At 63.3% G+C, this 45,881-nt stretch carries 36 protein-coding genes; 22 read left to right on the forward strand and 14 right to left on the reverse strand.

The genetic code is table 11. From position 1 onward, the window contains the following. From ABJF10_RS02210 to ABJF10_RS02245, 8 genes are all read left to right on the forward strand, one after another. Positions 1–538 (forward strand): lysophospholipid acyltransferase family protein (locus ABJF10_RS02210; RefSeq protein WP_348542878.1); only part of this gene is annotated, 538 nt, incomplete at its 5' end. After that, positions 531–1,376 (forward strand): patatin-like phospholipase family protein, encoded by an 846-nt coding sequence (locus tag ABJF10_RS02215; RefSeq protein ID WP_348542879.1) that lies wholly within the window; start codon positions 531–533, stop codon positions 1,374–1,376. The genes ABJF10_RS02210 and ABJF10_RS02215, both read left to right, overlap by 8 nt. A gap of 38 nt (positions 1,377–1,414) precedes the next feature. After that, positions 1,415–1,693 carry an acyl carrier protein gene (locus ABJF10_RS02220; RefSeq protein ID WP_348542880.1) on the forward strand — a complete coding sequence of 93 codons (279 nt, stop codon included), beginning with the start codon at positions 1,415–1,417 and terminating at the stop codon, positions 1,691–1,693. Continuing rightward, on the forward strand, positions 1,693–3,066 hold the full coding sequence (locus tag ABJF10_RS02225) for a hypothetical protein (RefSeq protein ID WP_348542881.1): 1,374 nt from the start codon (positions 1,693–1,695) through the stop codon (positions 3,064–3,066). Before ABJF10_RS02220 ends, ABJF10_RS02225 begins: the two co-directional genes overlap by 1 nt. Next, positions 3,056–4,306, forward strand: a complete 1,251-nt coding sequence (locus ABJF10_RS02230) for an FAD-dependent oxidoreductase (protein WP_348542882.1) — start codon at positions 3,056–3,058, stop codon at positions 4,304–4,306. The genes ABJF10_RS02225 and ABJF10_RS02230 overlap by 11 nt, the downstream gene beginning before the upstream one ends. Then, positions 4,293–5,633 carry a class I adenylate-forming enzyme family protein gene (locus ABJF10_RS02235; protein ID WP_348542883.1) on the forward strand — a complete coding sequence of 447 codons (1,341 nt, stop codon included), beginning with the start codon at positions 4,293–4,295 and terminating at the stop codon, positions 5,631–5,633. Before ABJF10_RS02230 ends, ABJF10_RS02235 begins: the two co-directional genes overlap by 14 nt. Then, positions 5,630–6,874 carry an NAD(P)/FAD-dependent oxidoreductase gene (locus ABJF10_RS02240; RefSeq protein ID WP_348542884.1) on the forward strand — a complete coding sequence of 415 codons (1,245 nt, stop codon included), beginning with the start codon at positions 5,630–5,632 and terminating at the stop codon, positions 6,872–6,874. Before ABJF10_RS02235 ends, ABJF10_RS02240 begins: the two co-directional genes overlap by 4 nt. Before the next feature lie 4 nt (positions 6,875–6,878). After that, positions 6,879–7,511, forward strand: a complete 633-nt coding sequence (locus ABJF10_RS02245; RefSeq protein WP_348542885.1) for a class I SAM-dependent methyltransferase — start codon at positions 6,879–6,881, stop codon at positions 7,509–7,511. 9 nt (positions 7,512–7,520) lie between these two features. Here ABJF10_RS02245 and ABJF10_RS02250 read toward each other — a convergent pair whose 3' ends face one another. After that, positions 7,521–9,911, reverse strand: coding sequence for an MMPL family transporter (locus ABJF10_RS02250; protein ID WP_348542886.1), 2,391 nt, complete (start codon positions 9,909–9,911; stop codon positions 7,521–7,523). Further along, entirely contained in the window at positions 9,898–10,563 is a 666-nt protein-coding gene (locus ABJF10_RS02255) for an outer membrane lipoprotein carrier protein LolA (RefSeq protein ID WP_348542887.1), read from the reverse strand. The genes ABJF10_RS02250 and ABJF10_RS02255 overlap by 14 nt, the downstream gene beginning before the upstream one ends. A 142-nt stretch (positions 10,564–10,705) precedes the next feature. On the opposite strand from ABJF10_RS02255, the gene ABJF10_RS02260 reads away from it, so the two are divergent. The 5 genes from ABJF10_RS02260 to ABJF10_RS02280 all read left to right on the forward strand — a co-directional run bounded on the left by ABJF10_RS02260 (position 10,706) and on the right by ABJF10_RS02280 (position 18,302). Beyond that, a complete protein-coding gene (locus ABJF10_RS02260; protein ID WP_348542888.1) occupies positions 10,706–12,268 on the forward strand; it encodes an NAD(P)/FAD-dependent oxidoreductase in 1,563 nt (520 codons plus the stop codon). 14 nt (positions 12,269–12,282) lie between these two features. Next, the gene (locus tag ABJF10_RS02265) at positions 12,283–14,733 is read left to right on the forward strand and encodes a DUF1592 domain-containing protein (protein WP_348542889.1); all 2,451 of its coding nucleotides are present in this window, start codon (positions 12,283–12,285) and stop codon (positions 14,731–14,733) included. After that, complete coding sequence (locus ABJF10_RS02270; RefSeq protein ID WP_348542890.1) at positions 14,730–16,025, forward strand: DUF1552 domain-containing protein; 1,296 nt, start codon at positions 14,730–14,732, stop codon at positions 16,023–16,025. The genes ABJF10_RS02265 and ABJF10_RS02270 overlap by 4 nt, the downstream gene beginning before the upstream one ends. Positions 16,026–16,600: 575 nt before the next feature. After that, positions 16,601–17,734, forward strand: coding sequence for an LptF/LptG family permease (locus ABJF10_RS02275; RefSeq protein WP_348542891.1), 1,134 nt, complete (start codon positions 16,601–16,603; stop codon positions 17,732–17,734). A gap of 85 nt (positions 17,735–17,819) precedes the next feature. Beyond that, positions 17,820–18,302 carry a hypothetical protein gene (locus ABJF10_RS02280; RefSeq protein WP_348542892.1) on the forward strand — a complete coding sequence of 161 codons (483 nt, stop codon included), beginning with the start codon at positions 17,820–17,822 and terminating at the stop codon, positions 18,300–18,302. A gap of 45 nt (positions 18,303–18,347) precedes the next feature. On the opposite strand, the gene ABJF10_RS02285 is transcribed toward ABJF10_RS02280, so the two are convergent. From ABJF10_RS02285 to ABJF10_RS02300, 4 genes are all read right to left on the reverse strand, one after another. Beyond that, positions 18,348–19,445 (reverse strand): PilT/PilU family type 4a pilus ATPase, encoded by a 1,098-nt coding sequence (locus ABJF10_RS02285; protein ID WP_348542893.1) that lies wholly within the window; start codon positions 19,443–19,445, stop codon positions 18,348–18,350. 11 nt (positions 19,446–19,456) lie between these two features. Then, positions 19,457–20,074, reverse strand: coding sequence for a hypothetical protein (locus ABJF10_RS02290; RefSeq protein WP_348542894.1), 618 nt, complete (start codon positions 20,072–20,074; stop codon positions 19,457–19,459). A 63-nt stretch (positions 20,075–20,137) separates the two neighbouring features. After that, positions 20,138–23,302 (reverse strand): UvrD-helicase domain-containing protein, encoded by a 3,165-nt coding sequence (locus tag ABJF10_RS02295; RefSeq protein ID WP_348542895.1) that lies wholly within the window; start codon positions 23,300–23,302, stop codon positions 20,138–20,140. Next, positions 23,299–26,274, reverse strand: coding sequence for a PD-(D/E)XK nuclease family protein (locus ABJF10_RS02300; RefSeq protein ID WP_348542896.1), 2,976 nt, complete (start codon positions 26,272–26,274; stop codon positions 23,299–23,301). The genes ABJF10_RS02295 and ABJF10_RS02300 overlap by 4 nt, the downstream gene beginning before the upstream one ends. Before the next feature lie 127 nt (positions 26,275–26,401). On the opposite strand from ABJF10_RS02300, the gene ABJF10_RS02305 reads away from it, so the two are divergent. Beyond that, positions 26,402–26,881 carry a hypothetical protein gene (locus ABJF10_RS02305; RefSeq protein ID WP_348542897.1) on the forward strand — a complete coding sequence of 160 codons (480 nt, stop codon included), beginning with the start codon at positions 26,402–26,404 and terminating at the stop codon, positions 26,879–26,881. A gap of 94 nt (positions 26,882–26,975) precedes the next feature. Continuing rightward, complete coding sequence (locus ABJF10_RS02310; RefSeq protein ID WP_348542898.1) at positions 26,976–29,063, forward strand: glycoside hydrolase family 57 protein; 2,088 nt, start codon at positions 26,976–26,978, stop codon at positions 29,061–29,063. 156 nt (positions 29,064–29,219) lie between these two features. On the opposite strand, the gene ABJF10_RS02315 is transcribed toward ABJF10_RS02310, so the two are convergent. The 3 genes from ABJF10_RS02315 to ABJF10_RS02325 form a co-directional block, all read right to left on the reverse strand. Beyond that, the gene (locus ABJF10_RS02315; protein ID WP_348542899.1) at positions 29,220–29,918 is read right to left on the reverse strand and encodes a response regulator transcription factor; all 699 of its coding nucleotides are present in this window, start codon (positions 29,916–29,918) and stop codon (positions 29,220–29,222) included. Further along, a complete protein-coding gene (locus ABJF10_RS02320) occupies positions 29,915–31,135 on the reverse strand; it encodes an ATP-binding protein (RefSeq protein ID WP_348542900.1) in 1,221 nt (406 codons plus the stop codon). Before ABJF10_RS02320 ends, ABJF10_RS02315 begins: the two co-directional genes overlap by 4 nt. 84 nt (positions 31,136–31,219) lie before the next feature. Then, positions 31,220–31,888, reverse strand: a complete 669-nt coding sequence (locus tag ABJF10_RS02325) for a prepilin-type N-terminal cleavage/methylation domain-containing protein (protein WP_348542901.1) — start codon at positions 31,886–31,888, stop codon at positions 31,220–31,222. Positions 31,889–32,044: 156 nt separating this feature from the next. On the opposite strand from ABJF10_RS02325, the gene ABJF10_RS02330 reads away from it, so the two are divergent. The 3 genes from ABJF10_RS02330 (at position 32,045) to ABJF10_RS02340 (ending at position 35,248) form a co-directional block, all read left to right on the forward strand. Then, positions 32,045–32,734: a type 1 glutamine amidotransferase gene (locus ABJF10_RS02330; protein WP_348542902.1), complete on the forward strand. Its 690-nt coding sequence runs from the start codon at positions 32,045–32,047 to the stop codon at positions 32,732–32,734. Between the two features lie 131 nt (positions 32,735–32,865). Beyond that, a complete protein-coding gene (locus ABJF10_RS02335; RefSeq protein ID WP_348542903.1) occupies positions 32,866–33,894 on the forward strand; it encodes a sensor histidine kinase in 1,029 nt (342 codons plus the stop codon). A gap of 181 nt (positions 33,895–34,075) precedes the next feature. Further along, on the forward strand, positions 34,076–35,248 hold the full coding sequence (locus tag ABJF10_RS02340) for a hypothetical protein (protein WP_348542904.1): 1,173 nt from the start codon (positions 34,076–34,078) through the stop codon (positions 35,246–35,248). Positions 35,249–35,490: 242 nt separating this feature from the next. On the opposite strand, the gene ABJF10_RS02345 is transcribed toward ABJF10_RS02340, so the two are convergent. From ABJF10_RS02345 to ABJF10_RS02355, 3 genes are all read right to left on the reverse strand, one after another. Then, positions 35,491–36,564 (reverse strand): PA0069 family radical SAM protein, encoded by a 1,074-nt coding sequence (locus tag ABJF10_RS02345; protein WP_348542905.1) that lies wholly within the window; start codon positions 36,562–36,564, stop codon positions 35,491–35,493. Positions 36,565–36,909: 345 nt separating this feature from the next. Beyond that, the gene (locus ABJF10_RS02350; protein ID WP_348542906.1) at positions 36,910–38,778 is read right to left on the reverse strand and encodes an SPFH domain-containing protein; all 1,869 of its coding nucleotides are present in this window, start codon (positions 38,776–38,778) and stop codon (positions 36,910–36,912) included. 89 nt (positions 38,779–38,867) lie between these two features. After that, complete coding sequence (locus ABJF10_RS02355; RefSeq protein ID WP_348542907.1) at positions 38,868–39,461, reverse strand: thioredoxin family protein; 594 nt, start codon at positions 39,459–39,461, stop codon at positions 38,868–38,870. Between the two features lie 120 nt (positions 39,462–39,581). Between ABJF10_RS02355 and purU the strand changes: the two genes are divergently transcribed. After that, positions 39,582–40,433, forward strand: a complete 852-nt coding sequence (gene purU, locus ABJF10_RS02360; protein WP_348542908.1) for a formyltetrahydrofolate deformylase — start codon at positions 39,582–39,584, stop codon at positions 40,431–40,433. 57 nt (positions 40,434–40,490) lie between these two features. Then, positions 40,491–41,423 (forward strand): tetratricopeptide repeat protein, encoded by a 933-nt coding sequence (locus tag ABJF10_RS02365; protein ID WP_348542909.1) that lies wholly within the window; start codon positions 40,491–40,493, stop codon positions 41,421–41,423. Between the two features lie 27 nt (positions 41,424–41,450). On the opposite strand, the gene ABJF10_RS02370 is transcribed toward ABJF10_RS02365, so the two are convergent. Next, complete coding sequence (locus ABJF10_RS02370; protein WP_348542910.1) at positions 41,451–42,155, reverse strand: hypothetical protein; 705 nt, start codon at positions 42,153–42,155, stop codon at positions 41,451–41,453. A 213-nt stretch (positions 42,156–42,368) separates the two neighbouring features. On the opposite strand from ABJF10_RS02370, the gene ABJF10_RS02375 reads away from it, so the two are divergent. Continuing rightward, a complete protein-coding gene (locus tag ABJF10_RS02375) occupies positions 42,369–43,154 on the forward strand; it encodes a hypothetical protein (RefSeq protein ID WP_348542911.1) in 786 nt (261 codons plus the stop codon). Between the two features lie 84 nt (positions 43,155–43,238). Next, positions 43,239–44,168 (forward strand): hypothetical protein, encoded by a 930-nt coding sequence (locus ABJF10_RS02380; protein WP_348542912.1) that lies wholly within the window; start codon positions 43,239–43,241, stop codon positions 44,166–44,168. 111 nt (positions 44,169–44,279) lie between these two features. Here the strand turns inward: ABJF10_RS02380 and ABJF10_RS02385 are convergent. Beyond that, on the reverse strand, positions 44,280–45,881 hold a 1,602-nt coding region (locus tag ABJF10_RS02385), incomplete at its 5' end, for a DNA topoisomerase (RefSeq protein WP_348542913.1).

Raw genomic sequence — 45,881 nt, forward strand, 5'->3', positions numbered from 1 at the left:
GGGCGCCTACCTGCTGGCGGCCAACCACATCTGCGCCTACGATGCGCCCCTGTTGATTGTCGCGAACTCTCGCATGATCCATTGGCTGAGCATCGTGGAATTGTTCGACCATCCACTTTCGCGCTGGTTCTTGACGACCTTTGGCGCTTTGCCGCTCGACCGGAGCAAGGCGGATACGGCGACGGTGCGCCGCCTCTTGCAATTGCTCAAGGCGGGCCGGGTCGTCGGCATTTTTCCGGAAGGCGGTGTGCGGAATGACGAAAATTCCGTGCTCGAATCCGGCGCGATTGAATCCGGTGTCTGCAAGCTGGCGCAATTGGCGGGTGTGCCCGTGCTGCCGTGTGTCGTCCTCGGCGCCCAGAAATTCCGGCGCTGGACGAGTTGGCTGCCCGGCGCGCGGACGCGCTGGGCGGTGGCCTTTGGCGAACTGGTCCCGCCGCGACTGGAGCCGGATCGGATTGCCGCCCGCACCGCGATGGCGGAGGAGATTACCCTCGCGCTCCGAAATTTGCGCTCGGAGGTGGCGGCCTGTGTCTAGCCGCGTTGCGCTCTGCCTGAATTCTTCGTTTCTCGGCTACTTCGCCCACGCCGGATTTCTACGAGCCTTGCTGGCGCTGGGGGTGCGACCTGCGGCCGTGAGTGGCGCATCCGCGGGCGCCTTGGTGGCAGGACTTTTCGCCGCAGGCATCGCCCCGGACGAAATGCTCCAGCTCTTTGTCTCGCCGGAATTGCGCAAGGTCTTTCGCGAGCCCGGCGCGCCTTGGCGGGGCTTCGCCACCATCTTGAATCTGCCGGGACATACTGGTGCGATCAGCGGAGAGCGGGCCGCCGCGCTGCTGCGGGAGAAGCTGGGCACTAGCCGGATCGAAGACTGCACCGCACCGCGCCTCGCGCTTTCGGTGACGAATCTTTCGGACGCTCGCAGCGAAGCCGTCAAGTCAGGACCATTGGCCGAGCTCATTCTCGCGAGCGGCGCGTTTCCGGGCATCTTCGCCAGCCGCCCGGTGGAAGACCGCTGGTTTTGGGATGGCGGCGTGGCCAACGCGCTGCCCTTCGATCACTGGATCGACGACCCGGAAATCGACACCATCCTGCTCCACATCGTCGCCAATCCCCAGGAACTCGCCGTGCGCCAGGGTGGGCGGCCGCGCCGGATGTCGCATGCCGTGAACCTGTCGCATCAGATTATCTGCGACGAGTTGCTCCGCCTCAAAACGGACCTCGCGCGGCGCGCTGGGAAGAAGCTCGTAGTTTTACGGACGCTGTCGCCCCGTCCCACTTTGTGGAACCCTGCTAAAGTCGGTGCGGGCTGTGTGGAGATCGGTGCGGCCACTGTGGAACAAAATCGGTCGACTTTGAGCGAACTGGCGTCTTGACGCGTGGAAATCCATCCTTTAAGCACCGCGCGCAACTGATGGCCACGCAACCCATTCCACAGCAGGAGTCCCTGGAACAACAACTCGTCCAGCTTGTCAGCGAACGTCTCTTGGAGACGCAGCCTGGCTTTGGCGCGGATAGCAATCTTTACGACTCGGGGCTGGATTCCATGGCCATCATGCAGTTGCTCATTCTCATTGAAGAAGAATATGGCGTGGCCTTGCCCGAGAGCGAATTGACCCGGCAAAACTTCAGCACTGTGCGCAGTGTGGCCGGGCTCATTCGCGCCCGCACCGCGCCCTCTGCCGAGGGCTGATGGCTGCCGCCGCTCCTGGTGTCACGCGGGAAGCGGTCCGCGTGGCCGATTGCTTCCTGCTGGCCCACGACGATTTCATGCGCCGTACCCGGCAGGGCCGGCATGTGAGCCAGTCGATCCTTGAACTGGATCGCGTGCCCGACGTGGCGCGCCTGCGCTCCGCCTTGGAGCGCCTGGTGCAAAAGCATCCGCTGCTCGCCGGGCGTCTGCGTCGCGATTGGCGGACCTGGCTGCCGTACTGGGAAGTGCCGCCGACACCCTCCCGTGGCCTGCCGCTCGGTCTGTGGCGGGAACGCGGCGCGACCGGGAAGCTGGCTGGAGCGACCGAAGCCGAGGACACGATGGAATTACTCCAGCACATCATGACCGAGCCGCTGGCGGTCGACGGTATCGAGTTCAAGGCCCGGCTCGATGTGGTGGAGACGCGCGCTGGCCGCTGCCGCGTGGCACTTTCGTGGTCGCATCTGCTCATCGATGGCAAAGGCGCGGAGCTGCTCCTCGCCGAGATCGGCCGGCTTTGCGATGGCGTGGATGTGCCGTGCGAGGCCAAGGAGCCGGTGCGGCCTGAGCTGACCTTTCAGGAAAAGATCAAGAAGACCAAGGCGGCCGTCTTTCGGCTCGAGGATCTGGCCAAGGTCGGCGCGCCCTCTTTGGCGGGGCCGCGTCCGCGTCGGGGCCGGGGCTACTATCAGGTTATCACGCTGACCCCCGAGGATTCAGCGAAACTCACTGCGCGTGTGGAAGGCATGGCCGGGGCGCTGTTTCCCATGACCTTTTACGTCGCCTGCGCCGCGAGGGCTCACGACCGCGTCTTTCGCCACCGTGGCCGGGAGCCAAAAGGCTATGTGGTGAGTGTCCCTGTCCAGACGCGCAAACGCGGCGCGCGCGGACCGCTGTTTCACAATCAGGTATCGATCTTCTTTTTCGGCGCAGTGCGCGAAGCGCTTGGCTCCATCGAAGCGGCGACGGCGTCGATGAAACAGCAATTTGCCGAGATGACGCGCGGCAAGCTGGAGGAGTCCTTTCTCACCGTGCTCGAACTGATGATGCGACTGCCTTCCTGGATTTTCATGCGCGTGGTGCGCTGGCAGTTTAAGGGCGAAATGTGTTCCTTCTTCCATTCGCATACCGGGGCCTTTGCACCGGAGATGATCGAGTTTGCCGGCGCGCAAATCACGAATGCCTACCACCTGCCGTGCCTCGCGACGCCGCCGGGGACCGGCCTGTTCTTTTGCGAGCGGGGAGGGCAGGTGAACATCACCGTGACGTGGCGCGAGGGCTGCCTGTCGGAGGAAGAGCGCCAGTTGATGCTCGGCCAGACGATGGAAGATCTGTTCGGTGAACCGCGGCCCGAATTGCTCCATGGACTTTGATGTTGTCGTCGCCGGCGGGGGAAGCGCGGGTCTCGCCGCGGCGGTCGCTTCGGCGCGACTCGGTGCTCGGACACTGCTCATCGAGCGCAATGGCCTGCTCGGCGGCATGGCTTCAGCGGCGCTGGTGCATTCGATCTGCGGACTCTACCGGTTGCCGAACGGCACCGCTGCACCGGTGCTGGCGAATGCGGGCTTCGCCGCCGAGTTCGCGAAGCGTTTACTTGCCGCGGGAGGTGCGAGCGGGCCAATGCGCATGGGCCGGGTGGAAGTGTTGTTGCAGCGGCCGGTGGCGTTCGCGCAGTTGTGCGATGCGATCGCGCGGGAGACGCCGCACCTGGAGATTCGCTTGCAGTCGGAGATCGTCGCCGCCGAAGCGGGATCGATTACGCTCGTCTGGCGGGGCTGCACGGGGAAGGTCACCGGCCAAGCGTTCGTGGACGCCACAGGCGACGCCGTGCTGGCGGCTTTTCGCGGGGCGCCTTGCGAGATGGAAACGACGCGCCTGCAACGTCCGGCCTATATTTTCGCGCTGGGCGGTGTGGAAGCGGGCCGGCTCGGCGACGATGCGCGGTTGCGTCTCGCGCGGCAGATTTCGCAGGCCGTGAAGGCGAACACTCTGCCCGCCGCAGCGCTCGGGGCGCATTTGCGCGAGAGCCCCCAGGCGGCGGAAGCATTCGTCACCATCGACCTCGATGGCGGCACGGATTTCAACCCTCTCGATGCGGTGTGTCTCTCCCGGCTGGAAACGGAAGGACGCGAAGTGGCGGTGCGTTTGGCGGAATTCCTGCGTCGCGAGGTCGAGGGCTTTGCGGGCAGTTACGTGGCGGCGTGGCCGGCCCGGGCCGGCGTGCGCGAGAGTCGGCGGATTGTCGGGTGCTATCGCCTCGAGGCGGAAGACCTGGAGCGGGGAGCGCAGTTTGAAGACACCGTGGCGTATGCGGCCTGGCCGATGGAATTGCGCGAGACCGCCACCGGGCCGCGCCTGCGTTTTCCCACGGGTGAAGAGCCATGCGGCATTCCGCTACGCGCGCTGCACGCGCGCGACGACGAAGCGCTTTTCATGGCGGGCCGCTGCATTTCGTGCAGCCACGAAGCGCAGGCTTCCGTGCGGGTGATCGGCACGTGTCTCGCGACGGGTGAAGCTGCCGGACTTGCCGCTGCGCTGAAAGTTCTCCACGGTGAGGGCGACGCGGCGGCGGTGAATGCCGCTCGCGAAAAGATCGTGCATGAACATCGTTGAAAGGATTTTTCGGGACGCAGATCGGTCGGCCGTGGCGCTGATCAGCGAGGGACAGGAAGTGACGTATGGCAGCCTCATCGAGCAGGCGGAAGCGGCGGCCGCGCGTATCGCCGCGTTGCCGGCCGCCCAGGTAGCCCTCGATTGTCCCAACGGAGTCGCCCACGTGGTTCTGGCTCTGGCCATCGTGCGCGCGGGAAAGTGCCTGGTGCCCATGGCCGGCGAATTGTCCCAGCGCGAGCGCGAACGCGTCCTTCGCGAAACGGGCGTCGGCGCGATCGTCAATGGCCACGGTGAGATTCGCTCAGTGCCGGTCGCGGATGAACTGGGTTTCGATCAGAACGCGCTCGCCGCGCTCAACCCCGCGTTCATCCGCTTCAGCTCCGGCACCACCGGCACGAGCAAAGGCATCGTCCTCTCGCACGAAAGCCTGCTCGCTCGCGTCACTGCGGCCAATCGCGGATTGGGCATCGGCCCGGCGGATCGCGTTGTGTGGATCCTGCCCATGGCCCACCATTTCGCCGTATCGATCATGCTCTACCTGCTGCATGGCGCGACGACGATCATCGAGAATTCGCACCTCGCCGAGGACGTCCTTTCCGCCGCGACCACGCACGACGGCACGGTGCTCTACGGCGCGCCGTTTCATCATGCCATGCTTGCCGCGGAAGGCTCGGGTCGCGCCTGGCCGAAGCTGCGCCTGGCCGTTTCCACGGCGGCCACCCTGCCGTTGGCGACGGCTCAGGCATTCGACCAGCGCTACGGCGTGCCACTGGCGCAGGGACTGGGAATCATCGAAGTCGGTCTGCCGTTGCTGAACCTCGAGCGCTCGCGCGAAAAGCCCGCCTCCGTGGGCCGCCCCTTGCCCGACTACGCCGCCGAGGTGCGCAGCGAAGGCGAACTCTTCCTCCGCGGCCCCGGCATGTTCGACGCCTATCTCCACCCGTGGCGCACCCGCGCCGAGGTGCTGGAAGGCGAATGGTTCCACACCGGCGACCTTGCCCGCATCGATGAAGACGGCGACATCCATCTGCTCGGCCGCAGTCATTCGGTGATCAATGTCGCGGGACTGAAATGTTTCCCCGAGGAAATCGAAGCCGTGCTCTGCGAAATGCCCGAGGTGCACCGCGCCCGCGTCATCGGCAAGCCCAACGCCCGCTTCGGCGCGGTGCCCGTGGCGGAGATTGTGCCGCGCGACCCGGTCAACCCGCCGAAAATATCCGCGTTGGCCGCGTATTGCCGTGGCGCGCTCGCCCGTTATAAGGTGCCGGTCGAATTCAAGCTGGTGGAGAGCGTGCCGCTCACGCCAAGCGGCAAAATCCAGAGATGAAAAAGCAGATCAAAACCGTCGGTATCATTGGCAGCGGCCCCTCCGGCGCGACCCTCGCCTGTCTTCTTGCGCAGAAAGGGATCGACGTCACCATCTTCGACGATGGCCGCCGCCCCGACCTCATCGTCGGCGAATCTTTGATCCCGGCGATCGTCCCCGTTCTGCGCAAGCTGGGCATCGAGGACCGCGCCGCGGCGATCTGCCAGCACAAACCCGGCGTCACCTTCACCTTCGGGCAAGACGACGACATCGACTTTTGCTTTCAATCCGTCGACGGCATCCTGCCCACTTACGCCTACAATTCGCCGCGTCCCGCGCTTGATCGTCTCTTCGAGGAGCGCGCGGATGAACTCGGTGCGAAGCGCGCGAAGGTACGGGCGAAGATCGAGCGCGTGGGCCAGGATGGCCTGCAACTCGCCGCCGAGACGCTCGCCGAAGCGCCGTGGCTGCGTGGTCAGCAGCCGGACTTGCTGGTCGATTCCACCGGGCGCACGCGGCTCTTTGCGCGCACCCTGGAGATTCCCGCCGAGGTCGGCTCGCGCAAGGATGTCGCCTATTTTGCGCACTACGAAGGTTTCATCCCGCATCCCATTCCCGGGCAGGTCGTCATCGGCCGCATGGATCACGCCGGTTGGAGCTGGCGCATTCCGCTGCGCGATTGCCTGTCGGTCGGCATAGTTCTGAACAAGGACGAAGCCACTCCGCTCGGTGCCACGCCGGAGGAGCGGCTCGAAGCCGTCATCGCCCGCGATTCTCGACTCGCCGAAGCGGGTAAAGGCCGCCGGCGCATCAGCGAAGTGGCCGTTTACACCAATTACCAGCTCATCTCCGAGCGCGGCCACGGCCCCGGCTGGGTCATGACCGGCGACGCCTTCGGTTTCGTCGATCCGATGCTCTCGCCCGGCATGTGGCTCGCGCTCCATTCCGCCGAAGTGCTCTGCGAAAATCTCGACAATCTTCCCGCTTACACCCGCGAAATGCGCAAGCTCATCAAGTCCTGGATGGACCTCATCCAATACTTCTACGATGGGCGGATGTTCGCCATGTATCACACCGGCGCGCATTTTGAGCAGGCCTACCCGGGCAAGATCAGCGAGAGCATCAAGATGTATTTCAATCGCCTCATCGCGCTCATGGCTTCCGGTGCGACGACCACCTCAGTCTACCCCCGCAGCGTCATCAAATTCATGGCCCGTCACGGCATTTGGAAAGCGAACCCGCTGGAGCTGGCCATCCGATAAACCCGTGATCGAGCGCATCGCCCGCCAGTATTCCGGTCCGTGGCTGCGATGTTATGCCCGTGGGAAGCTGCACCGCGATCCCGTCTTCGCCGCCGCCTTTGACTTGCTGAAAGACTCGCCGCTGCCCGTGCTCGATGTCGGTTGCGGCGTCGGGTTGTTTGAATTCTACCTGCGCGAGCGCGGCTTCCTTCCACCGCTGGTCGGAGTCGATTTCGACGCCGCGAAAATCGCCAAGGCGCAACTGATCGCCGGCCGCACCTATGGCGGCATCACCTTTAGCGTTGGCGATGTCCTCGCCACCGGCGACTTTCGCGGCCACGTCGTCCTCTTCGATGTCCTTCATTATCTGCCTGCCGAACGGCAGACCGAGCTCCTCGAGCAACTTGCCGACCACATCGCCCCCGGCGCCGTCTGCCTCATCCGCGCCACCCCGCGCGACACGAACTGGCGGTTTCGTTTCACCCAAGTGCAGGAATTTCTCCTCCGGGCCAGCCTCTGGATGAAATCCGGCGCCATTCATTATCCCACCATCGAAGAAATCACGGCTCCCTTCCGCGCGCGCGGCTTCACCTGCGAAGTCCGCCCCCTCTGGGGCCGCACGCCGTTCAACAGCCACCTGTTCGTCCTGCGAGCGTGAGCACGGTGGCTACACCGATTGCTTTTTGGGATGGATCAATGTCCACACCCGCGGCAGCAGGAAGAGCGAGATGAGCGCGTCGATGATCAAGCCCAGTGCGCAGGTCTGCCCGAGGCTGGCGAGGCCAACGTGATTGGCCCAACTGATGGTGCCGAAACCGGAGGACGCGGAGCAGGCGCAGAGGCAAATCACCAGCCCGAGCTCGCGCTGGGCGGCCGGGGCATCGCCGCCGTTGCGCGTCAGCGCGAGGAGCAGGAGGATGCTGTAATCGGTGCCGGTGCCGAGAAGCAGGAGCAGCGCGGCGAGGTTGAAAAAATTCCAGCTCATGCCGAGCAGGGACATCGCCCCGGCCAGGCATGCGAGGACGAGCGCGGTGGTCACGACGAAGAGCCCCACCGCGCGCAGGCTGCGAAAGGCAATGGTCAGAAGCACGACGACGATCCCGCTGAGGGCGAGGATGACGTGCTTGAATTCCCGCGGGATGACGTGGCGCAATTCGCGCCCGAGTTGATTCCAACTCACCAGCCAGGTTCCGTCGCTTTGCACGCGGGCGGTGAGCGCGTCTTCGTGGCCGGGCATGGGCGTGACCATGCCCAGCGCGAGGAACTGGCCGTTATCGCGGCTGGCCACACGGCGGAAGATCCAGCGGCTGGTTTCGTTGTCCGGCCAGATCAGGGTTGGTGTTCCAATCGGGGCAAACAGCATCTTCGGTGTCCATGCCGACCATTGGCGAAGCATCGCTTCATCGAGCACGAATGCTTCTTCCTTGAATCCGCCTGCGATGGCGCGCTCGCGCAGGCGCGGGATCTGGTTGGCGAGCATGGAGAGCGGCAGAAGATTGGCTCGCTGGTTGATGGCGAGCGGCAGGGCGGTGCGGAAGCTCTTCACATCGCCGTGGGCCTCGGCGGCGGCGAGGCTGGCCTCGGCGGTGCGCAGGCGCTTGAGGGCCTCGCCCTCGTCCTTGCCGGCCACGACGAGGCTGAGCATGTCGCGGTCGTCGGTGAGCCGCGCGTAGAGGCGGTCGAGCGCGGTGTAGGCTTCGCTATTGCGCGGGCGCAGGGTGCGCGCGGAGAAATCGGGCGGCGGCGGACCTTTTACGAGCAGCGCGCCGAGCAGGAAGACGACGACAACGGTGGCGAGCACCGCGCCCTTTTGCCAAAAGCCGGGCGTGGAAAACAGCCGCTCGACCACCGAGGGCGGACGCGCTTCCTCACGACCATGGAAGCGCATGGTGAGCCGCGCGTAGACGGTGAGCATGACGATCGCGCCGATGACCACGCCGATGCCCACCAGATTCCCAAGCTGCGACAGGCCAGGCAGGCTGCTGAAATTGAGCGCGAAGAAAACCGCGGCCGTGGTGCCGGAAGTCCAGGCGATGTTGCGCACGCATTGACGCTGTAGTTCCGCGACCGAGCCGCCATGGCGGAGCGAGCGCTGATAGACGAAGTAGCCGTAGTCCACGCTCAGCCCGATCATGATCGCCGCGCAGCCCACGCCGATGACGGTGAGCTGGTTGAGGAAGAGGCCTGCCGCCGCGAGGCTCAGCGTGAAAATGAGCACGAGCATCGCCTGTAGATCGAACAACGGTCGCGCGCGGCGGTAGCAGAGCCAGAAGATGAGCGCAATGACCAGCAGCGTGACGAAGCCCGACGACATCATGTCCCACTCCATGCTGCCGGAAATATCGGCGACGAACGCGGGCTCGCCCGTAAAGCCGAGGTGGATGGTGGGGTCTGGCACGGTACTGTGCGCGAGCTCCCGGATTTGTTTCACCCAGGCGATGGCCGCCTTGTAGTTGGCAAAGCCGTGCGGGGAGGTAACATAAACGATGCGGAAGGTGCCATCCGCGGAGGAGAACTCGGATTGCTGGCCGTTGCCGGCGAGAAAGCCGGACTCATTGAGCACCCCCGCGAGGTTGTAGGGATCGTAACTGAGCAGCGCGACCTCCTGCGGCGAAATGGATTCGCCCAGCTTCTCCACGCTGGCTTTGAGTGTGGCGTCCGCGTTTTCCGCCGAAAGACTGGCGACGAGCGCGCGAATCTTCTCCGGCGGTTGATTGAGCACCAAATAGGCGAGCAGCTCGGAAAGGTCCGCCGGACGTTTTTCCCACGGCGCGCGCGCCACCGCCCGCTGGACCAGGTCGGAGCGTTTGGCAAAGGCCTCGGACAGCGCGTCTGCCGCGGAGTCCGCCGCCTCCGGCGTGGGAGCCTCGACGGTGACGATCAATTCCGTGGGCTGGGCGAAGTGCTTGAGAAACAGCGACAGCCCTTTCACCTGCGGCAGATGCGTGGGTAGGAGCTTCAGGATATCGACGTTGAAGCTGATGTGCGACAACCCCGCGCCGGTGAACAGCAGCAGCGCAACAACGATCCCGATCCAGCGAAGCTTAGTTCTTTCCATCGACGATCTCGTAGCCGGTGAAATCGTACTCGAACACGTGCCGGTCGATCTTGTGGTTCACGCGCACATTGCTGAAATCGCTGCGCATCGAAGAGCCATCGCGCGTCGCCAGTTCGAAGGAGAGGAGATGGCCGCTGGACGGCTCGAAGTCGATCTTGATGGCCTCGAGCATCTTCTTCGCCTGCGCATCGCGCGGGAGGATTTCGAGATGGCAGCGATTCTCCGTCACGGTGACGGCGAGCGTTTCGAACTGGCGGTTGAAGTCCGCGAAATCCTTGGCGATGGGAAAATTCATCATGGCGAAACCCATCGCGCCGCCCCGCTTGGCGATGCTGTCAGCCTTGTATTTCTCCACCTTCTTCTTGGCCGGCTGGATGAGGAAATAGGTGTCGCCCTTCCGAATGACGATGGTCTTGGCCGGCTCGCCCAATTCCCAGCGCAACGTATCCGATCCGCCGAACCAGATATGACCCGGCGTGGCGATCGGGCTGCGCAGGGCGCGCAGGGCTCGGGTCTGGGTGAAGTCCGCCTGCACGGTGTGGAGTTCATCCTGCTTGATGAGCCACTTTTTAACGGGGGTAAGATCGGGCGGCTCGCCCGCGAAAACCGGCAGGGCGCAAAGGAGGAACAGAAAGGGGAAGAGCAGACGCATCGGATGGGAGGCGGAAGATCAATTGGGACGGCGCACGGGCGCAATCGAAATAATTCCGTGGGGTCGTTTGGCTCTACAGAGAGAATCCAATAATTTGCATTGGCGCAAGGGGCCGCGCTGAGCAAATTCGACCATCACCATCATGTCTTACGACGTTGTCATCATCGGCGGGTCGCTCGCGGGCGCTTCCACGGCGACGCTTTTGCGTCGCGCCTGCCCGGATCTACGCGTCCTCGTCATCGAGCGGGCGCCGCATTTCACGCGCCGGGTAGGGGAGGCGACGGTGGAGATCAGCAGCTTTTTTCTGGGGCGAGTGCTCGGGCTCACGAACCATCTCAACAACGATCACCTCGTGAAGCAGGGGATGCGCTTCTGGTTTGCCAACGACCAGACGCAGACGCTGGAGGACGCCAGCGAGATGGGGCCGAAATACCATGTGCGCCTGCCCTCGTGGCAACTGGACCGCGCCGTGGTGGATGAGGAAGTGTTGCGCCGCGCGGTCGCGGGCGGCGCGGAGTTGCGGCGTCCTGCGCAGGTAACGGCCGTGCGGCTCACCCCGGGCGGCGAACAGGAAGTCGATGTGAAGACGGTCGAGGGAACGGAGACGATCCGCTGCCGCTGGGTGGTGGATGGCTCGGGATTCGCGGCGCTGCTCGCCCGGCAGGAAGGCTGGCTGGAACCGAATGCTGAGCACCCCACCGCGTCCGCCTGGGCGCGCTGGCGGGGAGTGAAGGACTGGGACGGGCTGGGCTTGACGGAGAAATTTCCCGCTTGGGCGGCGCGCTGCCTCGGCTCGCGCAATACGGCTACCAATCACATTGTCGGCGACGGGTGGTGGAGTTGGTGGATTCCGCTCAAGGGCGGCGACGTCAGCGTGGGAGTGGTCTTCGATCAGCGCCTGGTTTCCTTTCCGCAAGGCGAGGCCAAACTCGGTGACCGCCTGCGCGAGTTTCTCGAGCGGCATCCCGTTGCGCGCGAATTGCTCGCCGACGCGGAGTGGATCGAAGGCGACGTCCATTGGCGGAAGAATCTCGCCTATCACAGCCGCACCTTTGCCGGAGATGGCTTCGCCCTGGTCGGCGATGCCGCGGCCTTCCTCGACCCGCTCTACAGCCCGGGCATGGACATCATTTCCTTCACGGCGACGGCGACCACCGCGCTCATCGCTGCCCAGCGCAACGGCGAAGCGGTCGCGCCTCTCGTTGAGAAGCACAATGCGATGTTCGGCCAGAGTTACCGCCGCTGGTTTGAGGCGATCTACAAGGACAAGTACGAATACGTCGGCGAATACGATCTCATGAACGTGGCCTTCCGCATGGACCTTGGCCTGTATTATCTGGGGATCGTCTCGCAACCTTTCAAATACGGTGCGAAAGCTCTCGCGTTGCCCCCGTTCGGGGTGCCGGTCTCCACGCCCGTGTATCGCTTCATGCGCTTCTATAATGCGCGCTTTGCCGCTATCGCGCGGAAACGCCGCGAGCGGCGCGTGTGGGGTCGTGGTAACTCCGGGCGGAAGTACCTCTTCCAGAGTTTCTCGATCAGCCCCAAGGACTTGCCGCGCATCATGAGCGCCGCCGCGCAGTGGGTGCTGCTGGAATTGACGGAAGGCTGGCGGAGCTGGTTTGGCGGCGCAACGAAGACGAACGAAGTCGGGGCCAGCACCGGTTCCCCAGTCCCCGTCGAGGCCAAGGCGGGCAGCGTCTAAGTGCCGTGGTCCGCGTGCTCCCCAGAGTCTGGTACGTCGGTGCCTTGGGTCTCTTCCTGCTCGCGGCGATCTCGACGCGCGCGGCCAATGTGCGCGGGGAGTTCCTGGAAAGCTACTGTGCCGATTGCCACGATGCGGAGACGAAGAAGGGCGGCCTGAACCTGGACGCGCTGGCCTGGCAGCTCGAACAACCGGCCAATTTCGACGCATGGGCCAAGGTCTACCGGCGCGTCGCCCGCGGCGAGATGCCGCCCAAAAAGAAGACTCAGCCGAAACCGGAGGAGGCGAAGACGTTCATCGCCGGTTTGGGCGGCGACCTGCGCACCTTCGACGCCGCCCGCCAGGCCGCACGTGGCCGCACGGTGCTACGACGGCTGAATCGGGTGGAGTACGAGCAAACAGTGCAGGATCTTTTGGGCATCAAGACGCCGCTGGCCGTCATGCTCCCCGCCGATACGCCGTCGCAGGGCTTCGATACCGTGGCCGAGGGATTGCGCCTCTCCATGTTGCAGATGGAGAAATATCTCGAGGCAGCGGATGCGGCCCTCGATGCCGCGATCAATCTCGCCCCGCAGCTCGTGGCGAAGCAGGCCCGCTGGAATGCGAAGGAAGACAAAGACATTCGCAAGAACCTGGATACGCCTGCGGGTCAGCTTTCCAATCCGAAGGAACCGAAGAGCGGCCACCACGTGCTGCTGCTGGAACTGCCGGACGCGGTGGTCTATTTCGATCGCGGTTATCCCTCGGCCAAAGTGGATACGGGTGCGCATCCCGCCGGGCTCTTCAAGGTGCGCATCAGCGCCTACGGTTATCAGAGCGGCGGCAAGGCCATCCCGATGCGGGTTTATCGCGATAACTACCGGGAGAAGCAGTTGCTCGGCTGGTACGACATGACGCCGGATCAACCCCGCGTGGTCGAGATCACCGCGCAGCTCTCGGCCAACGAGCACCTCCGCATCGAGCCAAGCAACACCGGCGTCGATGAGAAGGGACAGACCGTTTACAACCTCGGGCCGAAGGATTTTAAAGCGCCCGGCCTAGCACTGATGTGGGTGGAAATGGAAGGACCGATCACGGCGGAATGGCCGCCCGCCAGCCTGCACAGAGTCTTCGGCGATACTCCCGTGACGAAGATCGACGGCCAGAAAATCCGCGACAAGAAAGTGGCTTACGAACTGATGCCGGAAGATCCGAAAGCCGCAGCGCGCCAGGCGCTGGAAAGCTTTGCCGACCGGGCTTTTCGCCGGCCACTGGAACCGGGGGAAGCCGATCCTTTCGTCCAGCTCACCACGGACGGACTCGATGCCGGCAGCAAGTTCATCGAAGCCATGCGCGTCGGCCTGCGCGCCATTCTCACCGCGCCGCAGTTCCTGCTCTTCGAGGAGCATCCCGGCAAGCTGGATGACTATGCGCTCGCCTCGCGACTCTCTTATTTCCTGTGGAGCACACTGCCCGATGAGGAACTGCTCGGCCTCGCCGCCAATCACACGCTCGCGCAACCGGCGGTCCTCCACGCGCAAGTCGAGCGGATGCTGAACGATGCCCGGTCCCAGGCGTTCGTGCGCGATTTCACCGGCCAATGGCTCGATCTGCGGAACATCGATGCGACCTCCCCGGACAAGCGGCTCTATCCGGAAGCGGACGAGTTGCTCATCCATTCCATGGTGGAGGAGACGGAGACCTTTTTCGCGGACATCTTGAAGGAGAATCTGCCGGTCACCGATTTCGTCCAATCGGACTTCGCCATGCTCAACAGCCGCCTCGCCCTCCACTACGGCGTGCCGGGGGTGGAGGGGGAGACGATTCGCAAGGTTACGTTGCCGCCGGACAGCGTGCGCGGCGGAATCCTCACGCAGGCCAGCGTGCTCAAGGTGACGGCCAATGGCACCACCACCTCGCCGGTGCGTCGTGGCGCCTGGGTGATGAAGAAGTTGCTCGGCGATCCGCCTCCGCCGCCTCCCGCCGGGGTAGCCGCCATCGAGCCCGACACGCGCGGCGCCACCACCATCCGCGAGCAATTGGCAAAACATCGCACCGCCGAGACCTGTGCGGCCTGCCACAGCCACATTGATCCGCCCGGCTTCGCGCTGGAATGTTTCGACGTCATCGGCGGCTTCCGCGAGCGCTATCGCCAGCAGGACAAGGGAGAGGTCGTCACGCTGCACAACAGCGGCGATCACCGGCTCTACGCGCACCTCGGCCTGCCCGTGCAAACCGATGGCGAACTGGCCGATGGCCGCGCCTTTGCCGGCATCCAGGATTTCAAAAAGCTGCTCCTCACGAACCCGGGCCAGATTGCCGAGGCGCTGGCGGGCAACCTGGTCACCTACGCGACCGGCGCGGGGATTGGATTTGCCGATCGCTTCACGGTGGAGGAGATTGCGGCCAGCACCCAGAAAGAGGGTGGGGGTCTGCGCACCATGATCCATCAGATCGTCCAGAGCCCGCTCTTCCTGAACAAATGATCCCCATCTCGCCCTCCCTCCCGGCCGCGCCGATTTCCCGCCGCGCCTTTCTGCGCGGCACCGGGGTGGCCCTCGCCCTGCCTTTCCTGGATGCCATGTGGCCGCAACGGGCCGGCGCAGCCGAAGCGACGACGGCGCCGAAACGCCTGGTGGCCGTCTGCACCAGCCTCGGCATCTACGGGCCCGCGCTGTATCCGAAGGAAACGGGACGCGACTACGCCTCCACCCCGTACCTCGACCTGATCAAGGAGCACCGCAACGACTTCACCGTTTTCTCCGGTCTCAGCCACCCCGACCAGGCCGGCGCGGACGGGCATTCGTCCGAGATGACCTGGCTCACGGCGGCGCGGCATCCGGGCCTCGGCGGCTTCCGCAACACCATCTCGCTCGATCAATTCGTGGCCGAAAAAATCGGCGTCGAGACACGCTATCCGTCGCTCACGCTCGGCACCAACTATACCAGCCAGAGTCACACTCGCAGCGGCGTGATGATCCCGGCCGAGGTCATGCCGTCGAAGGTTTTCGCCAAGCTCTTCATCCAGGGGCAGCCGTGGGAAGTGCAGCAGCAGATGCGCAAGCTGAAGGAAGGGCGCAGCATCATGGACACGGTGAGCGCGGAGGCGAAACGCTTCAGCGCCCGGGTGGGCGCGGCCGACCGGGACAAGCTCGACGAATACTTCACCTCCGTGCGCGAGATGGAGCAGCGCCTGGCCAAGACCGAGGACTGGGCGCAAAAGCCCAAGCCGAAAATCGACGCCCAGCCGCCGGTGGACATCAAGGAGGAGTCGGACCTCATCGGTCGCATGCAACTGCTTTTCGAACTGGTGCCGCTCGCGCTGCAGACCGACAGCACCCGGCTCATCACCATCCTCGTACAGGGACGCGGCGACGTCCCGCCGATCGCCGGGGTCTCCATGGATCACCACAATCTTTCCCATCACGGCCAGGACCCGGAGAAGATCCGGCAACTGGAATTGATCGAGACGGCGCAGATGGGCGCGCTGGACAAGCTCTTCACCGCGCTGAAACAAAAGACCGAGGGCGGCGTTCCGCTGCTGGATAACACCATGGTGCTCTTCGGCAGCAATCTCGGCAACGCCAACAGCCACGACTGGCACAACCTGCCGATTCTCCTCGCCGGCGGCGGCTTTCGCCATGGCCAGCACCTCGCCTTCGACGCCAAGGACAACACGCCGCTCTGCAATCTCTTCGTCCAGATGCTCCAGAAGATGAAGGTGGAAGCCGATCAGTTCAGCACCAGCACCGCGACGGGCGTGCCGGGCCTAGCCTAGCCATGGCGCACTGCTAAGTTTTCCGCCAGTTCACGATACTATAGCGCGGGTGTGCCAGACGGAAGGCGCCGCGGATCTGCGGAAGGAGCGTGCAGGTATTTCGACAAGCATTATGAGTTCGTCTTATTCCAACGGTGATTCATCCCAAATCCACCAGGTTCGACAGCCCGGCAGTCGCTTCCAATCGTGTCTGGTCGTGCCTAATCGTGCCGGAAATTTTTCTTCACCGCTTCGCAGCCGGATCGAGCCGGATGAAGGCAAATCAAGCCAACTCAAGGTAAATCAAGGCTGCGAAATTTTTTCAACTCCGCCGTTCCACGTGAAAATCCCGATGGATCGATCCCGCATGCCTCCCAGTCGGCTCGCACTCCCACTTACTCTGTAAATCCCACCCGATCCCACTGGATCCCACCGGTAAATTTTCCCTGCTCCTCTCACCCGTCCATTTGCAAACCCACCCGGAGATCCCCTTGCAGCCTCCCGCCGCCGCGCCCAGGCTCCGCGCCCCGCCGCCGCAACGTCCGTCGGGCAAACTGCTTGCCATCGCGGTTGTCGCCACAAAGAATGAATTGTCTGTGAAATTAATTGATCGTTACGTCGGCGGGCAACTGCTGCTTTCCTCCTCTCTCGCCGTGGCTGTGCTCAGTGTGGTCCTCGTGCTGGGCAATATCTTCAAGCAGCTTCTCGAGCTGATGGTGAAGAACGATACGCCCATCGAACTGATCCTCAGCTTTCTCGCCTACATCCTGCCGTTCTCCCTCGCCTTCACCATCCCGTGGGGATTCCTCACCGCGGTGTTGCTGGTCTTTGGCAAAATGTCGGCGGAAAACGAATTGATCGCCTTTCGCGCCAACGGCGTGAGCATCCCGCGCATCTGCTACCCGGTCCTTTTCCTCTCGCTGATTTGCGTAGGGACTTGTTTCTGGATCAACATCGACGTCGCCCCGCGCGCGCAGGCGAAGATGAAGGAAGCCCTCTACAACATCGCCACCAGCAACCCGATGGCGATGTTTGGCGCCGACAAGGTCATCGACGCTTTTCCAAGCAAGAAAATCTACGTCGAGAGCAGCAAAGGACCCGAGCTCTCGAACCTGCTCGTCTACGAGGTCAGCGAGGACAACCAGCTCATCAAGGTGATTTTCGCCCACCGCGGGCTGCTGGAGACGGACCACGAGAAGAAGGAGATCCTGCTGCACATTTTCGACGCCCGTTACGAGGCGCGGGACGACGACGACGTGGACAATATTCTCAAGATCAAGCAGGGCATCACCATGCAGGAGAGCACCCTCCCGATTTCACTGGAGGAACTGCACGACAAGAAAAGGGGTAAGGGCATGGGCGGGATGACCACGGGTGAGTTGCTTGAGCGATTGAATAACGAGGAAAAGCAGGCGCACATGACCGAAAAGGAGCGCAGCGAAGAGGCGTCGGCCACCCGTACCGAGATGAGCAAACGCTACTCCTTTTCCCTCGCTTCATTTGCCTTCGCCTTGATCGGAGTGCCCTTGGCCATCACGGCGCACCGCAAGGAGACATCAATCGGTTTTCTGCTCAGCCTTGGCGTCGCGGTGACCTATTTCTTCTTCATCATCATTGCCAACAGCGTCCGCGAGAATGCCAGTTGGCACCCTGAATTCCTGATGTGGCTGCCGAATATCCTGTGCATTGGTGGAGGGGGCTGGCTGTTTTTCCGCATGAGCCGCCGCTAAGAAAACGCACTGTCACCTGATTATTTCTTTTGAAATATAGCCTCCTTCAGTTTAAGCGATGACCCAGCCAAAGGAGATATTGCCCATGAGGAAAGATGACGCCCATCTCAAGCTGCGCGTAGCGAGCTTGAAGGAACTGGATGCACTGGTTGGAAAGTATTTAACCAAGGAGACCCCCCAGGTCTTCTGGGAGGAAGAGCACGCGTGCCTGCGCTTCGAGTCCATCGAGGAGGCGCTGGAGGCCATGCGGGATCCGTATTTCCAGCTTTTCATTCCCGAGGATGCGCGGGCCAATACGGCCCTCAAGGAAGTGCAGGAGTTTCGGGCCTATTCCTCGGAACTGGCACTCGCTTGGGAAGTGGTCGAGCGCATCAGCCCGCAGGTCGAGCCCATGCACGTCCGCTGTGAAAGCGGCCTGTGGTACGCCTCTTTTGGCGAGCGGGAAGAGTCATGTTCGAAATCCGCCCCGGTGGCGATCTGCCTGGCGGCCCTGCGCGCCCATGGCATGGATGTGGATTTTTCCAGCGAGCGGAAATCGACGCCGGGCGACGACCGGGCAGTGGCGTAGGATCCGGGGAGCGCTCTCTTTCAACTACCTGATTGCTCAACCGCGCTACCCGCGGGCGCTGAGGATGCGGCGGCTTTCGCTGAGGATGACGCCTTGGAAGCGCATCTTCAGGGCTTCCGGAGTGGGGGAATTCGCCAGTGCTTCTTCCTGCGAGATGGTGCCGCTCTTGACCAGGTCGTAGAGGGCCTGGTCGAAGGTCTGCATGCCGTCGCCCGTGCCGAGCTCGATGGCCGCGGACAGCTTCTCGAGATTGCCACCATGGATCAATTTCGAGACCGAGGCGGTGTTGAGCATCACTTCCACCGCCGGGATGATCGCGCCGGCCGGAGTGCCCACGAGCCGCTGGCAAATGACGGCGTGCAGCGTCGTCGCCAATTGCTGGCGGGTCGTCTCGCGATCGGAGCCGGGAAAGAATTCGAGGATGCGTTGCACCGATTTGGCGGCATCCACGGTATGCAGCGTGGCGATGACCAGATGGCCGATGTTGGCCGCGCTGATGGCCGCCATCACGCTGGCACTGTCGCGCATTTCGCCGATGACAATCACATCGGGATCCTGGCGGAGGACGTTTTTGAGGCCGGAAGAAAAGCTGGTCGTATCAATGCCCACTTCGCGCTGCTCGATCACCGATTGTTTGTCGTCGAAAAGGTACTCGATGGGATCCTCGAGTGTGATGATGTGCTTTTTCGCGGTGATATTGATGTGCTCGACCATCGCGGCGAGTGTGGTCGATTTGCCGGAACCGGTCGCCCCGGTGACCAGCACGATGCCGCGGTGGGCCTCGGCGATATGGGCGAAGACGGGCGGAAGATGCAGTTCCTGGAACAATCGCACCTGCGCTTTAACGGCCCGCAGGGCCATGACATAGGTGCTGCGCTGCTGAAACACATTCACCCGGAACCGTCCGGCACCGGCCAGCATGTAGGCGAAATCGATTTCGTGGTCGTGTTCCAATTGCGGGCGCAGATGCTCCGGCACGATCTTCGCCAGGATCGTGTTGAACCACTCGGTGGTGGGCAGGGGCGCTTCCACGGGCACGAGTTCACCGCTCACACGGAAGACGACCGGACTGTTTACCTTGAGATGGATGTCTGAGGCGCCGGCGGCGACGGCTCCTTGCAGGATGCGGGAAAAGACTTCCATAGAATGGGGGGCTAGCGGGTGGCGGCGAGCAATTCGTCCAGACGGTCGAAACAGATTTGCGACCAGCTTTCCATCGTGTCGCGGCGGGCGGTCAACTGGGCGCGGTCAAGGAACTGCAGTTCGGTGATCATCGCTTCGCCCTTCTGCACGTCGGGCGTTTCGAGCTGGAAGACATGGACCACGCCGAGATGCACCTTGCCCACTTCGTTCGAGTCGTCGTTGAGCAACGCGACCGCGTGGTTGCTATAGCGCGCCCCGAGCTTCAGTTCCTCGCCTACCTCGCGTTGCACCGCCGCATCATAAGCCGCGCGATCGAGAGCGAAGAGTCCTTCGTCATGATCATTCATATGTCCGCCGATGCCGATGCTGCCCTTGGCGACGAGCCGTTGCTCGCCGGCCTTTTTGCCGCGCACATAGTGGAGGACACGGCCTTCATGCACGAGGAGCACGTAAGGGATGATCTGCTTGAGCTCCGGATTCGTCTCCGCCGGGGGGCGCGGAGTGAAGAAGTTGTTCTCGCGGGCGAGCAGTGCGGGGAGGTAACGGTCGATTTCAAAATTCAGGCCTTGGAAGGCGCCGAGCTCATCGAAGAGCGCACGGCGCACCACCAGGATCATTTCATCAGTCATGCCGCGAATGGAACGCGAGGACGCGGCGTTTGGCAATGCCTGTCCATCGATGGCGCGGAGGCCTCAATCTCCCCGGTCATCTTCGAGCGCCTGAGAGAGGGCGGTGGAGCTTTGGCGCAGGGTTTCCCAAGTTGCGGCGAGTTCGGCTTCCTCATAGGGCAGCCATTGGCCGGTCTGGGTGGAGTAGAGACCTGCGGCAATGGGCGCGTGCAGCATTTCCGAGGCGGCTTTCCAATAGGCGCTGAGCTGCGGCAGGTAGTGGACGCGCAACGCAGCGACGCCGGCGGAGGGGACACGATTGGTCTTCCAATCGAGAATGGTCCAGCGGTTCGCGGCGCGATCGTAGGTGGCGAGGTCGATGATGCCGTCGAGGCATTCGCGCTCACTCATCGCCCAGAGGAACGGCATCTCGGCGTGAGCGAGGATACCGGGCGCGGTCAGGAAGCGGGTGAGGTCGGAGCCCTTGGCGAGTTGCGTGCGCAACAGCTTCCATTCGCGTTGCGAGCGCTCGGGGTCGGGGGAGTCGGCGACGTGAACATCAAAGATCACATCCCAATCGGCGGAGGAAGCGGACCAGTCGAGTCCCTCGACGAAACCGTGCCACCAGGTGCCGTAACGCTGGCCGGCATTGGGCGCCCCGGAGGCGCGCCGCGCGAGTTCGGCAAACGCTGCCGAATCGGCCTCCGTCAGGGCTGCTTCGGCGAGGGCGCTGGGATTGCGCTTCAGGAAAAGGGCCGCGCGTTCGCGAGCGCGCGGCAAGGTCTTGCTCGCGAGTTTTTCCAGCGGAACGATCGCTTCCTGCGAACGCCGGGCCGCCTTCTCCGCATGGCTTTGCGCCGTCGTCGCACACGCGGTCAGAGCGGCGGGCAGACCTTCGAAAGCGGCGGCATTGCTATCCCCGCTGGCGCACCGGAGGAGCCGCGCTTGCGCCTTGGACTGCAAGCCTTTCTGCCCGGCGAAGAGCGTGCGGTCGTCGACGATCACGAGGGTGTGTTTGGCCCGTGTAAGGGCCACATAGAGCAGGCGTTCAAGTTCCTGCTGGTCCTGCAGATCGAGGACGGTCTTGAGATCGGTGTCGATATCGCTGCCGTCGAGCGCGGCGATCATGGCCGCCGTGCGCGGGTCACGCAGGAGACGCGGGTAGGGCGGACGCCGGACGGTGATGCCGCGCGCGAAATAGGGGACGATTACCGCGTCCCATTCCGAGCCCTTCGATTTGTGCCCGGAAATGATCTGCACCGCATCGGGTCGGGCGCCACGGACATCGCGTGGCGAGTGAAACCCGGTCTGCAACTCCGCCGCGAAGCTCTCCAGCGTGGCTTTCGAGGACTCGGCGACCGCGGCTTGGGTGAGCAATTCGTCCAGCTCGTGATCGAGGCCCTCGAATCGATCTGCGGGAAGCGATCGCAGGCGCTCGCGCAATTGCGTGGCACGGACCATTTCCTCCAGCGCGGAGAAAAGCGGCAGCGACCGGATCTGCTCGCGCAGTGTGGCCAGCAGATTGATCTTTTCCGCGACCGGCCCGCCGCGACCAGTCGGAGCGCTGAGATGAAAACGATCGCCGAATCCCTCGGAAAACATCGCCAGGTCATGATCGGAAAGCCCGAAGACCTCGCGCAGCACACCGACGATTTCATAGGCGTTGCGCGGCTCGGTGAGGACGGCGGCAAGTGCCGTGAACCACGCGTAGGCCGGGCTGTCGCCCTTGATCGCGCGCTCGGATTGCACCTGCGCCTCCAGTCCCACGGCCCGCAACGCGTTGCGAATCGGCGCCAGCCAGCGGGTGCGCGGGCAGAGCACGGCGACCTCGCGCCACGACGAGGCGCGCAACTTCTCGAGCCCGGCGTCGCGCAGCCAGCGGGCGAGCTTGTCCGCTTCCCAATACATCTTCTGCCAGTTTTTCCGGTCGGCGATGTCTTCGGCCTTGGGAGCTGGATCGAAGCGCACGATCTGCCCCGGAAACACCGTGGGTCGGGGGTGAAGATGCACAAATCCCACCTGGCGTTCCTCCCCGTGGAGGACGAGAGGAAAGACGGCATTGGCGAAGGCGACGGCCGCCTCATCGAGGCGGAAGGTGACGGAGAAGGTGAGTTCTTCGCCCGCGCCCGTGCGCAGGAGAGCGTCGTGGATGCGCCGATAATGCGCGAGGTCGGCACGCGCGCCGTAGATTGACTGTTGGAAATCGCCAACCATGCAGAAGTGGCCGGGGTTGGGCGGGGCCGACTCTACCTGCGGCCACGAGCCGGTGGCCTCGGGCGGGCGGGCGATTTCGAGCAGCACATTGAACTGCGTGGGATCGGTATCCTGCGCCTCGTCGAGGATCACTCGGTATTGCTTGGCGCGAATGCGGCGGGCCGCCTCCGGATGCCGGAGCAGTTCCGCGGCGAGCGCGACCTGGTCGCCGAAGGTCATGACACCGCGGCTGAGTCGGAAGGCGCGATATGCTTGCGAAATTTCCGCGGCGACGCACAGGGCGGCGCGTTGCCGCCATTGAGTGATTGGGGCCAGCGCGGCTTCCCAAGTCGGGCGCAGCGGTTTGCATTCGCAGTCGGGAAACGAACCCACGAAACCGTCTCCCTGCCACGCGGTTTCCCAGCGGGTGAGTGCTTCCCGGGCGCGGGCGGCCGTGCCGAGAGAGCCCTTGTGATTGGGCACGAATTGATAAACCCCGCTGAAATCGAAGGCGGGGAATGGCCCGGGCGATGGGACGGTTTCGGGCACATGCCCCCAGCGCCCCAGGTCCAGCACCTTGGGCGCGGGAGTGAGCCGCAGCAGGGCCTGCCGTTGCGCGGCGTCGAGTTGCACACCGATGGCCGTGGAGCTTTGCACAAACTCCGTCCACAGCGCCGCGTCGTTGTTCTCGTCGAGGTGCTCGAGCTGCGCGGGCAGGCCGAGGTAGTGGCCGTGCTGGCGCAGGAGCTTGAGGCACAAGCTGTGAATGGTGCCGAAGAAGGCGCGGTTGAAAGCATTGAGCACCTCCAGCTTCACGCCGGATTCGAGAATGCTCTGCCGGGCGCGTTGCTGCATCTCCGCGGCGGCGCGATTGGTGTACGTGACCACGACGAGCGACGGGAGCCAGTCGACCGCGCGCTCGTGTTGGGTGAGCGTGACAATGCGGTCGGTGATCGCCCGGGTCTTGCCGCTGCCGGCGGAGGCGACGACGGAGAAATTGCGCTCCAGTTCGCCGATGAAGCGCTCGCGGGCCGATTGATCGTGCGGCGCGCTCATGAATCGTCCTCTGCGGCAAATAAGTCGGGATGGGAGAGCGCCCACTTCTCCGCCAGGATTTCTTCGTCGATGGCGAGCGTGGCCAGCGGGTAGTCCTGCCCATAGCCGAATTCATCGCGCAACGCGCCGATCATTCCGAAGACGCCGGTCTCCTGGATTCGCCAGAGGCCACGCCAGAGCGTGGCGAGGCTGTCGACTTCGGCGAGATGGAGTTGGGGCGCATCGAGCACGGCGTCGGGAGCCAGAAGGCTCAAGCCGACCTGCTGCGCTCCGGCGGCACGCAGAGCGAGGGCATAGAGCGCGAGCTGGAGGCCATTGCCGAGGGCGAGATCGGTGAGTTTCAGCGCCTTGCGCTTGCCGGTCTTGTAATCCACCAGCCAGACATCGCCGAGCGAGTCGGTGGTGCTGAGGAGCAGATCGATACGACCGCGCACATAGAGCTCCCCGGTTTCGAGCGGGAGCGGCGTGTTGTCGATCGACCATTCCGTGGCGGCGTGCGTGCGGCCTTGAACCGTGGAGATATGAGCGGCGAGCTGGGTCGCGATGCTGTCGGCCTGTTGCCAGGTGGATTGCCACCAGTCGGGCACGGGGCGGTGTTGCGCGGATAGCGCAGCGGTCACGCGGTCGCGAAAAGTCTCCGCGGCGGCGCGCACACGATCCCGCAATTCCGTGGGCGCGGGGAGGGGAGTGAGCGTGCGCGGCTCGGCTCCGCCGGTCAGGACGCTCAACCAGCGATGCACCCAACTGCCTTGGGCCAGCGCCCATGGCGTCTCCTCCTCGTTGTTGCTGGCCTTCACACCAAGGACGGAGGCGAGAAAGCGTTGGGCGGGAGCAGCGAGGGCATTTTCCCATTCCGTGGCCGCGAGGCGGAGAGGGCTCGCAGGAGCGCCGCGCAGGGCGAACTCATATTCGCCGAAAGGCCGGCCGGCCGCGCGCCGGGCGTCGAAGGCGACGCGGGTCTGCCGGGCGGAATCGGGATCGGGTACCGTTGCTTTCCACAGCGAGGTGGTGCCCAGCCAGCGCGCCGTCTCGGCTTGCAGCGACGCCAGGGTTGCCTGCGACAGCGCCCGGCCGCGCGCGCAGAAGTGCAGTCGCGTGAAGAATTCGCTCGGGTTGAGCGGACGTTCCGGCGCGGCTTCGTCGTGCAATTGCATGGTGGCGGTGACGCCCGCCCTTACCGACTCCAGCGTGTTGAGAAACTGTCGTTCGAAGATTGCGCGCTTTTGTACTGGGCCGAGGCACAGCGTGCGACCGGGGTGGACCGCCACATGGCCCTCACCCTGGCTGCCCTGGACGGAGGCGCGGGTATTGAGGGTGCGGACCTGTTGATTGAGCGTGGCGATTTCTTCTTCGCCGAGAAAGCCGGCTTCATCCAGCGGCGGCGGCCACTGGCCTTCATTGAGCCCGGCGACGATGAGATGGGTCCACGCTTGGGAATCCGCCTGGGCGTACGGGAGCAGATGCAGGCGGCTGTAGGGATGGCTGCCTGCTTCCGCGCGACGGGTCTGCCACGAGACGAGCGTCTCCTGGAGCCAGCGCAGCCACGTGCGGCGCGAGACGCGCAGGTCGAGGCTGTCGCGCCAATCGGCGGCAAAGCCTGACAGGGAGTCGGCGCGCTCGATCCAACCGCATTCGCGAAAGATCCGGTCGGTGTCCTCGATGAATTCGCCGAGCGTGGCGCGCTCAGGCAACAGCGGCAGGGTGTGCAGCGCGGCGGCCAAATTGCGCGACCGTTCGCGCGCCTGGCGGCTGAGATATTCCGCCAGCACCCCGAGGTCGTCGATCAGCAGTTCCTGGAAGGCGCGTGGTAATTCGTAGGCGGCTTCGTCGTAAGAAAGGCCGGCGAGCGGCGCATCCCCCCGCGCGCGGAGAAAGCGCAGCAGCACCGGCACGCGCGGATTTTCCTGGAGGGCCTGCCACGCTTCCCAATCCGCGTCCTTTTCCAGCGGGCCGGGTGTTTGATATGCGAGCCCGTCATCGTGCGCGACCGCGGCTGCAGCGAGCAAGGTGGCAACCCGGCGCGACAATGCCCCGGGAGCGGGGAAGAGAATGCCCAGGCGTTCGCACGCGGGATCGGCGAGATATTGCAGGGCTCGCGCGGCAATGGCGCTGGCCTGCGCGGCGGTATCGAGTCCCACGAGGAATTCGATTTCCTGGACCGGTGTGGATTCACGCTGGAGGCGGGCGGCGGCGGAGTCCGGCAGCAGCAGCGCTTCGGTGAGCAGGGAGGCTGGCGATTCCGCGGCGATCGGTTGCGCGGCGCCGAATGTTTCCTCCCACGTGCCAATCCACGCGGAGTCGAGGTCCCCCGCTTCATGGCGCGGCTCGATGAGGCAGACCGTGGAGCTTTCTGCGAGTCGGACTGCGGCCTCGAGCAACGGCCACAGCGACCAGTGAGAGGCGTGAAAGCCGATGACGAACAGGTCTCGGTAGAGCGGGGTGGCCCGGCGCGCGGCGGTGAGCGCGGCACGGTCCGCATCGTGGACCAACTGAAATCCCGCGTCGGCGAGCAAGCGGCGGAATTCCGCGACGATGGGCTGCAACTGGCGCGGGCCGGCCATCGCGAAATCCCAGCCCGCCTGGCCGATCATATCGATGGTCTTGAGCAACTGATCCGGCGCCGCCGCCACGGACGCGGTGGCCTCGGTGTTGTTGGCCGCCGCGACCCGTTCCGCCGCCGTGGCGAGGAGCAGGCGCAAGTGTTCCCGCAACGGAATTTGCCGGGCCGTCGGTAAATGTTGGGCGAGGTGATTACGGACGTCGCTGGGTGTGAGAAACCGCAAGTTCCAAAGCCCTGTGTGACTGGAGAGGGCGAGCGACTTGAGGTAATAGGCGTCGGCGCGATGCGGGACGAGGACGGCGGTCAGGCGCCGGGAAGTGGCTGCCTGCGCGGCGACTCGTTTAAGCCATGGCGCAAAGATCACCTCGTGGGCCGTGGAGGCGAGCGCGGAGGTGTGGAGCGAGACCTGCATGAAGGGCACGAAGCTTACGGATGAGTGGCCGTCGTGGGGAAGTGTGGACGCGCGACGAAGGGCCAAATTTACGACCTTGACTGTTGCGTGATTTTGCGGTTCATGAATCGCAGGATTCTCCCTTGTCATGAACAAATGGCTCTTTCTGCTTCTTCTTATTGGGCTGGGTGGCGCCGGCTGGGTCAATCGCGACAAAATCTCGGCGTACATCGGGCATAAGGATGCACCGGCCGAGGACGCGCCAGCGCCCATGGCGACGCCCCATCCCGCAATCGACTCCATTACGAGAGCCAAGAAGATGTTTCCGGCACTCGCCATCGCGAACTCTCCGTTTAACAAGCGATTCCTTGAGCTCTACAACGATAAAAAAGCCGCGGATCCCAATTCTCTGACCGATGCCGACTGGCCCATGAAACTCGCGCAGCAGGCGGCCACGGAACTCAATACGGCGGCTCCCTCGTATCAGCCGCCGACGTCAATCTCGAGCAGCCCTCTGAATGCCAGGCCGATGGGAAGTGCGCCCGGCTCCACGGTTCCACCCACGGTGATGCTGCCAGGACTCCAGGGCAGCGCTCTTGATCAGCGGCCGCCCAGCAAGCACCATTGAAATAGCCGGCTCGGGCAGGGACAGCCGCCCGCGCACGAATCTGCCGCACTCGGGGATTGCGCGTGCGGCGCTTTCATCCTAGGCACACTTGGTCATGGCCAACGTCGTTTTCCTCTGGCACATGCACCAGCCGTACTATGTCGACCCCGCCGCGCGGGTCGCGACGATGCCGTGGGTGCGCCTGCATGCCGTAAAGGGCTATCTCGACATGATTTCGGTGATCGAGGACTTCCCGCACGTGCGGGCGAATTTCAATCTTACGCCCGTGCTGCTGCTCCAGATCAGGGAATTGACCGAGGGCAGGATCCGCGACCTGTGGCTGGACTGGGCGCGGATGCCGGCGGTCGCTCTCGACGACGAGACGAAATTCGCGTTGCTGGAGAACTTCTTCAAGATCCACTGGGACAACCTCGTGAAGCCGTTCCCCCGTTACTGGGAGTTGCTCAACAAGCGCGGCCTTACTTTTTACCGCGACGACGTGCGGCGCGGATTGCGCTATTTCTCGACACAGGAATTCCTCGATCTACAGACGTGGTTCAACCTCGCCTGGTGCGGCTACACCGCGGAGCAGTTGTATCCCGAGCTCACCGTGCTCAAACGCAAGGGCCGGAATTTCACCGAGGAGGAAAAGCAGCGCGTCCTCGACATTCACCTGGAGATCCTCGGCTCACTGATCGGCAAGTACCGGGCGGCGGAGGAGCGCGGGCAGGTAGAGCTGACGACGACGCCCTTCTTTCATCCGATCCTGCCGTTGATCTATGATTCGTCCTTCGCCGAGCGCAGCCTGCCGGGGAGAAAGTTCCCGCAGCGTTTTAGCTGGCCCGAGGACGCGGCTGCGCAACTCACGCTCGCGGTCGAGCAGCACGCGGGGTTGTTCGGCAAAGCGCCGCGCGGACTGTGGCCCAGCGAAGGCTCGATTGCGCCGGAACTCATCCCGCTCATGCAGCGCAGCGGCCTCGAGTATTTTTGCAGCGACGAGGAGAACCTTTTCAACTCGCTCAAGCGTGATCCCGCTTATCAAGGGCGGGCCATCGATCATCTCGAGCTCTTCCAAGGCTGGCGCGTGGCGCACGACGGCGCGGCGGTCAATGCGGTCTTTCGTGAAAAGCCGCTGTCGGACTTTATCGGCTTCATGGCGGCCAAGAATGATCCGCAAGCCGCGGCGACCCATCTGCTGTTTCATTTGCGCCATATCGCCGAACTGGTGCCGAAGGACACGGGCGTCATCCCGCTGATTCTCGACGGCGAAAATGCCTGGGAGACCTTCGCCGATGGCGGCGAGGGGTTTCTGCGCGCCGTTTACGCTGGCATCGAAAACGACAGCGGCCGGCTGCATAGCTGCACCATCGAGGATTACCTGCGGCATCATCCGCCGCGCAAGCAACTCACGACGCTGCACACCGGTTCGTGGATCGGCAGTAACTTCGACATTTGGATCGGCGAGGAGGAGGAAAACCGGGCGTGGAATCTACTGGGCGAAGCGCGCACCTTTCTCCAGCAGAAGATCGACGCCGGTACGCTCACGCCCGCGCAGCACGCCACCGCCCTGCGCGAGATCTACGCTGCCGAGGGGAGCGATTGGTTTTGGTGGTATGGCCCCGATTTCTCCACGGACAACGACGCGCTCTTCGATTCGCTGTTCCGTCAGCACCTGCGCAACGTCTACACACTCTGCGGAGCCGTGGCGCCCGCGGCGCTCGATGTGCCCATCTCCGCGCGGCGCACCGTGCCACTCTATTCCGTGCCGGAACGCCTGATCTCGCCCTCGCTCGATGGGGGTGAATCCTTTTTCGACTGGCTCGGCGCGGGAAGCTATTCGCCGGGTAGCGAGCAGGGCGCGATGTATCGCGCGGAGCGGCTCGTCAGTCGCATCCAGTTTGGCAACAACGAGGACACGATCTTCATCCGCGTCGACCTGCGCAAACGGGCCGTCGCGGAGTTGATCGTGCAGTTTCATCAGCCGGTGGAGCACCAGGTGAGTATCCCGCTGGCGGAGGCCAAAGGCACCGTTGTCCAGACGGGCATTCCCCTCGCGGAACTCGGCCTGAACGGCGACCCGTCGGTGGCGTTCCAGATCAAGGTGATCCAGCACGGCATCGAACTCGAATGCTATCCCGAGTCCGCGCCCATCCAGTTCCCGTTGCTTGGCCAGGACTTCGCGCTGCGGAACTGGATCGTGTGATTTTCATCGGGGTCTTCCCACCGGTTGTCATTCTGAGCGGAGTGTAACGGAGTCGAAGAACCCCGTCGCTTTACCAAAGATGATCACTGGTTGTTCGACGGGGTCCTTCGACTTCGCTCAGGATGACAACTTGTGAGGACACCGTCTCACATTTCGTTACGCGACTGCTGGCAGCTCAAACTTATAACCAAACTCCCGCACGGTCTTGAGGATGCGCGGCTCCGCGGGATCGAACTCGATCTTATTGCGCAGCGCGTTGACGAAGCGGTCGATGCTGCGCGGCGTGACGCGGCAATCGTAACCCCACACGCTGCTCATGATGCGGTCACGGCTCAGCGCGCGGCCCGCATTCGTAGCAAGGAACACCAGCAACTCAAATTCCTTGGGCGAGAGCGGCACGTCCTGTCCGGCGCGCACGAGGAGGCGCGCGGCGGTGTCGAGGCGGCAGTCGCCGAAGGTGATGACGCTGCCCTGCTGATGGCGATGGCGGCGCAGGAAAGCCTCCACCCGGGCGAGCAGTTCCTTGATGCTGAACGGCTTCGTCACGTAATCGTCGGCACCCAGCTTGAGGCCGAGCACGACATCCGATTCCTGCCCCTTCGCGGTAAGCATGATGATCGGCATATCGAGCTTTTCCTCGCGCAGGAAGCGGCAGACTTCGTAGCCGTTCACCTTGGGCAGCATGAGGTCGAGGATGATGAGCGCAGGCTGCAAGGCGAGCGCGAGCTTGAGCCCGGCGTCGCCATCGCTGGCGGTCTGCACGTGGTAACCCTCGAATTCGAAGTTGTCCTTGAGCCCGCGCAACATCACGGGATCGTCCTCGATGATCAGGATGGTTTCCTGGTGGGTGCTCATGCGGGGGCGAGGGGAATGTGAATGGAGAAGGCGGCGCCTTCGCCCGGTTCGCTGGCGATCTCGATCCGCCCGCGATGCGCGGTGATGATCGCCCGCACGATGCTCAAGCCGAGGCCGCAGCCGGAGCGGGACCGGGAGAGCTTTTGGTCCGCCTGGTAAAAGGGCTCGAAGACCTGCGTGCGCTGTTCGGCGGTGAGGCCCAGGCCATTGTCTTCCACGACGAAGACAAGCGCCCGGTCGTCGCGGCGGGCGCGCAGGGTGATGCGCTTTTCGTCGCCGCTGTACTTGAGCGCGTTTTCAAGGAGGTTGATGAGAACGATGACGAGGCTGTCGCGATCGGCCAGCATCTCCGGCAACGGTTTGGCGAGGTCGAGGGTGAAGGTGCAACCCGGCGCCGCCAGCTTCGTCTGCATGGCGTTGATCGCGGGATCGACGACGGACTCAACGTCTACCGAGGCGAACGCGAACTGATACTGCCCGCGGGCCAGCCGCGAATGGGTGAGGAAATGTTCAGTCAGCCGGCTCAGGCGCAGGTTTTCGGAGTGGAGAAGATCGAGATATTCGCGGAGTTGCTCCGGGTTGCGATAGCGGCCTTCGCGGAGCGTATCGACGAGCACGCGCATCGTGGCGAGCGGCGTGCGCAACTCATGCGCCACGGTGGCGACCGAGGTATTCTTGAGTTCGTGCAGGCGTAATTGTTGGTTCACGGTGAGCCCCGCGGCGATGGCGATGGCGCAGATGGCCACCGCGGCGATCAGCGCGGTCCAGGCGTAGATCTTGAACTGGTCGCGCACCTCGTCTTGCAGCGCGGACTCGTTCACCAGCCAGGCGCGGGCCGACCAGGTTTGATCGAGATGCTTGATGGAACTTTGCGCCACGAGCTTGCCGGCAGGATGCGCGGGGCCGGCCACGAGTTCGCCGCCGAAGTCGTGGATGGAGACATCGACCGTCGGATCGAAGACCTCGCGGCAGAGGCGTCGCAGATCCTCGGGCTGCACCGGGCCGGTCTGCGCCACGAGATGCTTCTCCACCGACAACGTCGCACTGCTCAGGGCGCGCTGGGCATTGCTGGAGAGCCGCTCGCGCGCGGCGTCGCGTTCCCCCTCCAGCGCATCGGTCATGAACCGCAGCATGAGGACCAGCGGGATGAAGGGCACGAGCACGAGCAACAGCAGGAGCGCACGGAGCTGCTTGGGGCTGATCTCGTGAATGGTCATGGGGGACAATGTTCTTTTGCTGCAAAATCGATGCCGCGCGAAGCCCGAAGATCATCCATCTCCGGGCTTCGCGGCTACCGCGGCTCAACGCGCCGGCTCGAGGAGCTTTGGGGTTTCCCCCATGTATTCATTCACGGCGAGCGCGTTCTTCGTCTTGTCATCGGGGCGGGGGATGAAGCGCTGGTTGCCGGTGCCCGCCAGCGGAGCGATGTGGGCGCTGCCGTCCGTGTTGACGACCACCGCCTTCGTGCCACCCCAGGTGCCGCCGTACTCGCCTTCCTGGGTGGTGTAGTGGCTTGTCCCGTCCGTGTGGTCGACGACGAGCGGCCAGCTCGATTTCGAGGTCATGGTCAAACCGGAGATGAAGGCCCAATGATTCTCGCCGGGCTGAAGGATGTGCGCGGCGTCCTCGGTTTGATCGTCCGCGGAAGGCCCGGCCTTCGAGACACCCACGGCAAAGACCTTTTCATTGTCGAGGTAGGTGGGAATGAGACTGCGGAAAGCGTCGTTGGAGGTCACGATGTCCTCGTCGTAGCTGTTCTTTTTCACCGGGTAGGCGCCATCGTAGTCATTGGAATACATGCGCAGGGCGAGGCCGATCTGCCGGGCGTTTTCCATCGCGGCGGTCATTTTGCCATTCATCATGGCGGTCTTGTAGATGGGGATGGCGATGCCGGCCAGGATGCCGATGATCGCGATGACGACGAGCATTTCGATGAGCGTGAAGGCCTTGCGAATTCTGTGCTGGTTCATGATGGGGAGCTTTCTGTTTTTGATTTGGTGGCCGCCGCGACATGCGTGGGCCGATGGGCAAAGCATCGCCGCCCGATGTTATGGAATTGTTACCGTCGCATTCGCCTTCGGTTCTTTTTGCGTGCCGGGCGAAGTGCGATTAGAGACCACGTTTCCATGCGCATTCACTCGCTCGAACATCAGCCCGCCGAAGGCCCCGCGAAGATCGCCGACTGGGCCGCCGCCCGCGGTCACACGCTGGCCCGCACGGCGCTCTATGCCGCCGCAGCGCCGCCCGCCCTCGACGCCTTCGACCTGCTCGTAATCATGGGCGGTGGGATGAATATCTACCAGTACCGGGATCATCCGTGGCTCGTGCCGGAAAAGGAATTCCTGCGGCGGGCGATCGATGCGGGCAAGCCGATCCTGGGGATGTGCCTGGGCGCGCAACTACTGGCCGATGTGCTAGGCGGCAAAGTGTATCAAAATCCCGAGAAGGAGATCGGCTGGTTTCCCGTGACCTTTGGTGATCGGACGGGACTCTTCGCGGAGTTCCCCGAGTCCTTGAACGTGATGCACTGGCACGGGGATACCTTCGACGTCCCGCCCGGCGCCCGCCTCGTGGCCGGGAGCGCCGGCTGTCCGCGACAGGCCTTCGTCTGGGGCGATCGCGTCGTCGGGCTGCAATTCCACCTCGAGATAGGCGCGGTGAACGTGGCGGACCTGGCGAATGTCGCCGCCGAAGACCTGACGCCGGGCCGCTTCGTGCAGACCGCCGCGCAACTCACCGAAACCCCCGCCGACCTGCCGACCGCCCACGCCTCGCTCTTTGCCTTGCTGGACGCGTTGGCGGAATTCCGGACATAGGCGAGAGCACACGCGATGTCCGAAAAAGGCCGCCCTGCCTTAGCCTCGCCCGCCAGCTCCCGCCGGGGCGCTACTGCCTTGCAATCTGGGTTAAAACGCGGCATACGCTTGGGGACGCCCCTGCCTCCATTGTGAACCGCCTGACGCGCTTTATCGAAATCCTCGGCCAGCAACCCCCGCGCCGGCTGATGGCGGAAGCCATTGCCTTCCTTTTCTTTGTTGCCGGCATTGACCTGCTCACCACCTGGCAGTTCAGCATGTATATTTTCTATTGCCTGCCGGTCTACATCGTCGCTCTCTATTTTTCCCGCCGGACGGCGCTCATTTTCGCCATGGCGACGGTGATCATCGGTACCGTGGCCAGTTACGACAGCATCGCCGTGCGCGGCATGGGAGGGTACGCCTGGTCTGCCTTCAACCGGTTGGGTGGGTTTCTCTTCGCCGCCGCCTGTGGCATCGCGTTCCGCAGCTTCCGTGAGGAAACGCAGAAAGCGATTGAGGCGCTCCGGCGGACCCAGCAATTGGAGCGCGAGATCGTGCGGGTTGGGGAGCGCGAGCAACAGCGGATCGGCCAGGATTTGCACGATGGAGTCTGCCAGACCCTCGCCGCGCTCGACTGCGCCACCCAATGCCTGAAGCTCGACCTGGAGGCCGACAGTTCGCCGCGGATCGGACTGGCCACGGAGATCCAGCGGCTCTTGTCCGCGGCCACCCTCGAAGCGCGGAATATGGCGCGGGGCATCTATCCCGTGGCGATCTCGGCGGACAGCGTGGCCGTCGCCGTGCAAGAATTGGCGGCCTCGATGAACCGGCTTTTCGGCGGCATCATTCGTGTGGAAGCCGATCCGGAGATTGCGCTCCAGGACGCCGAGACCGCCGTGCACCTCTATCGCATCACGCAGGAGGCGCTGAGCAACGCGATCCGCCATGCCAACGCCACCCGCATCACCGTGAAACTGTCGCAACATTCGCAGGGACTGGTCATGAGCGTTTCGGACAATGGAGGCGGCTCCGCGATTCAAATGCGCCCCGAAGGCATGGGCTCGTACACCATGCGCTACCGCGCGAATCTAATCGGCGCGGAACTGTCGGTCGAAACGACCTCGGGGCAAGGCACGGAAGTAAAATGCACGCTGCCTCCGGTGGCGGTCGCGGCGTGAGCGTCGATACGGTCTCAGATTAGTCGCTGCGCAGTTCTCGTAGAACTTGGCGCCGTGCAGGGGGTGGATGTGGCACAAGACCTAGACCTTGTCGCCGGGGGCTTTTGTTTCATAATCGATCGTGCGGACGGCTTCGATGAATGCGACCAAGTTCCCCTCTGGATTCACCCTCCTGGCAGTCTTGATTTCATGGCTCCTGGCTTCCGCGTCCCAGGGCGCCGCTGCGGAGGAGGTGCTCTATGAGCAGCAGATTCGCCCGCGGCCGCTGCATATCATCGTGCCCGTCAATTGCGACGGCCAGAGGCGCCTCATGATCCTGGATACAGGCTTTGCCATGCGCGCGCTGGACTCCTCGTTGCAGTCCCATCTCCACGAATATCTCCGGGAGGAAAACCTCGATGCCATCGGCGGGAAGCTGAAGGCCAAAGTTTGGAAATCACCACCCACGGCGGTCGGCCGATGGAAGCTTCCTCCGGCGGAGGTCATCACGCTCGACTGTGCTCCTTTTCGGCGGGTGCTGGGAACCGACGTGCGTGGAATTCTCGGGTTGGATTTCCTGCAGGAGGACGCGCTGGAAGTGAATTATGATCAAGGGAGACTGCGCTTCCTGCGCAATTATCAGCCGCCGCTATCGGTGACTCCTTTCCTGCCCGGCGAAAAGTCCGGCGGGATGAAATTCCTTCCCGTGAGTATCAGCGACCATAGTCTCCCGACGGTGAGGATCGAGTTGGAGGGAATCGTGGTGAATACCGACATCGATACCGGTTCGGACGGCAGCATCAGTCTGCAGACGGAGACCTTCGAAAAATTGGTGGCCAACGGTGCAATTGCGCCGGAGCCGGATTCCGGCGTTCTCGGAGAAGTGACCGCCGCCGGGACGTTCACCAGCCACGACGGGACTTTCACGAGAGGCAACATTTTGGGTATCGATCTCAAGGGTGTTCCTGTCTCGGACGGCAGGAATGTGAATGTGTTGGGCTTGTCTTTCCTCCTGCACTTCAACTTTGTTTATGACGTGGCCGTGCAGCGTTTCTACTTTGAGCGCCGGCACGGAGAGCCGCCGATCAGCGCCGCTGCGATGAAAGCTTTGTTCATCTACCGGAAAGGGCATTGTGAGGTCTTTGCACTTCGCCCCGGCCCGGCCGAAGACGCCGGGCTGCAGAAAGGCGACCGGATCCTGAAATTGGGACCACTGCGGGGCAAGGAATTGAACGTCTATTCCATGTATGACCTTTGCGAAGCCTCCGCGGGACAGACGATCGAAGTTGAATATGCCCGTGGCGGGAAATCGCACCCGTTCAAGTCGCAGATCCAGCTTCGGGAAAAGCGATTCATCTATCCGGTAGAGCCGTGACCGATAGCTGCGCTGAACCCCAGAATGCAGGATAGGGAAAACGCAGAGACGCAGAGGGGAGGAAGGAACCACGGATGACACGGATGGGCACGGATATTTTGGAGCGACACACCTATCCAAATTTATCCGTGAAATCCGTGTCATCCGCGGTCAAAATTTTCACCTTCGACTTGGGCTTCTTTCCCCCTCTGCGTCTCTGCGTTTTAATCAGCCCATTGTGGCGATGCCTGAGTTTCACCCACTCAATCCGCGAACAACGGAAGCTGATCCGTCGGGACGTGGAAATGGGAGACGTCGTATTCTGGAATGTCGTCGGGGAAACCGGCCCTCCGATAGCTGAGGTCGAAGAGCGCCTTGATCTGCTGGGCGAAGAAGCCTTCGCCTTTCATCCGGGCGCCCCATTTGGCGTCGTAGAGTATGCCGCCGCGCATGGAGCGGATGCGGCTCAGGACCTTGTCCTTGTGGCCGGGGGCGTGGCGGTCCAGCCACTCGGTGAAAAGCGGCGCGACGGCGAAGGGCAGGCGCAGCACGGTGAAGCCGGCGGAGCGTGCTCCCGCCTTGGCGGCGGCGGCGAGCAGGTCGGGCAGTTCGTGATCGTTCAGGCCGGGGATGATCGGCGCGGTCATGACGTTCACCGGGATGCCGGCGGCGCTGAGCTCCTCGATGGCGGCGAGCCGCCGACTGGGCGGCGACGCTCTTGGCTCCAGGGTCTTCGCGAGCTCGGGCTCGAGGGACGTGAGCGAGATCGACACCGTGGCGGCGTGGTAGCGGGCCAGCTCGGAGAGGTAATCGATATCGCGGGTGACGAGGTGGTTCTTGGTGATGATGCCAACCGGGTTGCGAAACTCCGCGAGCACGGCCAGGCAGCGCCGGGTCAATTGCAGCCGGCGCTCGACCGGCTGATAGGCGTCGCTAATCGCGCTCATGGTCAAGACCTGCGGCTTCCATTTCTTGCGCGAAAGCTCGGCGCGCAGCAGCTCGGGCGCGTTCTCCTTGACCACGATCTTCGTCTCGAAATCGAGTCCCGCCGAGAAGCCGAGGTACTCGTGATAAGGCCGGGCGAAGCAGTAGGCACAACCGTGTTCGCAACCGCGGTAGGGATTCAGCCCCGCGGAGAAGGGGATGTCCGGCGAGTCGTTGTAGCTGATGATCGATTGCGAGTCGTCGCGCAGGAATTGGGTGCGTGGGTGGATGGGCTGACCATCTTCGTCGACCAACGCCTCGGGTTCCAGTTCGATGGCGAGTTTCTCGAAGCGGTTGTGCGGATTGGTGGCCGAACCACGCCCACCCGGGGCGACTGCATTTGGCTGAAACATATGTTCACGAGAACATATGTTTTGGTATTTAGATAGCAAAACCTAAAGCGGTTGCGGAGTTTTCCTCGGCGACGCCGGAGGCGTCAAAGGAGATTAGCACCGGGTCGAGCGAGTTCTGCGAGCGACCGCCTGGGGTTCCGTTAAAAGTAGCGTAGCTCCAACCGTCCCGGCCCTTGGCCGCATCCTCCATCGATCAGCAGAAGAGATGCGGCTGGCGCCGGGACGGTTGGAGTGTCCGTGGGTGGGGATGTACCCCGGGTGGTCGCTCGCAGACTCGCTCGACCCGGGGCTAATTTCCATTGTCCCTTCGGGACACGTACCCTGCGCCTGCGCGCGCCTCCGGCTCTACTTCGGCTCGTCGGCGTCTGGCGCTGGCCGCGAGGGAGGCCGGACCGGGGCGGCGGGCGCGGACTTGGGCACCTGGTCGCGGATGAGGTTGGCCAAAAGGACGTCCACGAGGGTGCCTCCGCCCTGGCCGTTGGCGCCGCCGGCGACCATGATGTCGGGCACGAGCCGGAAGCCGCTTTGCGACAGCGCTTGCGCGACCTGGATGGCGGCGTAGTTGCCCGCTTCCATGGACTCGATCTTGGCTTTGGTGACGGCGGCCTCGGCATTGCCGATGGCCAGCGTCTTGACCGCGGTCGCGTCACCGACGGTCTTGAGAACCTGGGCGTCGGCGCTGGCCTGGATGGTTTTGGACTTGGCTTCGCCTTCGGCTTTTTTGACGGAAGCCTGGGCCGAAAACTCGGCGATGGTGACCTGGCGTTCGGCATCGACCACCCGCGCCTGCGTGGCGGCCAGGGCGGTGGCTTGCTCGAGCTTCTGGCGTTCGCCCTGGGCGAGCATTTGCGTCTCGTAGGTGACCTTCTGTTGCTCCGCGATCTTCCGGTCGGTGAGCGTGGTCATCAACGCCGCCGGCGGCACGATATCGCCGATGAGCGTATCGACGGCGCCGACATTGTAGTCGGCGAGGGCCGCGGAGATGGCCGCCCGCGCGCTCTCCTGGCGTTCCTGCCGCTTGCGGAGGAATTCGATGGCGTCGGACCCCTGGGCGGCGTTGCGGAAGTAGTTGCCGATGGTGGGTTCGAGAACCTGGGTGACGAGGTTGGCCACCGTGCCGAAGCGGGCGATGACCTTGGGGGCGTCGTTGCGGGGAATGTGGATGATCTGGGCGACATCCAGGTTGAAGGTAAAGCCGTCGGAAGAGCGCACGGTGATGGTGCTGAGGTTCTTGTCGAGGTTATGGGACTCGGATTTCCCGGTGGCCCAATTCAAGACGACGTTCGCAGTGGGGACACACTCCACGCGGTGCGTATAGGGATTGATGGGATACTTGCCGGGATCGAGCGGTTGCGCCCAGACGCCTTTTTGTCCTGTCGAAACGAGATTGCCATGCTTGAAGCCTTCGCCGGAGAGATCGATGCCGGCCGCTCCGACGTAGGCGATGACCACGCCGACATTGGCGATGGGCACCTCCGTCATGGGCTTCAGCTCGACGGTGGCGAAGCGGGGATTGATGAAGTAACGCCCCGCGAGGAGCACCTGCTCCTGCAGGCCCTTGAAACCGCCGCCGTTGACGAACTGCTGGGCGTCTTGAAACATCCGATGGTTTGGGATCTCGGTGCCAGCGATGTCTCCAGTGGCGAGAGGCGTGCCGTCCTTCGTGGTGACGATCCCCACCATGTTGTCGGCGATCTCGAGGGCCGGGACTTCCGCGATACTAAAGAAGATGGTATTGATGCGATAGACACCCGGCGGGATGATGGCGATTTGCGGGCCGCGCTCGCCCCCGCGTTCGAGGAAGGCCCGGACGCTCTGAAAGGAATCGCAATCGACCGCCTTGCCGAGCACGCGACCTTCGCACAGGGGATTGCCGCCGGAGGCCTCGACTACGCCGACGTTGCCTTCGCTGATCGCGATGAATTTCTGGAGCGTGACCGCGTACTGCCAGGGCCAGAGCAGGAAATGAATCCCGGGCGCGAGGGTATCGGCCTGATAGCCGGCCTCGCCATTGAGGGCGATGATCTGGCCATCGGGCAGCGTTTTGTGGCTGCCGACGAGGACGAACTTCTTATTGACGATGCCGATGCAATCCTCGCGGATGATGACCACGCCAAAGAAGCGCAGGATCAGCCGATAGGTCATCATGATCAGCACAACGAGGACCAGAATGGCGACTAGCGCGACGACTGCCGGGGGAAGGGTGGTAGGCATAAGGATGACGTTCCTGAAAGACTCTCCGAATCAGGCTATTCGCATAGCCTTCCGGGCGCTGGGCGGAAAGTTTTTTCGTGCCCCGGAGTTTAGAAATAGGCCGGCTCATGGCCGGGCTTCCACTTGATGTTGCAGCCGATGCTGGGCATCTGCTGGGGGTTGACTGGCTGGCCCGCCAGCACCGCCTCGATGGCCGCGCGGAGGTCCGCGCCGTTGAGGACGCCGGCACCGGGACGGTCCGGTCCGCGGCCGGGGCGCGAGCTGTCGAGCTGGCCGCGATAGACGAGCTGGCGCGCCGCATCGAAGAGGAAGAAATCAGGGGTGCAGGCGGCGGTGTATGCTTTCGCGACGGACTGCGATTCGTCGTAGAGAAAGGGGAATGTCCATCCTGCGGCGCAGGCCATGGCGGCGCTGGGCTGCGGGGCATCCTGGGGATACTGACCGACGTCGTTGGCGGTGATGGCCACCAACCCTACGCTCTGGCCCGCATAGTCACGCGCCAGTCGCGTCAGTTCGGGCTGCACGTGGACCACATAGGGGCAGTGCGCGCAGACGAACATCACGAGCAACGCTTTCTTCTCCGCAAAATCCGCGAGCTGCACGGTCTTTCCCGAGATCACATCGGGCAGCGAAAAGTCCGGCGCAACCGTGCCGAGTTCGAGCATGGTAGAGGAAACGGCCATAAGAATTTAGGATTTAGAGATTTAGCATTTAGGATTTGGGGCTTCCGCTTATGTGCAATGCTTGGCAGTAGAGCTAATTCCTAAATGCTAAATGCAAAATCCTAATTTCTCCTCCCCCAGATGAGCACCCTCCTTCGCCTGTCCTGCCCGGATCGTGTGGGGTTGCTCGCGCTTATCTCGAATTTTGTCGCACAGCACGGGGGAAATCTCATTGAGGTCCACCAGTATACCGACCCGGCGGCCGGCTGGTTTTTCACCCGCATGGAGATTGATACGCGCACGCTCGCGGTCGATCTGCCGGCGCTGCGCAAGGAGTTTACGCCCCTCGCCACGGACCTGCAGGCGGAGTGGACCATTCGGACGGCGGAATCGCGACGAAAGGTCATCGTCATGGTGAGCAAACTGGGCCATTGCCTCGCCGACTTGCTCTGGCGCTGGCACTCCGGGGAACTCGACTTCGAAATTGCCGCCGTCATTTCCAATCACGAAAGCCTGCGTTCCATGGTCGAGCGCGAGGGGCTGGAGTTCTGCCATGTGCCGGTCGACGCGCACAACAAGCCCGCGGCCTTCGCCAAGATGGCGGAGCTGTTCCGTTTCGTGCAGCCCGATCTCATTATTCTCGCACGCTACATGCAAGTCGTTCCGGCTGAGCTCTGTGCGGAGTTCGCGGGGCGCCTCATCAATATCCACCATTCCTTTCTCCCCAGCTTCGTCGGGGCGAACCCCTACCAGCGTGCCTGGCAGCGCGGGGTGAAGCTCATCGGTGCCACCTGCCACTACGTCACCCCCGAGCTCGATGCCGGCCCAATCATCGACCAGGAGGTCATCCGCGTGGAGCACTTCCACACCCCGGACGATCTCATGCGCCTCGGGCGCGATTGCGAGCGCCTGGCCCTCGCCCGGAGCGTTCGCTGGCACCTTGCCGACCGCGTCCTCCTCCACGGGCAGCGGGCGATCGTCTTCCGGGATTGATTGGAATTTAATTTCCGCAGTAGCCAGCGCCCCTCTCCGGCGCTAAAGGGAAACGTCATGTCACGTTTTTGGAAAAAGCATCTCCTCGTCTTGAGCCTCGGCAGTATCTGTCTGGGTGGTTCCACCCACCTTGCCGCCGCCGAAAAGAAGGTCGACGACGATGGCCATGATGAAAAGGTCAAGCACGCCATGCAGCTCTTCGGCGTGAACAAGTTCAAGGAAGCCGAGGCGGAGTTCCGCGCGCTGCTGGCCAGCGATGAGAGGACCCGCGGCCTCGACCACTCGGACACTTTGCAGGACCGCAAAAACCTCGCCATCGTCCTCGGTGTCGAAGGCGATTATCTCGGCGCGGAGAACGTGCTGCAGGAAGCTATCGACCTGGAGAGCGGCATCCTCGGACCCGAGAACAAGGACGTCATCGAATTCCGCGAGATTCTCGCCAGCACTTACGCGCGGGAAGGGCGCAGCACCGAGGCCGTGCGCGAGTTCCGTAAGATCCTCGCCCTGCGCGAGCGCGTCTTCGGTCTCGAGGACGTCACCACCGCCCGCGCCCGCGCCAATCTCGGCAGCGTTCTCAACGACATCGGTGAATTCCGCGAAGCCGAGCAACTGCTGCGCGCCGCCCAGCCCACGCTGGAGAAGAAGCTTCCACCCAACGATCCGGCCATCCTTCTCAATCGCACCAATCTCGTCAAACCGCTGCTGGCCTTGGGGCGTTTCGGCGAAGCCGAGAAGGAACAGCGCAGCATCCTGGCCGCACTCGAGCAGATTGTCGGCAAGACGCACCCCGAAGTCGCTCTCGCCCTGCTCAATCTTGCCGCCACGCTCAAGGCCGAGAAAAAATACTCCGACGCCCTCGACGTCATCCGCAGCGCCGAAGCCCAGCTCACGCAAATCATGGGACCTGACGCGCCCAAGGTGAAAGAAGCCCGCCAGATGCGCAAGGAACTCGAAGAAGTCCCGACTCCGAAAAGGAAATCGAAGGAATAGAGCAACCTTCCCAGTGCGGCGCGACCTTTACCTCGCCGTCTGGGGCGGGGGAGCCTGGCCGGGAAGCGTGGCGCTCGAGTATGGCGTGACCGAAGGCAACCCGGCTGGCCGCGCGCTCATCCGTGAGCGCAGGTCGTTGAGCCGCTGGAGGGCCTCAGTGGTCTGCGCTGCGGTGAGTCTCGGGCGCAGGCGCTCGAGGTACATGCGCGAACTCTCGTCTCCCTGCGCGGCTGCGAGCGAAAGCCATTGGAAAGCGGCAACGAAATCCTGGCGTTCCGTGGACCCGGCCATGAAGCAAAAACCGAGAGGGCCCACGGCTGGACCGTAGCCACTTTGCGCGGAGCGCAGAAGATAGGGAATGGCGCGGTCGACATTCTTCTCCTCGGACTGCTGGTTGGAATTCGGCAGGTAGCTCAAGCCGATCTGGAAGAGGACGACTGGATCGGAGCTCCTCGCAACCCGGGCGATGAGCGCTTCCGCGTGCGCGTCGTCTTTCGGCACGCCGTCGCCCAGTCGGTACATTCGCGCGAGCGTAGTGGCTGCAAATGGCTGGCCTTGTTCTGCGGCCGCGTTCAGGGCCGCGACTGCTTCCACCATCGAGCCGCCCTCGCTTTTCGCCTTCTGCGCGAGAGCCAGGCCTTGCTTGTAGGCGGTGTCGGCGTCGGTGCGGTTTGACCGCGCCTCGAGTTGTGCCAGGGTAATTTGGACATCGCTCAGGAAGAATACGAACATGGCGAGTCTTCCCGCGATTCGCAGATGGAAAGCACGGATTCGAGGGAGAACGGGATGGGATCGGTTCATCGTGTCTTGTAAGCTGCAAGCGGCATGCCAGCCGATCCGCTATCGGCTGTGGCCTGCTTTATCCGATCGTTACCGCTTCCGTTTTGCCCATCATCGCGCTTTTCCCTTTCCCGATTCGCCGGCTTCGGCGATGACTATCCCCGAATGCACTGCCGCCGTTTCCCTTACGCGTCCGTCGTCTTGCTGCTCACCCTCGGCGGGCTCCTCGCGGGGTGCCATAAAGATGACGGGCCATCCCCGGAGTCCCAGGTCCAGGGGCTGCAAATGAGCACCGAACTGGAGCGGACGAAGAAGAAGCTCGCTGCCACGGAGAAGGATAGTGCCGGGAAGGATGATGCTGTGCTGCTGGCCAAAGACGATGTGGAGAAGGCGAAAAAGGAACTCGCCGAGAAGGACAAGGTGATCGCTGGCAAGGACACGCGCATTCATGCCTTGGAAGGCGAGATGGCGGAGATGAAAAAGAGCGACGCCTTTGTCTTTGCCGAGGCCAGCAAGCTGCACCAGCAGAACTTGAACACCTCGTCGCTCGATCGTTACCGGCAGTTTGTGGCCAGCTTTCCGGCCAGCCCGCTGGTGGTGGATGCCAATCGCGCCATTGCCGAACTCAGCGTGACCGCGCCCAAGGATGCGCGCGCCCGTGCGGTGGCGATCGATCCCCACGCCGTGGAGCGGGAGGCGCTCAAGAAGTTCGTTGATGGATGGGCGACGCCGGAGGACCTGGTGCCGCTGCTCAAGCGAAAATCGATGGCCGACGTGGTCAAGCTGCTCGGGCCGCCTAATGCCACGTATCGCGAAGGGACCGAACTGGGCTATGTGGACAAGGTGGTCGATGCCACGTCGGGCACTCGTGGCACGCTGGTCGTCGGTTTTGAGGAGGATAGGGTGGCGACCTTGCGCCTGGGATATCTCGGCAAGCCGATCCGGCCATAGGGCGGAGCAAGATCGCGAACCCGCCTAACATTTTCACCCGCCCGGGTGTTCATTTACGGGAGTGTTCCGCTTGCTCTTTTCTCCATGAAATCTTCCCTCCTTCACACGACCGCACTCCTGCTCAGCCTTTCCGCTACCTTGCTTTCCGCCGAGGAAAAGCCGGCCCCGCCGAAACCCGCTCCGCCCACGCCGACCGCGGCCGATGTTTCCTACGGACCCAATCCGCACCAGCTCCTCGACGTCTACGTGCCGCCGAACAGCCAGGAGCCTTGCCCGGTGCTGATTTGGTACGGTGGCCTCTGGGCACCGAGCAAACATGCGGTGGATCTCGGGCGCTTTTTCCCCTCGCACGTCGCGGTCGTCGCGGTGGAATCGCGGACGTTGGCCGACGCCGTGCAGGAGAAGGCGAACCCGCCGATTTCGTATCCCATGAACGATGCGGTCCGCGCCGTGCAATTCATTCGGCGGAATGCGGCGAAGTGGAATCTCGATCCGAAGCGGATTGCGGTCGGTGGCGGTTCGCAAGGGACGCTGCCCGCGTTGTATGTCGGCTGCTCCGGTGAACACGCCGATGCGAATTCGAAAGATCCCGTGGCGCAGACTTCATCGAAAGTCACTTGCGTCGCGGCCTATCGCAGCCAGCCGACGATCGACCCGCAGCGCATGCAGGAGTGGGTGCCCGGCGTGGCCTGGGGCGCACCCTCGTTTGGCATGAGCTTTGAGGATTCGCTCAAGCGCCGCGAGGAGCTGCTGCCGCTCATCCAAAAATGGTCGCCCGACTGGTTGCTGAACAAGGATGCCGCCCCGATCTATTTTGAAAACGAGTGGGGGATGACCCAGCCCGCCGACTTCACCGAGGCGAACTACAAAGTGCACTCACCGGCGTGGGGCATGGGCTTCCACAAGCTCGCAGAATCCGTCGGCGCCACCGTTTACAACAAGTACCCGGATCACCCGACGGAGAAGTACAAGGACATCTGGAATTTCATCGTGCAAAGCCTGACGGGGAAGTAGTGGCAAAGTTCTTAGTTCTCAGTTCTCAGTCAGAGAGTTTTCCACGCGCAAGCGAAGGGGCGCGCGGTCTTTTCCGACTAAGCACTAAGCACTAAGCACTGCTCTTCTCTCTCAGCTCTCCGCCTTCGCGGGAGTCGCTTTCTTTGCGGCGGGCGCCTTCTTCTGCCGGGGCTCGAACTCGAAGGTGACCTTGGGGCCGTCCAGCTTGAGGTAGGCCGAGAAGGGCTTGCCCTTCTTCGAGATGAAACGCGGCAGGAGGTCGCTCTTGCCGTCGCGGAAAATCTTCAGCGCCTGTTCCGGTGGGATGGCGCGCTGGCAAATGTTCTTCCCCATGCGCACGGGCTTCTTGCCCTCGCCGGCCGGCACACAAAGGAAGGCATTCTCCGTTTCGTAGACTGTGCCTTGCGCGGTTTCGCCGAGCTGTTTGGCTTGCGAAAGATCCACCGCCTTGGCGTTGCCGTCGGCGTCTTTGTCGTCCTCGAAATCGAACTTCTGTTTCCACTCCGTCTTCTCGCTGAGGATGATCTCCGCGGTAAAAGCGCGGCCCAGCTTGCTGCGGAAACCTTCCAGCGGTCCCACGCGTCCCGTGGTCAGCAACTTCACCACTTCGTCGCGCTCGAATTCGCGGCCGCTCATGCTTTTCCAGACGATGAGTTTGCACTCCGGGTTCACGCACTCGTAGGCCTTGAAACTTTCCTTGAAAGGACCGGTGCCGCACTTTGGGCACTTCGCCTCGAGATTCTTGAATTGCCCCTCGACCGTCTTGCCCATGCTGCCGCGTACTTTGCTCACGAGTTCCGTGGTCAGACCGCGGATCTCATTCATGAACGCCGGGCGCGAAAGCTGGCCGCGCTCCATCAGGCGGAGCTTGTGTTCCCACTCGCCAGTCAGCTCGGGCTTGGTGAGCGAATCGGCGTGCAGGCTGCGGAGCAGGGTGATGAGGGAGATGCCCTTGGCGGTGACGATGAGGTCGCGCCCCTGGCGAAGCAGATACCCCTCGAAGATGAGGCCTTCGATGGTCTGCGCGCGAGTGGCGGGCGTGCCCAGCCCGCGTTCGGCCATGGCTTCGCGCAGTTCCTCGTCATCGACCAGCTTGCCAGCGCCTTCCATCGCGCTGAGCAGCGTGCCTTCGTTGTAGCGGGCGGGCGGCTTGGTGACGTTTTCCTTCACCTCGATCGCCTCGGTCTTGGCCGTCTCGCCGGCGGTGATCGCGCAAATCGCCTTGTCATTCTCGCCATCACCCTCGGCCTGCTTGCCATAAACGGCGAGCCAGCCCGGATCGATGATGATCTTCCCATCGGTCTTGAATTTCTCGCCGTCGACCGTGGTGATGCGCGTCGTGACCTCAAACTGCGCCGCCGGATAAAACACCGCGATAAAGCGCCGCGCGACGAGGTCGTAAATCTTCTGCTCCGTCTCGCTCAACCCGTGCGGCACGGTCCCGGTCGGGACGATGGCAAAGTGATCGCTGACCTTGGCGTTATTAAAGATGCGCTTGTTCGGATGGACGTAGCCCTGGCGAAGCGCCTTCTCGGCATGCACCGAAAGCGTGCGATCCTCGAAACTGCCCATGACGTTCTTGGCCGTGGCGATATGATCTTCCGGCAAGTAGCGCGAATCGGTTCGGGGATAAGTGAGCGCCTTGTGCTTCTCGTAAAGGGCCTGCGCGATTTGCAGGGTCATCTTCGCGGGGAAACCGTGGCGGCCGTTGGC

Origin of the sequence: Chthoniobacter sp., from assembly GCF_040003245.1 — a bacterium.
In the GTDB taxonomy this organism is placed as follows: Bacteria; Verrucomicrobiota; Verrucomicrobiia; order Chthoniobacterales; family Chthoniobacteraceae; genus Chthoniobacter.

Coding starts and splice junctions, on each gene's coding strand:
- ABJF10_RS02220 (WP_348542880.1), top strand. CDS start 1,415: ATGGCCACGCAACCCATTCCACAGCAGGAGTCCCTGGAACAACAACTC.
- ABJF10_RS02225 (WP_348542881.1), top strand. CDS start 1,693: ATGGCTGCCGCCGCTCCTGGTGTCACGCGGGAAGCGGTCCGCGTGGCC.
- ABJF10_RS02230 (WP_348542882.1), top strand. CDS start 3,056: ATGGACTTTGATGTTGTCGTCGCCGGCGGGGGAAGCGCGGGTCTCGCC.
- ABJF10_RS02235 (WP_348542883.1), top strand. CDS start 4,293: ATGAACATCGTTGAAAGGATTTTTCGGGACGCAGATCGGTCGGCCGTG.
- ABJF10_RS02240 (WP_348542884.1), top strand. CDS start 5,630: ATGAAAAAGCAGATCAAAACCGTCGGTATCATTGGCAGCGGCCCCTCC.
- ABJF10_RS02250 (WP_348542886.1), bottom strand. CDS start 9,911: ATGGAAAGAACTAAGCTTCGCTGGATCGGGATCGTTGTTGCGCTGCTG.
- ABJF10_RS02255 (WP_348542887.1), bottom strand. CDS start 10,563: ATGCGTCTGCTCTTCCCCTTTCTGTTCCTCCTTTGCGCCCTGCCGGTT.
- ABJF10_RS02260 (WP_348542888.1), top strand. CDS start 10,706: ATGTCTTACGACGTTGTCATCATCGGCGGGTCGCTCGCGGGCGCTTCC.
- ABJF10_RS02270 (WP_348542890.1), top strand. CDS start 14,730: ATGATCCCCATCTCGCCCTCCCTCCCGGCCGCGCCGATTTCCCGCCGC.
- ABJF10_RS02280 (WP_348542892.1), top strand. CDS start 17,820: ATGAGGAAAGATGACGCCCATCTCAAGCTGCGCGTAGCGAGCTTGAAG.
- ABJF10_RS02285 (WP_348542893.1), bottom strand. CDS start 19,445: ATGGAAGTCTTTTCCCGCATCCTGCAAGGAGCCGTCGCCGCCGGCGCC.
- ABJF10_RS02290 (WP_348542894.1), bottom strand. CDS start 20,074: ATGACTGATGAAATGATCCTGGTGGTGCGCCGTGCGCTCTTCGATGAG.
- ABJF10_RS02295 (WP_348542895.1), bottom strand. CDS start 23,302: ATGAGCGCGCCGCACGATCAATCGGCCCGCGAGCGCTTCATCGGCGAA.
- ABJF10_RS02300 (WP_348542896.1), bottom strand. CDS start 26,274: ATGCAGGTCTCGCTCCACACCTCCGCGCTCGCCTCCACGGCCCACGAG.
- ABJF10_RS02305 (WP_348542897.1), top strand. CDS start 26,402: ATGAACAAATGGCTCTTTCTGCTTCTTCTTATTGGGCTGGGTGGCGCC.
- ABJF10_RS02310 (WP_348542898.1), top strand. CDS start 26,976: ATGGCCAACGTCGTTTTCCTCTGGCACATGCACCAGCCGTACTATGTC.
- ABJF10_RS02315 (WP_348542899.1), bottom strand. CDS start 29,918: ATGAGCACCCACCAGGAAACCATCCTGATCATCGAGGACGATCCCGTG.
- ABJF10_RS02320 (WP_348542900.1), bottom strand. CDS start 31,135: ATGACCATTCACGAGATCAGCCCCAAGCAGCTCCGTGCGCTCCTGCTG.
- ABJF10_RS02325 (WP_348542901.1), bottom strand. CDS start 31,888: ATGAACCAGCACAGAATTCGCAAGGCCTTCACGCTCATCGAAATGCTC.
- ABJF10_RS02330 (WP_348542902.1), top strand. CDS start 32,045: ATGCGCATTCACTCGCTCGAACATCAGCCCGCCGAAGGCCCCGCGAAG.
- ABJF10_RS02345 (WP_348542905.1), bottom strand. CDS start 36,564: ATGTTTCAGCCAAATGCAGTCGCCCCGGGTGGGCGTGGTTCGGCCACC.
- ABJF10_RS02350 (WP_348542906.1), bottom strand. CDS start 38,778: ATGCCTACCACCCTTCCCCCGGCAGTCGTCGCGCTAGTCGCCATTCTG.
- ABJF10_RS02355 (WP_348542907.1), bottom strand. CDS start 39,461: ATGGCCGTTTCCTCTACCATGCTCGAACTCGGCACGGTTGCGCCGGAC.
- purU (WP_348542908.1), top strand. CDS start 39,582: ATGAGCACCCTCCTTCGCCTGTCCTGCCCGGATCGTGTGGGGTTGCTC.
- ABJF10_RS02365 (WP_348542909.1), top strand. CDS start 40,491: ATGTCACGTTTTTGGAAAAAGCATCTCCTCGTCTTGAGCCTCGGCAGT.
- ABJF10_RS02370 (WP_348542910.1), bottom strand. CDS start 42,155: ATGTTCGTATTCTTCCTGAGCGATGTCCAAATTACCCTGGCACAACTC.
- ABJF10_RS02375 (WP_348542911.1), top strand. CDS start 42,369: ATGCACTGCCGCCGTTTCCCTTACGCGTCCGTCGTCTTGCTGCTCACC.
- ABJF10_RS02380 (WP_348542912.1), top strand. CDS start 43,239: ATGAAATCTTCCCTCCTTCACACGACCGCACTCCTGCTCAGCCTTTCC.